The organism is Halorussus litoreus, assembly GCF_003382685.1.
GTDB lineage: Archaea > Halobacteriota > Halobacteria > Halobacteriales > Haladaptataceae > Halorussus > Halorussus litoreus.
Window position 1 is genome coordinate 8,623 of the sequence record NZ_KZ859515.1, and the last position, 50,564, is coordinate 59,186.

The window sequence follows — 50,564 nt, forward strand, 5'->3', positions numbered from 1 at the left end:
CCCCCACCCCCTCCCCCCCCCCCGCCCCGCCCCTCGCGCCCGCGGGGCGCCGCGGCGCAGTATCAGCGTCGATAATCACAGATACTTACAAATTCGATGCGTCCGAACTATCGGCTCGGCAGCCATGGCACCGCCCGACGACGCGGCGCGGCAACTGGCGTCGATGCTGGCCTCGCGGGCCGACCACCACTCGGTGACAGCCGACCGGCTGGCGGGGACCGCCGACGGGGTGGCCGACCTCGAATCGCCACCCGTGTCCTACCTCGCTGAGGGCGAGCGCCCGCAGTTTTGCTTCGAGAGCCACGCCGACGGCCTCGCGGTCGGCGACTCCGACGCGACCATCGACGCCCTGTCGACGGTCGCCCCCGAGCGTGGGGGCGTCTTCCTGTTCACCGACCGGCGGGTGTTCGTCCTGCTGGGCGTCGCCGAGGACGACGAGAGCGTCTCGCTCGCCTACGACCGGATCGAGTCGGCGGAGGCCCACGACGGGATGGGTCGCCACCGGGTCGAACTCCGACTGCCCGAGACGACCTACTATCTGTTGATATCCTCGTCGTTCGACCGCGAGACCGTCTCGAAGGCCGTCGAGTACGCCACCTACCGCCGCAAGCAGGCGACGCCCGATCTGAGCGATAGGGAGGAAGATGCCGACGCGGGCGGCCCGCAGACCGTCCGCGAGCGCCTCGAACGCCTCGGCGACGCCAAGTCTCGCGGACTCATCGACGAGGAGGAGTTCCAGCGCCGCAAGGAGGAGCTACTCGACGAGTAATGACCCGAAAACCGCCCTCGACGGCTGAGCGCGCCGGAACCGCGTTCCGGCGCGCTCAGCCGTCGAGTCGGTACTCGTCGCTGTCGGCGTCGCCGCCCACGTAGCCCAGCAGCCAGTTCCACTTCTCATGGATGGTGCGCTCACCGGGCGCGTCGGCCAGCTTCTCGACGACGAACACCGGGCTCCAGTCGGGCAGGTCGCCGGCCGCCCGGGCGCGCGCGACCGTCGCGGCCACGCGCTCGGCGTCCGGCTCCGCGCACGCGAAGTCGGCCTGCAGTCTGGCCTCGACCGCCGACTCGAACTCCCGGTTCCGCTCGCCCACCTCGCCCTCGTCGGTCGCCTCGCTCATACCGTCCGGGTCGAACGTCCGGCCCAAATAGCTACCGCCCGGGAGAATCGGATCCCTGCCACCGAACCCCTGTCACCGAACCGAACCCCTTACGGCCGAACCACCACAACTGCCGGGCATGACCGACGTGCTCGTCGCCGAGGACCTCCGGCGGACCTACGGCGACACCGCGGCGCTGTCCGGCGTCTCGCTATCGGTGGGCGACGGCGAGGTGTTCGCGCTCGTGGGACCGAACGGCGCGGGCAAGACCACGCTGATCCGGGCGCTGACGGGGACGACCGAGCCGGACTCGGGGTCGGTGAGAGTGTTCGACAGCCGTCCGACCGCGGTCGACCGCCAACGCATCGGCCTGCTGCCCCAGTCGTTCGACCCGCCCGAGCGGCTGACCGCCCGCGAACTCGTCACCTACTACGCGGGGCTGTACGACGAGGCTCGCGACCCCGAGGCCATCCTCGCGGAGGTCGGTATCGCCGAGTCGGCCGCCACGCGGTACGAGAACCTCTCTGGCGGCCAGCAGCGCCGGACCTGCGTCGGGACCGCGCTCGTCAACGACCCCGACCTGCTGTTCCTCGACGAACCGACCACCGGCGTCGACCCGGCTGGCCGGCGCGCGCTCTGGCGGCTGATCGAACGGCTCGCCGACGAGGGGACGACCGTCGTGCTGACGACCCACTACATGGCCGAGGCCGAGCGACTCGCCGACCGGGTGGGCCTGCTCGCGGACGGGAAACTCGCCGCGGTCGGGTCGCCGACCGCTCTCGTGGCCGAACACGGCGGCCGGACGCGGCTGGTGGTCGAGACGAGCGACGGGAGCGCCGAAGCGGACGACGAACGTGCCGAGGCGAGCGATGAGGCCGAGATGAACGACGATGCTGAGACGACCGACGCCCCCGACTCGGTCGCGAGCGCGTCCGCGGCCGCAGACGCGGCCGCGGACGCGCTCACGACCACCGACTTCGAGGTCGAGACGACCGAGCGCGGGCTGGTCGTCCACGGCGTCGCCCCCGAAGATATCGGCCGAGTCGTCGGGACGCTCGACGACCGGGGAGTCGAGTACGGCGCGCTGACGTGGACCGAGCCCGATCTGGAGGACGTGTTCCTCCAGTTGACCGGGCGGTCGGCCGACGGTAGCGGAGAGGCGGCGACAATCGGATCGGGAGCCGATGCAGAACCCAGCAACGCTGTCGCGGAGGGAGAACTGTGACGGCGACGAGTCGAGTCCGCGCGGAGGCGACCGCGGCGTGGCACGCGTTCGTCCGGCGGCGGACCGCGGTCTTCTTCACGTTCTTCTTCCCGGTCATCCTCATCCTCATCTTCGCGGTGCTGGTCCGCACGGACCCCGCGGGTGGCGGCCTGTTCGCCGAGCCGGCGGGCTACTACCTGCCGGGCTACCTCGCGGTCGTGGTGCTGTTCACGCCCCTCTCGCGGGTCGGCTCGACCGTGGCGCGCCACCGCGAGGGCAACCGCTTCGAGAAGCTGGCGACCACGCCGCTGACGCGCGCCGAGTGGCTGTTGGCCCACACGCTCGTCAACGTCGTCATCATCGGCATCGCCGGGCTGCTCATCCTCGGGCTGATGGTCGCCGTGACTGACACGGCAACGCTCGCGCTCGGCCCGGCGAACCTCCTGCTCGTCGCGGTGTTCGTCGCGGTCGCGGTCGCGCTGTTCTGCGGGTTCGGCGCGATACTGGGGAGCCTCGCGGACTCCCAGGACGGCGTCATCGCCGCGAGCAACACCATCGCGCTCCCGCTCTTGTTCCTCTCGGAGACGTTCGTGACGCCCGACCTGCTCCCGGCGTGGTTCCGGCCCGCGATGGACCTCTCGCCGCTGACCTACTTCGCGCGGGGCGTCCGGGACCTGACCTACTCCGGCGCACCGTTCGGCGACGACCTGCTCGTGCTCGCCGCGCTCGCGGTCGGCTTCTTCGCCGTGGGGGCCGCGCTGATTCCGCGGACAGATTGAGTCGCGGATTGACCGGTCCGGTCGGCGGACCGGATGCGGTCGGCGTCCCGGTTCGGAACCGTCTTCCCTGGTCGCCTTCCGGTTTCGTTCCGTTTCGACGCGAACACCTCCGTATCGGAGCAGTTCGACGGCTCCCGGTCCGGATCAGTGTCCGAGGGTCCGGAGCCTGCGAGCGAGCAACTCGTCGTAGCGGTCGTCCCCGAAGTATCGCAGGTGTTCGAGCAAGGGGTACAGCTGGTAGACGTCGCGTCTTCCCTGGTCGTAGCCGGCGTCGACGCCTCGCTCTGCTTCGTAGGTCTCGAAGAAGGCGTCGCCGAACCCGACGAAATCAGCGTACGCCAGTTCGACCTCGGCGTGGCCGAAGTAGCACGCCGGATCGAGAAACGCCCGCACTTCGTCCCCGCGGACGACGAGGTTGTTCGCCCACGCGTCGCCATGGACCAGCGACGAGGGCGGCGAGTCGGGGAGCCACGCGTCGAGGTCGGCCGCGAGCGATTCGAGGCGGTCGAACAGTTCCTCGGACAGCGATCCCTCCTCGCGGGCGCGTTCGGCGACGAACAGCAGTCGATGGTCCCGGTAGAACGCAATCCACGAGTCCGTCCACGGGTTCGGCTGGCGGTACGCTCCCGAGAGGGTGTCCTTGGGGAAGCCGTACGAGGCGGACGTTCCCGCTGGCGACTCCTCGTGGAGCGCGGCGAGGTGGCGGGCGGCGTCGCGCTCGGCGGCTGGAGTGAGGTCCCCGTCGCCCTCGACGTACTCCATCACGAGCAGGTCGTCGTCGTGGTGGAGCACCTCGGGCACGGGTAACCCTCGGTCGCCCAGAAACTCCAGCATGAACGCCTCGACGCTCAGCGGTGTGTCGCCGGTCTTGGCGACGACCGACCGGCCGTCGGCGAGAGCGACCTTCCGGACTTGCCCGACCTCGCCGCCGTCGAGTTCGACACTTTCGGCAGGGGCGGCTTCGAGTGCCTCGGCCACCGCGTGCCGGAGTGTCGGGCCGACGTCGCTCATCGCCGGTCGGCCGCGAGCGGTCCGACCAGCGGTAGCAAGGCCGCCATGTACTCCTCGACGCCGTAGACGTGGTTCAGCAGCAGATACGTCACGATGCCGAGCGCGAGGCTGAGTCCCCACGCTCCGGCGGCCCAGCGGCCGACTCTCGCGTGGGCCGTGGACCGGAGTTCGGCCGGGGAGTGGGTCAGCCCAAGCACCACGGCGTGGATGACCACCGGCACCGCCACGACCGACAGCACGATGTGGATCGCCAGCATCGCGAGGTAGGCGTAGTACACCGGGCCGGTCGCGGCGATGGCCTTCTCGCCGCCCCCGCCGACTTTCACGAGGTAGAGCGCGAGGAAGGCGAGGATGCAGGCGAACGCGGTCAGCATCGCCGCGCGGTGCTTGCGGACTTCGCCGCGGCGGATCCACAGGACGCCGAGGACGATTGCGGCCAGCGCGACCGTGTTGACGCCCGCGATGGCGTGGCTCAGCAGGTCCACGGTCGCGCGTTCGAGCTCGGGATACGGGAACAGCCCCGCGAACGTCCCGAGTACGAGCACGTAGCCGAGCACCGAGAGCACCGCAGTCGCGGCGCGGGGACTGTCCTTGACCCGGCGCTTCGCAGACGTGGTAGCCATGTCCGGGCGTTGGAACTACCGGCCCAAGTGTGTTCCTGTCCAGTGTTCCCGTACAGTGTTCTTCCCCCCTGTCCTGCCGATGCTCGCCGAGGGCTCGAAGGAATTTCGACGAGAACACCCGCAGGAGCCGTATCGGTACTGCTTAGTGCCCGCACCGAATCTCGCCACCGTGTCGATGGTCGACTTCGAGAATCCGTGGCTGTTCGGCGCCGTCGTGGTCGGAATCTGGGCAGTTATCTGGACCGCTCTCAGCGTGGTCTTCTTCGACGGGAACGCACTCGGTGCGGCGGTGCAGGGCGGCGCTGGCGGGGTTGCGTTCACGGCGACGTATCTGTACGTTACCCGGAACGACTGAACTGTCCGTCCAGCGGAACGACTTAGCGCCGATGCGAATGCAAACGCTACGTGGGGCTCACGTCGGTCCAGTTCGTCGAATTGCGGAAAAACGAGGGTCGTTCGGTCGCCTCACAGAAACGCGAACTGCGTGTCCTTGCGCTCGACGCGACCGTTCTCTACGTCCGTTGCGGTGCGACCCGTTCGAATCTGGGATGCTACGTACATCGGGAGTACACTCTATGAAGTCGATTGATATGAAGATTCTCCGAGGATACTACGCACACCCACGGGTGACAGTCACACGATAATTCGGCGGTTTGTCGGATGCTCTTCCGGAGTTTGTCGAGCGCTCATCCGACTCTTGGTTCTGGCGTGCCCGCGCCGGGTCGTCAGTTCCACCTGCGCAACCGAGTCGGCTGCTTTTCTTCGTGCCTAGGGCCGACCGTCGCACATCACACCGAGAGTCCGGATCGATCCTCGCGAAACGCCACTGTCACACCATCTAACCAACCCTGCTTGCACGAAACCAAATGAACTTTAAGCAGGATTTCCGTAAACGTGAAACCCGAATGGACGGAAGACGTACGTATGAGTGCAGAACAGGAGTCACAGTCAATTCGCTGTCTGGTCGCCAAGGTCGGTCTCGACGGTCACGACCGCGGTGCCCACGTCATCGCCCGCGCGTTCCGCGACGCCGGGTTCGAAGTCATCTACTCGGGGCTGCACAACGCACCCGACGAGATCGTGCAGGCTGCGGTCCAAGAGGACGTGAACGTCCTCGGCATCTCCATCCTCTCGGGCGCGCACAACACGCTCGTCCCGAAGATCATCGACGGGCTGAAGGAGTACGACGCGTTCGAGGACACGCTCATCCTCGTGGGCGGGGTCGTGCCGGACGAGGACAAGGCCGAACTCAAGGAGATGGGGGTCGCTGAGGTGTTCGGTCCCGGCACGCCGCTGGAGGAGACCATCGAGTTCGTCCAGGAGAACGCGCCCCAGCGATGAACGCCGACACGGACCAGCGCCAACTCCTCGAGGACCTCCTCGCGGGCAAGCACCGCGCGCTGGCGCGGGTCATCACCAAGATCGAGAACCGTGCGCCGGGGTATCGCAGCCTCGTCTCGGAGCTCCACCGCCACACCGGCGACGCCGAGGTCGTCGGCATCACGGGCAGCCCCGGCGCTGGCAAGTCCACGCTCGTGGACAAGCTGGCGAACTACTACCGCGAGCAGGGCGAGACGGTCGGCGTCATCGCGGTCGACCCCTCCTCGCCGTTCACCGGCGGCGCGGTGCTGGGCGACCGCATCCGGATGGCGAGCAACGTCGGCGACATGGACGTGTTCTTCCGGTCGATGAGCGCGCGGGGCACCCTCGGCGGGCTCTCGACCGCGACCACGGACGCGGTGAAGGCCCTCGACGCCTTCGGCAAGGACAAGATCCTCATCGAGACCGTGGGCGCGGGCCAAAACGAGATCGACGTGGTCAAGTCCGCCGACACGGTCGCAGTGCTGGTCCCGCCGGGCAGCGGCGACGACGTCCAGATGCTCAAGGCGGGCATCCTCGAGATCGGCGACGTGTTCGTGGTCAACAAAGCAGACCTCGACGGCGCGGACCGCACGGTTCAGGAACTCCGCGAGATGGTCCACATGCAGGAGGACAACACCGCGAACCTCGCCACCGGCCACCACGGCGCTGATTCGGTCGGGGAGCGGTCCGGCGGCGACGAAGCCGACGGCGAGGGCGACAGCGAGAACGAAGACGGCGCAGATGAAGACGGCGAGGACGACTGGCACCCCGAGATCGTCGAGACGGTCGCGAAGGACGCCACCGGCGTCGAGGACCTCGTGGAGACGCTGGCCGACCACCGCGCCTATCTCGAATCGTCGGGCCAACTTGAGGAGAAGGCCCGGATGCGCTACGCCGAGGAGATTCGCAACCTGCTCCGCGACGACGTGGGCAGCCTACTGGAGGTCGAGATCGAGCGCCGCGGCGGCATGGAGCAACTGGTCGAGGGCGTGGTCGCGCGCGAGACCGACCCCTACACGGTCGCCGACGAGATCGTCGAACCGCTGGAAGACTGTCTGGACGAATGAGTTGGCGAACTTCGGCTTGATTCTGACGGACGCCTATCTCAGCGACCGTCTTCGTCTCGAATTTCTAAAGTCCCATTAGCGGTCGGCGCGCGCGAGGGACGAGTAGCGCAGGCCGCAGGCCGAGCAACGCAGGAGGCTGGGGAGGTTCGAGGCTGCGGTGCGGTTGCGGTTCTCATGTGTCGAGGCAGTAGCTAGCTTCGTAGGCTCATCCACGGATATTGAAGCCGAGTCAAAGCTAGCTACTGCTTGCGCCTCGGCGTGACCGCAACCGCACAGCACCGCTACCGCACCGCGACCGCGGGCCTCAGGCCTCCCCAGCCTCCTGCGCGTCTCGCCCACCGTCGGAGCAAGCTCCGACGAGCCCTCGGTCGCTACGCTTCCGAGGACTCCGCTTCGCTCCGGGCTCCGATGCTCGTCCCTCGCGCGATTTGGCGCGACACGAGGTCGCGCCAGCACGCGCCGGTGTGGAAGGAAAAGAGAGCGCGCCGGGGAGAATAGTCAGTCGCCCCAGTGCCAGTCGACCGTCGGGGCGTCCGAAGAGGACCGGAAGTGAGTGTACGTCAGCCGCAGTAGTTCGGCCGCGAGCGCGACCAGTATCCCGGCGACAGCCCGGGACGTCGTCTGCGCTGGAGCGTCTACCGACCGGTATCGTGTTCGAATACTTGTAGGCCGAGACGGTACAGACGCTATGGCCGACCACGTACTCGTCCCGCTTGACGGCTCGCCGCTCGCCAGCGAGGCGCTGGCACACGCTCTCCGAACCTTCGACTGCCGAGTGACCGTGTTGAACGTCGTGACGCCGCTCGACGGGTCGATGATCGAGGGTGGCGTTCTCGACACCGGCGAGGAGCGACGCGACGAGGCCCGAGCGCGGGCCGACGAACTCGTCGAGCGGGCGAGAGCCCAGGCTACGGACGCCGGACGGTCCATCGACACCGTCGTCGAGACGGGCGATCCCGCAGAGACGATCCTCTCGTACGTCGATTCGCACGCGGTCGACCACGTCGTCATGGGCGGTCACGGGGGCGAGCGCAACGGCCTCGCGAGCCGTCTGCTCGGCACGGTCGCGACGGCGGTCGTCGCCGAAGCGCCCGTGACGGTGACGGTAGTGCGATAGTCCGCGAGTCGCTGGCGACGCCCTACTGGATGCCGAGAACCGACGATAACGACCGATAGAGCCCGTACCCGAGCGCGACCGACGTGACGAGCGTGACGACCCAGAACCCGAGGGTCACCCCGATCTTCCGGCGCGAGACGCCGGCCGACCCGGCGGCGAGCCCACCGCCGATGACGCCGGAGATGATGATGTTGTTGAACGAGATGGGGATGCCGAAGGCGATTGCGAGCTGTGCGATGACGAAGCCCGGAACGAGAGCAGCGATGGATCGGCGCGCGCCGAGCTGGGCGTACTCGCGGGAGGTCGCCTGCAGGAGTCGCGGCGAACCCATCCACGCGCCGGCGAGGATGCCGGTCGCGCCGAGCGCGAGGAGGATACCCCCGGACAGCCCGAGTTCGACCCGGTAGAGGTTCTCGAGGGGCCCCGTCGCCAGCCCCACCTGACTGCCGCCGCTGGAGAAGGCCACGACGCTTCCGAGTCCGACAAGGAACGTCCGCGTGCCGCGTTCGACCGACTCCTGGGTTCGGCTGCGGATGAACTGGAACCCGGCGGCTGCGAAGGCGAGCGTCGCGACGACCGCAGCGGCCTCGACGCCGGCGACCGCCGGTCCCCCGACGGCTCGCGCGGCGAACTCCGCGACCGAGGACTGGCTCACGCCCGGCGGCGACGGGACGATGCCCAGTTGGACGTTCGCCAGGATGGCCGAGACGAGCGCCGCCAACAGCGGGACGCCGACCGTGTCGGGAACGTCGTCGCGCCGGAGTATCGTGGCGGTGAGATACGCCAGCCCGCCGGACATCGGTGGCACGAGGACCCAGAACGTCCCGATTCTCCGGTAGGTCTCGAACGCCGGGTCACCACCGAGCGACAGTCCGACGCCGACCATCGCGCCCGTCGTGGCGAACGCGGCCGGAACCGGATAGCCGGTGTAGACGCCGAACGCCATGAATCCCGTCGCGGTCAACAGCCCGGCCGTCGCCGCTAACGGCGTGATGGCGACCCCGTTGATCAGCCCCGCGCCAACCGTCTCGGAGATGCTGCCGCCCTGCAAGAACGCGCCCAGCGCTGCGAGGATGCCGATGAGGAACGCGGCCCGCATCGTCGAGATGGCGTTCGCACCGATGGCGGGCGCGAACGGGGGCGAGTTGCTGTTGGCTCCGAGTGCCCACGCCGTGAACAGGCCGGTGATCGTCGCGAGTGCGACCAGACTCCAGAACGCGGCGCTCATCTGGGTCCTCGGGACCGTTCGCCCCGACGGATTCGGCCGTCGGACGCGGGACCAGTCTCGCACGATGGCCCGGCGCAACTCGGAGCCGGTCCCGCCACGTTGACGGAGGCGTCGGCGCTTCCGGACGTATCGCCGCCCGCGGACGTATCGCCGCTGAAACTGAACACAGCGGAGTGAGTAGTCGAAGTACCAAAAGCGTTCGCGCGCTCGCCCGTGAGAGATCGGCGAAAATCCAGCCAGCTCAGATGTCGCTCTCGAAGTCGTCGAGACCGTACGTCGGCTCGGCACCGCGGCGGTCGAGCGTCTCGTTAGCGAGCAGCCAGTAGACGACCGACAGCGCCTTGCGCCCCTTGTTGTTCGTCGGGACGACCAGATCGACGTTGCTGGTGTTGTTGTTGGAGTCACACATCGCGATGACCGGGATGCCGACCGTGATGGCCTCCTTGACGGCCTGGGCGTCGCCGATGGGGTCGGTGACGACCAGCACGTCCGGCTCGATGTAGCCGTCGTACTTGGGGTTGGTCAGCGTGCCGGGGATGAACCGACCGGTGCGGGCGCGCGCGCCCACGGCCTCCGCGAACTTCTCGGCCGGGAAGCGGCCGTACTGGCGCGAGGAGGTCACGAGGATCTGCTCGGGCGCGTAGTTCGCGAGGAAGTCCGCCGCGGTCCGGATGCGGCTGTCGGTCTTCGACACGTCGAGGACGTACAGCCCGTCGGTCCGGACGCGGTGGATGAACCGGTCCATGTCCTGGGTCTTCTGCTGGGTCCCGATGTGGACCCCCGCGCCGAGGTAGTCCTCGACGGGGATGAGGAGGTCGGCCTCCTCCTGGTTGTCCATCACGTTCTCGTCGAGGCTCGGCCCCGCGTCGGCCGCCTCCTCGTCGGTCGCTTCTTCGTCGTCGGCCTGCGCCGCCACGTCCTCGTCGGGCTGTTCGGACGGCTCGGCGCCGCCGGCGCCCTCGGGCTCGGTGTCCACGTCGGACTCCGCGGCGTCGAGGCCTTCCGCATCGTCTGCCTGTTCTGGGTCGTTCTCGCTCATGATCTGGAAACGTTCTGCTCGATTCGTACGAGTTCGTTCAGCTTGGCGGTTCGCTCGCCGCCGACCGCGCCCGTCTTGATGAACGGCGCGGCGGTCGCCACGGCGAGGTGTGCGATGGTGGTGTCCTCGGTCTCTCCGCTCCGGTGGGAGATGACCGGGGCGTACCCGTTCTCGACGGCGAGTTCCACGGCGTCGAACGCGTCCGACAGCGTGCCGATCTGGTTGGGCTTCACGAGGATGCTGTTGGCTGCACCCTGCTCGATGCCAGCCTCCAGTCGCTCCACGTTAGTGACGAACAGGTCGTCGCCGCAGATCAGCGTGCGGTCACCGACCCTATCAGTCAGTTTGGCGAAGCCCTCGTAGTCGTCCTCGTCGAGCGGGTCCTCGACGTACGCGAGGTCGTACTCGTCGGCCAGTTCGGCGATGTACTCGATCTGCTCGTCGGGGTCGCGGGTGGTGTTCCGATAGACGTACGCCTCGTCGTCGGCATCGTACAGCTCGGCACCGGCCACGTCGAGGCCGACTCGGATGTCGAAGCCGAACTCGTCGGCCACGGTGTCGGTCGCCTCCGAGACGATCTCGAACGCCGCCTCGTCGTCTATCGACGGTGCCCACGCGCCCTCGTCGCCCTTGCCGGCGGCGACGTCGCGCTCGTCGAGCAAGTCACCGACTTCGGCGTGGACCGCCGCGTTGGCGAACACCGCGTCCTGGACGCTGGGTGCGCCCACGGGCGCGGCGAGGAACTCCTGGATCGCGGTCGCGTCCGCGGCGTGTTCGCCGCCGCCGATCACGTTGCCCAGCGGCGTGGGGAACTCCTCGCCCCGGAACGCGCCGCCGAGGTGCTGGTACAGCGGCGCGCCGACCACGTCGGCCGCGGCCTTCGCGGCGGCCATGCTGATGGCGACCGCGCTGTTCGCGCCGATCTCCGAGAAGTCCTCGGTCCCGTCGGCCGCTCGCAAGGTGTGGTCGACGTCGCGCTGGTCGCCCACGAACACCTTCCCTTCGAGTCGGGGCACCGCGTGCTCGCGGGCCGCGGCGATGGCCTCGCTCGGGTCGCGTTCGACCGCTTCGTACTCGCCAGTCGAGGCACCGCTGGGCGCGGCCGCCCGGCCGAAACCGCCGCTCTCGGTGAGCACGTCGGCCTCCACGGTGCGATTACCGCGGGAGTCGAGCACCTGCCGCAGCCGAACCTCGCTGGCGAGCGTCATGCCTACTGCTCACCCCGTCGCACGGTGAACGGGAGCACGCCGGCGTCGTACTCGTCGGCGGCGATGAGGATGGGATCGGTCTGGTCGGTGTCGGTCAGCACTGGCGCGCCGTACGACACCTGCAGCGCTCGCGCGCCGATGATCCGAGCCTTCTCGTACCGTGAGTAGCGTTGTTGCTGGGACATTACTGGTAGGGTGCGACGATGTCCACGAGGTCCTTGTGCGAGACGAGCATTCGGCGACAGCACTGTCGTTCGACGCCGAGTTCGTCGAGGACCTTCGCGGGGTCCTCGTCGCCCTCCTTGGTCGACGACCGCGCCTTGAACTCTTCCCAGTACTCCCCGACGACCTTTCCGCAGGTGAAACAGCGGACCGGTACCATCATGGGTTATCGCGTCTCCGTTCTGAACCGCGGGTTTCCTGTCATTTGTATCACCGGTAGGACTTCTGATAACGGGCCCGAGCGCCGGGACCGCCCCACTTCTTGGGCTCGGAGCGACGCGAGTCGTTGACCAGCAGCGACCGGTCGAACTCGATGAACGCATCGCGCAACTCGGCGTCGTTGGTGTACTGGACCAGCCCGCGGGCGATGGCCGTGCGGACCGCGTCGGCCTGCCCGCTGACGCCGCCGCCCTCGACGTCGACGTTGACGTCCACGTCGCCGCGGTACTCGTCGCCCGCGATGCGGAACGGCTCCAGCATCTTCAGCTGCGCCGTCTCCGGTTCGACCAGCTCGACCGGCTGGGAGTTGATACGGACGCGGCCCTCGCCGTCGGTGACGGTCGCTCGGGCGATGGCCGTCTTCTTCTTGCCACTCGTGTTGGTTACCATGTGACGTTAGCACCAAGGTTCGCGCTGACCTCGCCCAGCTGGACGAAGCGGATGTTCGAGAGTCGGTCCAGCGACGTGCCGTCGAGGACTTGCGCGTCCTCGTCGTACGGATTCCCGACGTACACGCGGACGTTCTCGAACGCCTCGCGGCCGCGGTCTTCCTTGTACGGCAGCATGCCGCGGATGGACCGCTTGAAGATCATGTCCGGCCGCTTGGGGTAGTACGGACCGCGGTCCGAGCCGAGCTCGGCGCGGGTCTCGTAGGTCTCCATCACGTCGTCCTCGCTGCCGGTGATGACCGCGCTCTCGGCGTTGACCACCGCGACGCGCTCGCCGTCGAGCGCGCGCTCGGCGACCTGGCTCGCCACGCGACCGAGGATGCAGTCCCGGGCGTCCACGACGACGTCGGCGTCGAATTCCGCGAGACTCATCGGATCACCCGCACGTTCGAGCCGCTGGGGTTCTGTTCTACTGCCTGTTCGAGTTCAAGCGTCTCACCGTCGGCCTGCTGGATCTTGGTCTCCGCGGTGGACGAGAAGTCCACGGCGGCGACGGTAACCGTCTTCTGGAGGCGGCCGCTCCCGAGAACCTTGCCGGGCACGATGACGGTCTCGTCCTCCTCGGCGTACCGCTCGATGCGGCCGAGGTTGACTTCCGCGTGCGTGCTGCGGGGTTTCTCGAGGCGGTCCGCGACGGTGCTCCACACGTCGGTGCCCGAGTCTCGGGCCTCCGACTTGAGGTCGGCGATGAGACTAGTAAGCCTCGGATTCGTCTTGCTCATACTACTTCCTCCTGATTGAAACGAGAATTGCAGTGCAGGGAGCAGGATTTGAACCTGCGGACTCCTACGAGACAGCGCCCTGAACGCTGCGCCGTTGGCCTGACTTGGCTATCCCTGCACGTAGAACACACGTGCAGCCCGTCGCGGGCAACAGTGTGTAGCGGATGGCCCTTCAAACCACTTTCGGTATGACTGGCGGTCGCCCGCTTCCCCGTGCGGTGATTGCACCGCTCTCGGGACGGGACGAACGCCGCGACCGACCTGTGGTTCGAAGTGCCCTGCATGGTTCTACAACTGTACTGCCTGTTCGAGTTCGTCCGCGCGGTCGCTGATCGTCGCGGCCGCGCCGGTCACGAGTTCGTCGATGGTCAGCGACCCGTCGGTCTCGACGTGGAACACGAAGGCGTTCGGCACGTCGTGGACCTCGACCTCCTTGCCGGGGTAGCGGTTCGTGAGGTCGTGGTCGAACTCGTCGGTGGGAATCAACTCACCGTCTTCCTCGATGACTCCGCGGAGGATGTTCGCCTCCTCGGCGTCACCGTACTCGTCGCGGTCGCCGACGACCTCCACGCGCTGGAGGTGTCGGTAGCCGACCGCCACGCCACCCTGATGCTTGGCGTGGTCCTTCCCCGTCGACAGGACGGCGTCGGCGTCGAGTTCGAGCCGCTGGTCGTCCTTGAGGTCGATGATGGGGATGTTGTCGTCGGCCGGCTGGACCATCCCGTCGGAACTCACGAGGTCGCCGGAGTACGCCGTCCCCGGCCCCGACACGTCGAGGCTCAGGGTGACGGTGTCGCCCTCCTCGAACTCGCCGAGCGGCGTCGACAGCGGGACCAGTCCGAGCCGCAGCGCGAGCTGCTCGTCGAACATCACCGACGAGTTCTCCACGAACCGAACGGTGTCGATGGAGAGGGTCGGGACGTCAGCGACGATGGCTCGTCGGATCCCGTTGGCGAACGCCGGGGTCACACCGCGGACGAGGAACCGGGCTTCCCGGTCGCCGCGGTCGACGAACTCGACCTCGTACTGTTCTGTCATGGGTTAGAATCCACTCTTGCCCTTGGGTGCGCGGGTGCCGTCGTGCGGAATCGGGGTCACGTCCTCGATGCGACCGATCTCGAGTCCGGCGCGAGCGAGCGCGCGGATGGTCGCCTGCGCGCCCGGACCGGGGTTCTGCTGGAGGTTCCCGCCGGGGCCGCGCACGTTGACGTGGACACCGTCGATTCCGGCCGCCTTGACCTCCTCGGCGACCGTCTCGGCCATCTGCATCGCGGCGTACGGCGAGGACTCGTCGCGGTTCTGCTTGACGACCGTCCCACCGCTGCTCTTCGCGATGGTCTCCGCGCCGGTCAGGTCGGTGACCGTGATGATGGTGTTGTTGAACGATGCGTGAACGTGGGCGACGCCCCACTTGTCGTCGTCGTTTGCGCTCATTCGTTAGCCTCCGCTCGTTCCGGGTGTAGTTCGTCCGCGAGGGGACTGTTCTCGTCGAACTGGACGGTGTCCTGTTCGGCCACCTCGACCTTGTACGAGGGTGCCTGCACGCGGCGCCCCTCGACGGTGACGTGGCCGTGGTTGACGAACTGCCGGGCCTGGTTCGGCGTGTTGCCGAGCCCTTTCCGGTAGGCGACCGTCTGGAGACGACGCTCCAGCACGTCGGTCACGTCGAGCAACAGCACGTCGCCGAGTTCGTCACCGTCGTCCAGCACGCCGATGCGCTGGAGGTGGGTGACGAACTCGCGTGCCTCGACGGACTGGGTCGCGTCGTCGGCGGTGCCCTGTGCCTGCTCGGCGAGCAGGTTCCGGGCCTCGCGGCGGTAGCCGCGCAGTTCGCTCTGTGCCCGCCACAGCTCCTGCTTGTTCTGGAGGCCGTAGCGGTCGACCAGGCTGGACTCCTCGGAGATGCGCTCGCCCTGGAAGGGGTGGTTCGGCGTCTCGTAACCCTTGGTGTTGTCTCCGAGCGCCATTACTCCTCACCACCCTCTTCGTCGGCGGCCTCCTCGGCTGCCTGCTCTTCTTTGATCTCCTCGACGTTGACGCCGATGGTGCCCTCGGTGCGGCCCGTCGACCGGGTCCGCTGACCGCGCACCTTCTGGCCGCGCTTGTGGCGCACGCCCCTGTAGGAGTTTATCATCTTCATCCGGTTGATGTCCTGTCGACGGGTCATGTTGAGATCGTTGCCCGTCTCGTGGGTCGTCTCACCGGAGAAGTAGTCGTTGCGATGGTTAGCGAGCCATTCCGGGACCGAGTCGGCGAAGTTCTGGACCGCGTCGACGACGGTGTCGATCTCGTCGTCGTCGAGGCGGCCGAACGTCGCGGTTCGGTCCACGCCGGTCTCGTCGGCGATGATGCGCGCCGCTCGATGACCGATCCCGTTCAGTTCGGTCAAGGACCGTTCGACCGACTTCGTCCCATCGAGGTCCGTCTGCCCGATGCGGACGAAGTATCGAAGGTCCTCGTCTTCCTCCTGTTGTTCTTCCGTACTCATGGTTGGTATGGAGCGTCGAGGGAGGGATTCGAACCCTCGAGGCTTGACGCCACAGAGTTAGCAACCCTGCGCCGTGGGCCAGACTAGGCTACCTCGACACGCTTGCACTCATTCTCGCCCTCTCGGACTCGGGACCCGGCGCCCCTACAGGCTTCTATGCAAACGTACGTATTCGGCCACTCCATATAAACGCAACGAATCGGACACGTGCCCTCGACCGCCGTCGCCCCGTCTTGGTGCGGTTGTGCTACTCGGGGGAGGTCACGGTTTTTGTGGTCGCGGGTCGACTCGGAGTTCGTCTTGCAATCACGAGACGCCCCACTCCCAACTGTTTTCGCCACTGCTCTCCGTACCCTCACTGTTCTCGCTCCCCTCGTTCTCACCTTCGCCGCCCTTGCTCTCGCCGCTTTCGCTCTCGGCTTCCACGCGCTCGACCGTCCCGAGGTCCTGCCACGCCGTGTCCTCGCCGTCCATGTCGGCCAGTCGAACCGCCACGTCGCTCCACCCGTCCTCGTACTCAGCGCGCAGTTCGTATCGTTCGTCGCTGTTCTCCGGTCGGACCTCGACTCGGAGGGACTCTTCGGGCACGTAGTCGATTGGACTTGCAGGCCCCTCGAACTCGGTGCCGTCGGTCGTCACCCGAACTCGGTCGTTCACGTCGAGGTCGCCGAATCGCTCGGCGAGGTCGCGGTCGCTCATACGTCGTGGTTCGCAAGATTCCCGGTTAAGCCTGCGGGCCGGAACTGTGAGTTTGTGGTTCTCGATTCGGAGCGGGCGTTATGCTGACTCTCGTCTCTTGATCTTCGTCTGCTTGCGCGTTTTCGACCTTCCACCCCGGCGCGCGCCGAATAGAAGGGTAAACCAGTGCGTGCTTGGAGGGACAATCAGGCAGTTCCAGTCAAACACCGAACGCAGAACAACGAACAATCGAGTCTATCTCTCAGGCTTCGACGTTCCCGACGTACTTGTCGTTGATCTCCCACCCGCCGTCCTCGCTCCGGACCATGTACTCACCGTAGTACGGCACCCGGTTCGCCACGGTTTCGCGGAACGTCTCCCGAATCTCGTCTTTCGTCATCTCGCCCATCGGCCGCAAGTCGTCGTTGCGGTTCAGACACCCCTTTAGATACCCTTCGTGCGTGACGCGCACGCGGTGGCAGTTCGCGCAGAACTGCGGGTTCTCGACCGGGTCGACGATCTCGACCATGCCGCCCGACGCCGGCGAGACACCGCCCGACTTCGGCAAGTCGGTGCCAGCATCTCCGTCCGGCGCGGAGCCGACGCCATCGTCGTCTTCCGGCGCGGGGCCGCCGACCCAGTAGCGCTTGCGGTCGTGCATGTCGCGGGTCTCGACCTCGTCCGCGATGTCGGCCAGCCAGTCGTGGACGCGCTGGATATCGATGTTCCACTCGGGCTTGCCCGTGAGTTCGGGCATGTACTCGATGAGTTGGAGCTGGAGCCCGTCGTTGTTCGCGACGTGGTCGACCATCTCCTCGACGTAGCCCGCCGTGTGCTCGAACACGACCATGTTGAGCTTGACCGGATCGAGCCCCGCGTCCAGCGCTGCCTCGACTCCCTCCATCACCTTGTCGTACGCACCGGACTTCGTCACCTCCGCGAACGCCTCGGGGTCGAGGGCGTCCTGCGAGACGTTCACCCGCTCCAGTCCGGCGTCGACGAGGTCTTCGGCGCGCCCGGGCAAGAAGGTCCCGTTGGTCGTGAGCGACACCTCCATCCCGTCGGGCGTCCGCCGGACGATCTCCTCGAGGTCCTGTCGAAGCATCGGCTCGCCCCCAGTGAACTTCACCTTCCCCACGTCGAACTCTCGCGCCACTTCGAGAAACCGGACGACTTCGTCGGCGGTCATCTCGTCGTCCTGCGCGTCCATCGGGCCCCGGGTGTCACCCAGCCCCTCGTTGTGACAGTAGACGCAGTCGAAGTTACACCGGTCGGTGAGCGAGACCCGCACGCCCGAGACCGCCCGACCGAACTCGTCCTCCAGCATTAGGTCACCATTTCACGCGCGCGTCCTTAAATTCGCCGTCGAAACCAGGGTGTTCGTAACGTGATTCGGTTACGCCACCGAGAACGACCGCCTCGTTCGACGGTCGCCTCGCCCGCGTCGACAAAGCCGCGAGGCTCGTCGCGGCCCTCCGAAGTTGACAAGCCTTATCGACGCACCGGTACCAAGGCTCTCCTATGGACGAAGCAGCGGTACGCGACTTGCTCCGGCAGGTCGAGGACCCAGACCTCGGCGACGACATCGTCTCGCTGAACCTCGTCAACAGCGTGTCGGTCGAGGGTGATACCGCCGAGATATCGCTCGCGCTCGGCGCGCCGTACTCGCCCCACGAGACGGAGATCGCCAACCGCGTCCGCGAAGTGCTGGGCGACCACGGCATCGAGGCCGAACTCTCCGCGCACGTCGACGACGACGTCTCGGCCGACGAGCAGGTGCTCCCGAACGTCGAGAACATCATCGCGGTCGCCTCGGGCAAGGGTGGCGTCGGCAAGTCGACCGTCGCGGTCAACGTCGCGGCCGGACTCTCGCAGCTCGGCGCGCGCGTCGGGCTGTTCGACGCCGACGTGTACGGCCCGAACGTCCCCCGGATGGTCGACGCCGACGAGGTTCCCAGGGCCACGGAAGACGAGATCATGATCCCGCCCGAGCAGTTCGGCGTGAAGCTGATGAGCATGGCCTTTCTCGTCGGCGAGGACGACCCGGTCATCTGGCGCGGTCCGATGGTCCACAAGGTGCTCACCCAGCTCTGGGAGGACGTCGAGTGGGGCCATCTCGACTACATGGTCGTCGACCTCCCGCCGGGGACCGGCGACGCCCAGCTCACGCTCCTCCAGAGCGTGCCGGTCACGGGCGCGGTCATCGTCACGACGCCACAGGAGGTCGCCATCGACGACGCCCGGAAGGGGCTGCGGATGTTCGGCAAGCACGATACCAACGTCCTCGGCATCGCCGAGAACATGGCGACGTTCGTCTGTCCGGACTGCGGGAGCGAACACGACATCTTCGGCCGTGACGGCGGCGCGGCGTTCGCCGCGGACAACGACATGCCGTTCCTCGGCTCCATCCCCCTCGACCCGTCGGTCCGGACCGGCGGCGACGAGGGCCGACCGATCGTGCTCGACGACGACAACGAGACGGGTGACGCGTTCCGCGTCCTGACCGAGAGCGTGGCCAACAACGTCGGCGTGATCAGACGCCGGTCCCAACAGTGAACCATGTCCGATAATAGAGAGGGGTCCAACCAGTCGGAGACTGCCTCTGTGGAAACCGACTCCGCGGACACCGACCGCGTACAGACGCTCCGTGACATCGCCGACGACGTTCGTGGCGAGAGTTCCGAGAGCAAGCAGGTCGCGGCGCTGTTGTACCGCGTGAGCGACCTATACGACCCAGACGAGGACACTTCGCCGAAGGATATCTACGTCAACATGCGAGAGATATTGCGCACGAAGGAGTCCTGAATCGGGCCCCGTAACTACCGAATCTTGCGGACGGCTATCCAACCAACGATCAGCACCGCGACGAAGTACACTGCCGGAATACCCTCGATCTTCTGGCCTCCGCTCAGCTTCTCGTCCAACCCCGGACTGTAGCTGGCGTTGTGATACTGGTAGTTGTCGCCCATCCACGTCGGCTTCACGGGGTCGTAGGAGGTGTTCCACACGTCGGTTTCGCTGTCGACTTCCCCAGCGAACTCGACCTGGTCCATCGCACCCTCTTCGGTGGTCAGGTTGCCGGAGTACAGTCGTGCCTCGCCCGCAATCTCGTCGTCGCGGTCGTCGAGTAACTCGACTGTGATAGTGCGGGAACTCTCCGCCCGAACTGAGGCGGGATACAGGCTTCCGTCGGTTCCGACCGTGTGGACCATGAGCTTCGTGCTGTAGAGTTGCTTCGAGGGATTGACGAGGGTGACGTTCGCGACGGTGGATTCTTTGCCCTTGACGGTTCCGGTCGTGAGTTCGACGTCCGCGATGTACAACGTCGGAACGTCGCCGGAGTCGGTCGAGTCGATCTCCCGAGTGAAGTTGAACTGGGTCGAGTTTCCGTACGTGTAGAAGGTGACGGTGTGGTTGTCCTCGTTGACGTTTATACCCGGGGTGATGTTGACGGTATCCGTCCGTTGCTCACCTTGGTCGAGTCGAATGTCCTGGTTTTGGACACGTTGTCCATCGACCCGTATTATGTACCCGGTCAATTCATCATCCCACTTTGTCGGATTCTTAGCTTCAATTTGGACTCTCGAATCAGGCCCCGAGAATGTAACGTTGAAGACAACTCCATCGCTATCCACGATAGTTCTCTTTTCGGTGGGCCCTTCGCTAACCCCCGCAGTGGCCGGTAGCGAGGTCGTTATCACTATCCCAACTGCCAAGATTGTCATACTGGAGATGAGTCCCCGTTTCATTTATATCGGCTATCTTTGGAGCTCATTTATTGATTTCGGTCCTTAACAGAGTCCCTTTAGCTCGCACTCATCGTCCGTTTCTCGGTTGTCTGTGACCGAGCGTCGAATCTCTGACGGCGCTCTCACTCCGTCGAATGTCTTCTCCTCAGTCGTTCTTTCGACGGAGCGGACGACTTTCTTTCCAGTTTCGACGTTGTAGTACTGTTGCACCCGATTACCGACAACTGTGGCCGACGTCTCGACGACGCGACTCTCGTTCTCGAACTGCGAAGTGACCTGTCGGGTCGTGCCCGTTTGCTTGCGCAGCGCCCACTCAGTGTTCCTGATCGACTCGCCAATCTGCCAATCATCTCTCGACGATAGTTGGCGAGCTAGTATCGAGTCAGTTGTCGATTGCCGCTGCTGCCATTCGTACTGCGCGGGTCGAACTAACTTATCTCGTGCCGCGACGTATCGGTTGACCGTCTTCGTGTATTCTTCCTTCTCTGCGATCTCGTACTGGGTCTCGTACTCGGCATCTTCGATTTTCACCCGTCTCGTTTCACCCGTCGGACTGTGATGACTGGCGTAGCGCGACGGCGCCCAGTACGTCTCCGTTCGAGTAACAGTGTAGGTGTACGTGTACGTCGTGGTGTAGGTCCGCGTCTCCGTCGCGTAGTACGTGTACGTCGTGGTAGTGGTGTAACAGCCGTGGCCGGGGATGCAGTGGGTAACCGTTCGCGTCCCAGTGTGGGGAACTTGCACGGTTCTCGTGCGAGTGGCCGTCCGGGTCCCCGTTCTCTGTACCTCGTCCTCGTACTGATACTGCCGTTGGGTCTGGTACTCTGCTGAATCGACGACAACTTCTCGCGATTGACCCGTGTACTCACCGTTCCAGAGATCCCCGTCGTACCAGTCTGTCCTCCATTTTGCAGTACTGGCACTGTACCAGCTAGTACTCGTCCTCGTTCGGGCTACTTCCTCTTGAGTCGTTCCGCCCGGGTACCAGCCCTGTCGGCTCTCAAGGAACATTCCTCTGTGGATGGTGGAATCGAACTCACGCTCTACTTGCTCATACTCCGCGTCCTGCACTTTGACGCGTTCTTCGAGGACGTGTTTAGTCTCCTGTCGCTTCGTCTCGACAGAATATCCGTCTTCGAGGAACGCGTCGCGCTCTTCTTTCGACTCGACCGTTTTCTCACTTATCTGTGGTTTTTCCACCGTGTAGTTAAGGCTCTGGACGGTCGTGTTCGCCCAGTACGTCTTATCCGGGAGGAGGACGTTCGTTTCGCGGAACTCGATCTGGTCTGTTTTCTTTTCGTTGTCCCTGTTGTACACCGTTATCGTCGGCGTCTCCGAGCCGGGAATGAGTTCGGAAGCCGGTATCTCCACGATGCCAACGTACTGATACGCGTCCTCGGTCGCGTTTGAATGTCCGCTATCATACGTCTCGACCAGTTGCCATTTTTTCAGTTTTGCCTTCGAGTTCGAAACGTCGACACCGAGCTCAAATTCGTCGTAGTACGACACCTTCGAGAAGTGGAACGCTTTCGTCTCGACTCGGACTCGAACGGTCTCGTTGGGGAAGTATGGCCCTTCCGTGATTTCTGCTGTACCTCTCAAGTTCGGGACGAAGTGCGACAGGAAATCCATAGTCCGCTTGGTACGGAGTCGGTGTTCGTCTTCGACGATACTCGCTGCGTCCTCGTATGCACCGAATTTGGCGGTGGTATTGTCCGGTTTCGTCGGTTCTGCTCCGTACTTCCAGATGTACTTTAGCTCTGTTCCATCAGGGTCGAAAGATTTGCTGGCGTCGACGAGGATTCCGTGTTCCCTGGTGATGTAGTCCTCCGTTCCGTCGTTGAGAACGTCAAGACGGAGCTCGGGTTTGCTCGGAACAACGTCGAACGTATCTTTCTCATTGTTTTTTGACTCAATAGAGTCGACTTTGAATTTAGAGTCTACTTTGTACTGGCCGGGAATGGAACCTGCCCAGTACGTTTCTACCGTGATGACATCCTTATCTGCATCGTACTCCTGATTCGGTCGATAGCCGTCCGTTTCTACCGGTATCGTTTCACCAATTTCTCCTGTCTCTACAGTAACGTTCTCCGGATCGACCCCGTTCAGATCGACCTTCAGCACGTGGTGGGCCGCGTAGCGACTCGGATCTATACGTTCGTGATAGGAGTCTACCGGTCCGTTGACGAACTCCGAGCGAACGATCTCGGGGTCCTCCACTGGGACGATGTAACGACTCACCTCGGTCGTCTGTCCCCTCACGTCGGTCGCGACGACAGTCACCGAGTAGCGTTCGCCCGGTTCGAAATCGCCGTGCGAAAACGGAAGCGTTCGCTGACGGTCCATGTGCAACTGCTCGCGTTCGCGGACAGTCGGGTCCGAAACCGCGACGGTCTCCCCGTCGACTTCGACGCGAAGCGAGTCGAGATTCTCGTACTCGTCGGTCGCGGACGCCATGCCCGAAATCGCCTCCCAGCGGTCGAGCGACCCGAGGGAGACGCTCGGCTTCGGGTCCGCGGTGACGGTCGTCGTGCCGTCGGCGAACGTCGCCACGCTCTCGGAGCCGTCGGTGTAGCTCACGACCGCGTACAGGGTGTGGTCACCCGGTTCCCACGCTCGAACGAGCGTCAGACCCGTTCCCACGCGCTCGGCGACGTTTCGCCACTCGACCGACTCGATCAGGTCGTCCGACGCGTTCGTTCGAACGTGATACCCGCCGCGAAGCGGCTCCGTGCCGGTGACGACCGCGTCGCCGACAACAGTGGGGTCGTGGCCGTCCGCGATGGGCGAATCGGAGTCCGACGATTCGGGATCGGTCGTTCCGGAGTCGGGCGTGCCCGAGCCGGACGTGCCACCGCCTGACGGTCCGTCCTCCGGCCCGTCACCGGAGCCGCCGGTCTCGCTCTCGGGCTGGACCGACACGGATAGCGAACTCGACGCCGACTGGCCGTCGGCGTCGTGGACGGTCGCGGTGACCGTTCGCTGGTCGGCGGTCGGGAAGCGCTTCGTGACTTCGGCGGTCCCTTGGTCCGCCGAGAGCGAGTGGTTCGCGAACTCGGTGCCGTCGACCATCCAGACGACGTAGTCGAGGGCCGCGGTGCCGGCGTCGAGGTCCGCGGTGTATGTCCCGGTTGTTCCTTCGGTCGGTTGTTCGGGGCCGGAGAGCGCGATGTTGGGCTCCGTACCGGGCGATACCTCCACGTAGAGCGTGTCGGACTGGGTCGCGCCGTCGTCGTCGGTGACCGTGAGCGTGACGCGATACTCACCGACCTGCGAGGGCTCGAAGGAGGTCCGGGCGCAGTCGGCGCAGTCGGGCGAGACGGTCGCGTCGTCCGGGGTTCGGACGGACCAGTCGTAGCGTTCGATCTCTCCGTCGGGGTCGCGCGACCCCGTTCCGTCGAGCAGTACCGTCGCGCCGCGAGTCACCGCTTGGTCGAGCCCCGCGTCCGCCAGTGGGGCGTCGTTATCTGTCGGGATTCCATTCTGAATCGCGTTGGCATTCTGTATCGCTGCGACGTTCTGCGTCGCAGTGGCGTTCGCGGAGAACGCCCCGTCACCCGCGACTGGGCCGACGGCGACTGAACTGGCAACCAGTAGGACGACGACGGCGAGTGAAGCCTTCCTCCACATGCGAGGTGTTTCCCGCGCTTTCTCTTATATAATTTCGTATCTAAAGAAACAAAATTTATATGGTGGTGAATTTGACAGCCGGAAAATGGTAAGTGGGTTCAGCTCCACGTTCGGCTCGTGCGAACGATTCTCTCGATCCGCCAAACCCTCACGAAAGATGCTTGCTAATCTATAGCAAAGGCTTTACTGTATCCACCCCGAAACTACGAATACTGGGCCTAACGGCCGTGAGATTACAATATGACCGACGACGAACTTATCTGGCGAATCGCTGGTGGTTCCGGCGACGGAATCGACTCGACGAGCCAGAACTTCGCCAAAGCGATGATGCGCTCGGGCCTGAACGTCTTCACGCACCGCCACTATCCGTCGCGCATCCGCGGCGGCCACACGTACGTGGAAATCCGCGCGAAGGACGACCCCGTCAAGTCGCGCGGTGACGGCTACAACTTCCTGCTGGCGCTGGGCGACAGCTTCGCCCGGAACCCACAGGAGGAGGCCTACTACGGCAACGAGGAGATCAAGCCGCTGTCGGAGAACCTCGACGAACTCCGGGAGGGCGGCGTCATCGTCTACGACGCGGGGCTGCTTGACACCGACGAGATCGAGAACTTCGACGAGCGCGTCGAGGAGAACGACTGGCACGTGTACGACCTGGACCTCCGCGGCCTCGCCAAGGAGCACGGCCGCGAGGTCATGCGCAACACCGCCGGTGTAGGCGCGACGGCCGCGCTGCTCGACATCGACCTCGCCCCTATCGAGAGTCTGATGGAGGACGCGATGAGTGGCGACGTGCTGGAGGCCAACCTCCAGATCCTCCACGAGGCGTACGAGTCGGTCCGGGACGACTACGAGCACACCCACGACCTCCGCGCGCCGAAAGCCGAGGAGGGCACCGACGGCGAGCAGGTGCTCGTCTCGGGCTCGCACGGCATCGCGTACGGCGCGCTCGACGAGGGCTGTCGGTTCATCTCGGGCTACCCGATGACACCGTGGACCGACGTGTTCACCATCATGACCCAGCACCTGCCGGAGTTCGGCGGTATCTCCGAGCAGGTCGAAGACGAGATCGCCGCGGCGTCGCTGGCCATCGGTGCGAGCCACGCGGGCGCGAAGGCGATGTCCGGCTCGTCGGGCGGCGGCTTCGCGCTGATGTCCGAACCGCTCGGGCTCGCGGAGATGACCGAGACGCCGATCGTGCTCGTGGAGGCGATGCGGGCGGGTCCCTCGACCGGGATGCCGACCAAGCCCGAGCAGGGCGACCTCGAACACGTCCTGTACACCTCGCAGGGCGACTCGAACCGCGTCGTGTTCGCGCCGGGCGACCCCGCGGAGGCGTACGAGCAGACCCGGAAGGCGTTCGAACTCGCCTACGACTACCAGATTCCGGCCATCGTGCTGTACGATCAGAAGCTCTCTGGCGGCCACCAGACTGTCTCCGAGGCGGTCTTCGACGAGGAGCCCAACCCCGACCTCGGCAGCGTCGTGAGCGAACAGGACCTCGAAGAGGCCGCACAGGAGGCCGGCCGGTTCAAGCGCTTCATGTACGACGACGAGGAGGGCAGCGGCTTCGGCGGCGTCAGTCGCCGCTCGCTCCCCGGCCAGAAGGGCGGCAACTACCTCGCGTCGGGTAACGAGCACAACGAGGTCGGCCACATCAGCGAGGACCCCGACAACCGCGTCATCCAGATGAATCGCCGGATGGCCAAGCTCGACGCCATCCACGAGGAACTCTCGGAGAACGCCGACCACCAGCCGGTGTACGGCCCCGAAGACGCCGAGTACGGCGTCCTGAGCTTCGGCTCGACCAAGGGTGTCGTCGAGGAAGCGGTCGACATCCTCAACGAGGACGGCCACTCCGTCAAGGCGATGAACGTCAGCGACATCATGCCGTTCGCCAACGACGAGGTGACCGCGTTCTTAGAGAGCGTCGACGAGGCGCTGGTCGTCGAGATGAACGCGACCGCGCAGTTCCGCCGACACATCCAGGGCCAGCTCGGCCGGTTCGGCGACAAGCTGTACAGCCTGCTCAAGTACGACGGCAACCCGTTCGAGCCCAGCGAGGTCGCGGCCGGGTTCCGCGCGCGGATCGGCGACGAGGCCGATCTGAGCCAGTACAACGTTCGCATCGAGTCCGCAACGGGTGACTGATCATGAGTGCATTCAATGCCATCGGCGAGGACCGAGAGATAGACCGCGACGAGTTCACGCCCGAGATCGAACCGCAGGCCACGTGGTGTCCGGGCTGCGGGGACTTCGGCGTGCTGAAGTCGCTGAAACAGGCCATGCCAGAGGTCGGGCGCAACCCCGAGGAGGCGCTGCTCGTCACGGGCATCGGCTGTTCGGGGAAGCTGTCGAGCTACTTCCGTAGCTACGGCTTCCACTCCATCCACGGCCGTTCGCTGCCGGTCGCACGTGCCGCCAAGATGGCCAACCCGGACCTCGAAGTCATCGCGGCGGGCGGCGACGGCGACGGCTACGGCATCGGCGGGAACCACTTCATGCACACCGCCCGGGAGAACCACGACATGACCTACATCGTCTTCGACAACGAGATCTTCGGGCTCACGAAGGGCCAGACCTCCCCGACGAGCCCGAAGGGCCACAAGTCGAAGACCCAGCCCCACGGGAGCGCCAAGCAGCCCATCCGGCCGCTCTCGCTGGCGCTGACCTCGGGCGCGTCGTTCGTCGCCCGGACCGCGGCGGTCAACCCGAACCAGGCCAAGGAGATTCTCGTGGAGGCGATGGAGCACGACGGCTTCGCCCACGTAGACTTCCTCACGCAGTGCCCGACGTGGAACAAGGACGCCAAGCAGTACGTCCCGTACATCGACGTGCAGGACAGCGACGACTACGACTTCGACATCACGAACCGCGGCGAGGCCGCGGAGATGATGCAGGAGGCCGAGGACGCCCTCTACGAGGGCGAGGTTCTGACCGGCCGGTTCTACAAGGACAGCGACCGGCCGTCCTATCAGGCGGAGAAGCAGGCCACGGGCGACATGCCCGAGGAACCGCTGGCCGAGCGCTACTTCGACGACGACTACGAGTGGGAGCGCAGCTACGACCTGCTCGACCGCCACAAGTAGCGCCGGCTCCTCCTTCGGAGTCGCGGCCGTCGAATTCCGGTTTGCGTTCGTCGATTCTCCGTTTTCGCGTTCGAGTGTCGCGCGACTGCTGCTCTCCGTCGGCAGTCGCAGGCTATCGGTGCCGTCAGCCGGACGGTCACTCGTCGGGTGCGAACGCGGCCGCCGACCGCGCGTCGCTCTCCTGGCCGTCTTCTCCCTCGGTCCCTCCGTTCTCGCCGCTCTCCTCGTCGGTTTCTCCCTCCTCGTCCTCGCCACCCTCTCCGTCTTCACTGTCTCCTTCCCCGCCGGGCAGTCCGCAGCCGGCGAGACCGAGGGTCGACATCGCGACTGTCGTCTGCACCACCCGTCGACGCGACCAGTTGGTCATGGCAGGGGATACGCTCGGGCGTTGGAAAAGCGCGACGACCGACCGACCATTGTCGGATTTCACGGCGTCGAGCGAGCGCGCGAGTCCGGTTTCGGTCACTTACTCAACTGTTTTCCGTCACGTCCGCGACCGTTTTCCGGTTCGCAAGGTATTTTTTCCCGTATCCGAAATACACTCCCAATGAGCACGCAGGCCACGGAAGACAGAATTCTCTCCGTCCTCGAGGACGACGCCCAGGCCTCGTACGCCGAGATCGCCGAACGGGCGAACGTCTCGAAGCCCACGGTCCGGAAGTACATCGAGAAGCTCGAAGACGAGGGGGTCATCGTGGGGTACTCCGCGGAGATCGATCCGAAGAAACTCTCCAGCAAGTCCATCGCACTGGTGGGGATGGACGTCGCCAGTGGGAAGTACGTCGAGGCGACCCGCGAACTGAAGGAACTCGACGAGATCGAGACGCTGTACTCGTCGTCGGGCGACCACATGCTGATGGCGGAGGTCCGCGCGGAGGACGGCGACGCGGTCGGCGACGTCATCAGCGAGAAGATCCACGCCATCGACGGCTTGACTGCGGCCCACCCGTCGTTCCTTCAGGAGCGACTGAAGTAGGTCGTTGCAACTCGTCGGTGTTGCGGGGTCGGGGAGACAGCTCTGTTCCGGTCGAAGGCGGGCGATTCGTGATTTCACTTCTACTCGCTTGAGGATGCTTTATCGGTAGGTTCCGAGATATTTCTGTTTGAACCCCGGCGCGCGCGAGCAACGCGCGCGAGGGACGAGTGAGCGACCAGCGGGAGCGAACGAGGAGGCTGGGGAGGTGTGAGGTTGCGGCTTCTCATGTGCCTCGGCAGTAGCTAGCTTCGAGGTTCTTGGATTTCCGAGTCAATCTGAGCTAGTTTCTGCTTGCGCCTCGGCGTGACCGCAACAGCACCGCACCGCGACCGCGGGCCTCACGCCTCCCCAGCCTCCTGCGTTACTCACTCCGCTTCGCTCCGTTGCGTTACTCGTCCCTCGCGCGTTTTGGCGCGGCATGAAGCCGCGCCAGCACGCGCCGGGCTGGAGAAGTCCCTATCTCGAAACGGTCGCTGGTCCCTGTCTCGAAACAGTCGGTGGTCTCCTAGTCCGCCGCCTGTAGTTCCACGCCGGCCAGCGCGTCCTGAATCCGCTCGCTGGCCTCGGCCAGCTTCTCGGCGCTGTTGGCGTACGAGATGCGCAGACAGTCCTCGGCGTTCGTCCCGAAGTCCGGCCCCGGCGTGGTCGCCACACCGGCCTCTTCGAGGAAGAAGTCCGCGGCGTCGAACGCGTCCCCCGGCAGATCGCTCACGTCGACCAGCAGGTAGTACGCTCCGCCGGGCGTGTAGTCGAGGCTCAGGCCCCACTTCTCGACTTCGCTCACGAGGAAGTCCCGGCGCTCGCGGTACGTCTCGCGCACGTCGTCGAGGAAGTCGTCGCCGGATTCGAGCGCGGCGATGCCCCCCGACTGGACGAAGTTCGGCGCGCAGATGAGCGTGTTCTGGGCGATGCGGTTGACGTGGTCGACGTACTCCGGCGGCGCGACCAGCCAGCCGAGTCGCCAGCCCGTCATGGCGAACCGCTTGGAGAAGCCGTCGACCACGAACGCGTCGTCGGTGTACTCCAGCACGGAGTGGGCCGGCTCGCCGTAGCTCAGCCCGTGGTACACCTCGTCGGAGATCACCGTGGCGTCGGCGGCCTCGGCCAGCGTGACGAGTTCCGCGAGCGTGTCGCCGTCGAACACCGCGCCGGTCGGGTTGGCCGGAGAGTTGAGCAGGAGCGCGTCCGTCTCCGAGTCGACCGTACGCGCGAACGCGGCCGCGTCCGGGCGGAAGCCGTCGGCGGCCGACAGGTCGACCGTCGAGAGCCGGCCGTCGCATTGCCGGACGAAGTTGGGGTAGCAGGCGTAGTACGGGTCGGTGAGCACCACCTCGTCGCCGGGGTCGATCAGCGTCGAGAACGCCAGCAGAAGCGCGGGCGACGACCCGGAGGTGACCACGATGCGGTCGGGCGACACGTCCACGCCGTACCGCCGGTCGTAGTAGTCGGCGATGGCCCGCCGGAGTTCCGGCTTGCCCATCGAGGAGGTGTAGCCCGTCTCGCCCGCTCGGAGCGCTGCGACCGCCGCTTCGGTGACTGCTGGGGGCGTGTCGAAGTCCGGCTCGCCCACTTCGAGGTGTACGACGTCGTCCATGCGGTTAGCCCGTTCGAGCACGTCCATGGCGGCGAACGGTGTCGTCCGGGTCGCGCGCTCCGAAACCATGTGCAGTGGAAAAAGGGGATTCGGCGCATAAAGCGTCGGCGTGAGGGTCAGTATTTGCCGAGGGAGTTTTCCCGCCGCCGCCCCTACGCTCGGTCGTGCCCACCTACCAGCGCGAGGTCCGAGTCGGCGCACCGCTCGAGGAGGTGTGGGCGTTCCACTCGCAGGTCGACGGGCTGGAAGCGCTCACGCCCGACTGGATGCATCTCCGCGTGGACGGACTCGCCGGCCCGAACGGCACCGAACTGCCGGAGGGCGAGCCCCTCGACGCCGGAACCCAGATCCGGCTCTCGGCCCGGCCGTTTGGAGTCGGTCCCCGACAGCGGTGGATCTCCCGGATCACTCGACGGGAGGAAGGCGACGGAACCGCCGTCTTCGAAGACGAGATGGTCGACGGGCCGTTCCCGGCGTGGCACCACTCCCACCAGTTCTACGCCGCCTCGACCGATGAGACGCTCGTCCGGGACCGCCTGACGTACGAACTCCCCGTCGTCGGCGGACTGCTCGGCCCGCTCGGCTGGTTCGGATTCGAGCCGATGTTCCGCGAGCGCCACCGCCGGACGAAGCGGATTCTGGAGGGGTAGTTTCGCTGACGCGGCGACTCCTCAGCCGCCGAGCATCAGCGGTCCGAGTAACACCCCCATCAGGTGGACCCTGCGCGCGCCGTATTTGGCGGGGACGAGCCCCACCAGCGTCGCAACCGCGAACACCGCGACGCCGACCCAGCCCGCGAACAGCCAGCTCACCAGCGTCAGGAGTGCGAGCACGCCGACCGAGAGCCGGACGTTGTCGACCGCGCCGACCAGCCGGAGGTAGCGGTCGCCGACCCCGAGCACGAGGACGAAGCCCGCGATGCCGGCGAGCGCGGTGCTCGCGAGCAACAGCGGGGGGTTCACCGGTGCGTCGGCCTCCTGGAGGGCGACCATCACGCCGGTCCGGGGTGTGCCGAGCGCGGCCAGCGCGAACAGCGCGAAGACGGTATTGGCGGTGTTGACCCCGCTGGTCGTGACCACGAACCCGCGAGCGTCGGTCGAGCCCGGTACGAGGCCGAGCGCCAGCACGGCCGCGACCGCCGCAGAGACGCCCGGCAGGTAGCCCACGATAGCGCCCGCGACGCTCCCGGCGAACGCCGTGAGCGCGACCATCTTCCGGGAAATCGCGATCTCGGCGTCGTCCTGCTCGGGCACGCCAGCCCCCGAAAGAGCCTCCAGCAGCACCGGCGCGCCGAACAGTCCCGCGAACAGCGGTGTGAGCATCCCACCGGCCGCCAGCGGGGCGGCCGGTTCGAGGTCGAGCGTCGCGTGACCGAGCGCGGCGCTTCCGAGGAACCCCGCGAGCGCGCCGACCATCGCGGACTTCGAGCCTTCGGTGAGTACGAGTAACGCGACCACGCCGCCGAGGACGAGTGGGAGGTGGGCTCGAACCGTCGGGTACGCCGCGGTCATCGCACGGGTGACCGGCACCGCGAGCGGGACCGCGAACGCGACCGCGAGGCCGCTCCCCAGCGCGGAGAGCCGAACCGCCTCGCGGCCCCGACCGGCGATGACGAGCCGGTGGCCAGGGAGCGCGGTCGCGGCCATCGCGGCGTCGGGCACGCCGAGCGCGAGCGCTGGGACGGCGTCGAGGAACGAGTGAACGACGCCCGCGGCCAGCATCGCCGCGCCGACGAGACGCGGGGGTCCGGGCACCGCGGGCGCGACCGAGGCCAGCAGGAGTGCGAGGTTGTTGACGTGCAGGCCGGGCGTGAGCCCGCTACACGTCCCGAGCGCGATTCCGCCGAGGACGAACGCGAGCGCGACGGCTGTGCCGGCCGGGTCGACCGCGAGTCGGACGCCGAGCGCCTCCATCGGGGCACTTTCGTCCCGCCCTCCGATTTAAACGTTCGTGCGAGAATTGATGTCGGGGAGTGCTACCCCGCCGAAGCGGTCCCCGACGCGCGCCGCCAGTAGTACGCGACCAGTCCGCCGAACACCAGTACTGCGGCACCGAGCGCCCCGACGAGCACCGCGAGCCACTCCGGGAATGCGGCACTCGTGCGCAGCCAGTCGACGAACACCGCCGTGACCAAGAGAAATCCGACGAGGGTCAGGAGTCCGCGCCCCGCGTAGAAGTAGCTCCCCTCACCGAACGACGGCGTCTGGCCGCGGACCAGCGCGGGGACGGCGTCGAGCGCCAGCACCGCGACGAGCGTCACGAGCAACGCGACGACGCCACCGAGATACAGCGAGTCGATTATCGCTTGTGACGCCTGCACCGCGACGCTGTAGACGACGAAGACCGCGGCGACTCGGAGTAACGCGCCGACGGAGTCGAATCGTGCCATACTCCCGACCAGTTACCCGAGCGGGTTAAATCGTCCGGGAAGCGAGAGTGACGTTCGGAGGCGTGGTGGCGGTCGCTTGCAGCAGCAGTCCCGGCGCTCGAAGCAGTGTCGAGTGAGTCCGAACCACCACGGTGACAGCTACCCAGCGACGGCTATCCGATAGCGCGCGAAAGAAAAAACTGATCTCGTCGCGTCGGACCGATTCAGCCGAAGAGTTCGCCGAGGCCCTCGCCGCTGGCCTCGTCGTCCTCGTCGTCGCCCTCGTCCTCGGCGGCTTCCTCTTCCTCGCCGCCCTCGTCGGCTTCCTCTTCCTCGGCCTCGTCGGCTCCGCCCTCGTCAGCAGCGCCGCCTGCGGCGGCTCCGCCTGCGGGCACGGCCGCGGCCTGCTCGACGGCCTCGTCGATGTCGACGTCCTCCAGCGCGGCGACGAGCGCCTTGACGCGGGATTCCTCGACGTCGACGCCGGCGGCGTCGAGCACGTTGGTGAGGTTGTCCTCGTTGATCTCTTCGCCCGATTCGTTCAGGATGAGTGCAGCGTAAACGTATTCCATTGGTAGTAGTTTGGGTGGTGTTGGTCGCTATCCGAACATCGCGCCGAGAGCGTCGCCGCCCTCCTCGTCGTCGTCATCGTCCTCGTCTTCGCTCTCGTCGGCGTCGGATTCGGTCGCTTCGTCGCTCGATTCGTCTTCGTCTTCGGCGTCGGCAGTCTCCGTCTGGGCGGGAGCCTCGACGTCACTGAGCTCGTCGGGCAGCGCCTCCTCGTCGTCGACCTGCGCGGCGAGCGCGCGAACCTGCGCGTCCGCCTTGCTCACGAGGTCGTCGGCGAGGTCCGGGCTCGCGATGGACGCTTCCAGCCCGAGGCTCTTGGCCTCGCCCTCGGCCTTCCGGACGAGGGTCGGGACGGTCGTCTCGGTCGGATAGCCCGCGTTGACCGAGAGGTTGCGTGCGCGCGCCGCCGCGGCCTCGACGTCCGCGAGGTACTCGTCGACGTCGATGTCGAGTTCCTCGGGCTCGAACAGGACGCCGTCGGAGTAGACGCCCCGCAGGTCGAGTCCAACCTCCTTGGGCTCGATGCCCATCTCCGCGAGGACGTTCGCGAGGTCCTCGGAGACCTCGTCGCCGGCTTCGGCGACGACGCTGTCCTCGGTCACCTGGATGGAGCCCTCCATGATGCGCGCGGAGGCGCCGATGCTCTGGAGTTCGCCCACGAACGGACCGGGGTCGACGCCCGTGTCGCCCTCGGGGATGAGGATCTGGTCGGGCGAGACCTCACCCGCGCTGATGGGTGCCGGGCTCTTGGACTCCTCGAGCTGCTTGTACAGCCCGAAGGGGTTGTCGTTCGTGCCGATGAGTCCGACCTCGCCGGAGACGTACTGGGCTAGCTCTTCGACGCCCTCGTCGACCTCCGCGAGCGCGCGCTCGAGGAGGGTGTTCCGGCTGATGCGGAGCTGTGCGCTCCCGTGCAGGTTCGACCGCATCGTCTGGAGCTGCCGCGACGGGATGCCCGCCACGTTGACGATGCCGACGCTGCTGTACCCCTCGATGAGGTCAACCAGTTCGTCGACCTCCTCCTGTTTCCACTGGGGGATGGTCTCGGTCTTGCGCTCGGCTTCGGCGGACATGTTAGGCTACCTCCACGGACGGCCCCATCGTCGTCTTCACGTAGATGGAGTCGATGTTGAGCGGGCCCTTCTCGAGGTTCGCTTCGAGTCGCCGGAGGATGACGTCGATGTTGTCGCTGATTTCCTCGGCGTTCATGTCCTCCGCGCCGACGCGCGTGTGGAAGGTTCGCCGGTCGCCGCTCCGGAGCTGGACGACGTTCTTCATGCGGTCGACGGTCTCGACCACGTCGTCGTCGGGCTGGAGCGGTTCGGGCATCTTCCCGCGCGGGCCGAGGATGGTACCGAGGTAGCGACCGATGTCTTGCATCATCGACGCTTCGGCGATGAAGAAGTCGGTCTCGTCGGCCAGGTCCTTGGCTCGGTCGTCGTCGTCGCCGAGGTCTTCGAGTTCGTCGCCGTCGAACACCTCGTCGGCGGCGTCTTCGGCGCGCAGGGCGGTCTCGCCCTCCGCGAACACGACAATCTTGGTCTCCTGTCCGGTACCTTCCGGCAACACCACGCTCTCGTCGACGCGGTTAGACGGTTCGTTCAAATCGAGGTCGCGCAGATTGATCGCGAGATCCACCGTTTCGCGGAAGTTCCGCTGGGGTGAATCGTCGAGTGCGCGAGAGACTGCTTGCTCTATCTCCTGATCTGCCATTGTTCACCTCCGTAGTACGCAGGACGCTCCTACGGATTTTCAGTGACACAGGCTACGCCTGTCTCGGTCGAAACGAAGGTCATCTGGAACTTAAACCCGTCGAAGCAGTGGCGAGTCGGGCGGCATCGACGGCGAGCGGGGCTGTAACTCGTTCGCACGGGCACTCGGTTTCGCGCCGGTGGCGGTGCGGTCGCTGGTCACGAGCGACGGCTGCGAGAAACGAGTGGCGACTTCGAACAACGAGTGACGACAGCGAGAAACGGGAGAACTCCGAGTTACGCCGCGGCTTCCTCGACGCCGAGCACGTCGTCGTACTCGCCGGCGTCGACCTTCTCCTTGAACTCGCGGGCGTCCTCGCCCTCGATGGTGACGCCGAGCGAGGCGCAGGTGCCGACGATCTCCTTGGCGGCGTTCCGCGTGTCGTACGCGAGCAGGTCGGGATGCTTCTGCTCGGCGATGGTCTTGACCTGTTCGATGGAGAGGTCGGCGACGAAGTCCTTCTGGGGTTCGCCGCTGCCCGTCTCGAACCCGGCCTCGTCCTTGATGAGCGCCGCGGTCGGCGGGACGCCGATCTCGATCCCGTAGCTGCCGTCGTCCTCGATGGTAATCGTCACCGGGACCTCCGTGCCGTCGAAGGCCTCGGTCTGCTCGTTGATGTCGCTGACGACGTCCTGTACGTTCACTGCGGTCGGTCCCAGTTCGGGTCCGAGCGGCGGACCGGGGTCCGCCTGCCCGCCGGGGACGAGTACTTCTATCGTCTCAGCCATACGTGTACGAACCCCCGCGGCAGTTTTAAGACTTGCTAAGTGTGACTCCTCGCAGTCGTCCCGCAGGAGAAACGTTCCCGCGGAAAGAAAGGGTTTTTCGGCTCGCGCGGCCGACCAACACACGATGGGTCTGGAGGACGAGATCGAGGACCTCCGCGAGGAGATCTCCGAGACGCCGTACAACAAGTCCACCGAGGAGCACGTCGGACGGCTGAAGGCCAAGCTCGCGGAGAAGAAGGAGAAACTCGAGAACCAGTCCTCCGCCGGCGGCGGGGAAGGCTACCACGTCGAGAAGCACGGCGACGCCACAGTCGCGTTTGTCGGCTTCCCGAGCGTCGGGAAGTCCACGCTGCTGAACGCGCTGACCGCGGCCGAGAGCGAGGTCGGCGACTACGAGTTCACGACGCTCAACGTCAACCCCGGCATGCTGCAGTACAACGGCGCGAACATCCAGCTACTCGACGTACCGGGGCTCATCGAGGGCGCGGCGCAGGGCCGGGGCGGCGGCCAGGAGGTGCTTTCGGTCGTGCGCGCTGCGGACCTCGTCGTGTTCGTGCTCTCGGTGTTCGAGATCGACCAGTACGAGCGGCTCAAGACCGAACTGTACGAGAACAAGATCCGTCTCGACCAACAGTCCCCAAGCGTCAAGATTGCGAAGAAGGGCAAGGGTGGCATCCGGGTCACGTCGAGCGTGGACCTGGACCTCTCGGAGCGCGTGGTCTCGGAGGTGCTCCGCGAGCACGGCTACGTCAACGCCGACGTGACCATTCGCGAGCAGGTCGACATCGACCGGCTGGTCGACGGCGTGATGGACAACCGCGAGTACATCCCCTCCATCGTGTCGGTCAACAAGGTCGATCTCATCGAGCCCGACTACGTCGAGACGGTCGAGGCGGAACTGCGCGACCACGATATCGACCCCGAGGAGGCCGTGTTCATCTCCGCCGAGAAGGAGAAGGGGCTGGACTCGCTCAAGGAGACCATCTGGGAGGAGCTCGGGCTGATGCGGATCTACATGGACAAGCCCGGCCGGGGCGTCGACTGGGAGGAACCGCTGGTGTTAGAGCGGGGGTCGACTATCGCGGACGCCTGTGACAAGCTCGGCGGGGAGTTCGAGGACCGGTTCCGCTTCGCCCGCGTGTCGGGTCCGAGCGCGAAACACGACGAACAGCAGGTCGGGACGGACCACGAACTCGCCGACGAGGACGTGCTCCGCATCATCACCCGGAAGTAAATGCGACGACTGCTCGCACTGGCTGCTCTCGCTATCGCTCCGTGGACCGTACTCGGCGCTGGCGATTTCGTGTTCGCGTGGGGACTGGCGACCGTCGACCCGCTTCACGTGACGACGCTTCCCGACTACCTGTTCGTCTACACCGCGGGCCTTCCTGCGCGACTGCTCGCGTGGCCGATTGCGGTTCTGTTGTACCTCCTCGCGGTGGTGAGTGCGGCTCTCGGCACGGCTGGCTGGGAAGATCGTCGGGTGACCGGTGGTCTGCTCGTGCTCGCGGGTGCGAGTCATCTCCGGTTCTCGTTGGGCCTGTCGCGACTGGGCCTGCTCGCGGTGCCGACCGGGTCGCTCCTGCTCTGGACCGCGGCGTGGTGGTTCCACTGGCCGGACCTTCGGGATTCGCTTTCTCGGGGATAGGACGCGAGTCTCGATAATCCACTCTGGCGTGCGCTGCCTTCGATTTTCTTTTCGGCGCGTGCGGGCGCGACCCCGTGTCGTGCCAAACTGCGCGAGGGTCGAGTAGCGTGGTTCGAAAATCGGAGATTTTCGTCATCCCAGAAATCTCCGATTTCTGGAGACCGTGGAGCGAAGCGACCGAGGCTTGCGAGACGCCGCAGGCGTCTCGCTGCTCTGCGAACGCAGTTCGCAGACAACGCAGGCGGTTGAGGAGGACGAGGTGGGGTCGCGGTGCTGTGCTGTGCTGTGCAGTTACTCCGAGGCTCAAGCAGTAACTAGCTCAGGCAGTTTTCAGATAGAAGCGGACGACAGCGTGAAGCTAGCTACTCCCGAGGCATATGAGAAACCGCAACCGCACCGCACAGCACCGCAGCCTCACACCTCCCCAGCCTCCTGCGCTTCTCGGCCTTCGGCCTGCGATAGCTCGTCCCTCGCGCGCGTTGCTCGCGCGCGCCGGTGTTCAAAAATACCGTAGTCGAAATACGGTAGTCCAGAAAATTACGACCGTCGAGAGAAAGAGCCAGTTGAAATCGTCGAGAAAGCGACCCCTATCCGCTGAACCACCTTCCGCGAGCGGTAGCCTTTTCGCTCAGGAAACACCAGTACGAACCGTTATGAACGCGACGCTCGACCACGTGATGATGCGCGTCGAGGACCTCGACGCGACGCTCGACTGGTACGGGACCCACCTCGATTACGAGGAGAAGGGCCGGTGGGAGGCCGACACCTTCACGAACGTCTACCTCGGTCCCGAGGGCGTCCACGAGGAGGGCGCGCTGCTGGAGATCACCTACAACCACGACGGGCGGTCGTACGAGTTGGGCGACGCGTGGGGCCACATCGCCGTACGGGTCGACGACGTGTACGACGCCTACGAGCAGTTGATGGACGAAGGCGTCGAAGACTACCGCGATCCCGACTCCTGCGGTGGCTCCTACGCCTTCGTCAAAGACCCGGACGGTCACGAGGTCGAGATCGTCGAGCGCGACTACGGCGCGCCGTGGAGCCTCGACCACACGATGATCCGGGTCGAGGACGCCGACGAGTCGCTCGGGTGGTACACCCGCAAGCTGGAGTACGAGCACACCGGCCGCTGGGAGTCCGACACCTTTGCGAACTACTTCCTGAAGCCCGAGGGCGCGGCCGACGAAGCGATGGCCGTGGAACTCACGTACAACTACGACGGGCGCACGTACGACCTGGGCGACGCGTGGGGCCACCTGGCGGTCCGAGCCGACGACCTGCGCGACGACTGGGCGACGCTGATGGAGCGCGAGGCCGAGGACTACCGCGACCCCGAGTCCTGTGACGACCGCTACGCGTTCACCACGGACGCCGACGGCCACGAGATCGAAGTGGTCGAGCGCGACGAATAAACGAGAGTATTAATTCCTGTCCGAGTAAAATCCCGGATACGAACGTCCCTCGGGCGGGTTTCGCGCGGGAAACGCCGTATTTCTTTAAATTGGTAACGAGAGCGAGAGGAGCAACACCGGATTACGCAACGGCCGATTACGGCCGCTGAGGGCCGTGAGAAGCGTTGACGACCCTCTTGCGAGACCACAAAGCATTTATAACCGCGGCTTAACCCTTTGAGTGTACCCCTACCCATGGTGGCAGTAGTAAGTACAGACGGCCCACGCCCGGTGCGGTGCCGGGTTGCCGCGAGGGCCAGCGGAAAGATGCTGTCGCCGACCGAACAAACAACCAAACCATGACAAGCAAAACAGACAAGGTTCGTGGCATATTCCTTGCTGCACTGTTGGTCGTCTCTGTGTTCGCCGCGTCCGCACCGGTGAGCGCATACAACCAAGAGAACGCAGTCGGGAACGCAAGTGTCACGTTCAGCGATCAGATGTCCGACGGGACAGTGACAGTCGAAGTTGGTAGCATAGATGGAAGTGTCTCCGGTGCCCAAGTTGCAGTCTTCACCGAGGGCGGGTTTGACAGCGCTAGTCAAGCCTCTGACGCACTGGCCACCACTGGCACAAGTGCTGACTCAGTCGAAACCCTAGACATTGGCAGTGCCAATGTTAATGACGGAGATACGTACGTTGCTGCTATCATCGACGACAGCGACACCCTGCTGGACTCCGACACTGCAACCCTAACGGCTGCTTCGGTAACGCAGGATAGCGTCGTCTTCCAGGGTGAAACCTACTCCTGGAACGCAAAAGCTGACGCTGGGACGGGAGACGGCAATTCGGCTTACGACAATACTGCCGATACTCACTCGTACGTCCTGCGCTCGGGTAGCACCGCAGATGGTGCGGACAATAGCTACGAGCGGGACCTGAACGTGGGCCCGAACGGCTGGGTCACGATTGACACGTCTGACCTCGACGGTCAGTACTACGTCACCAACAACGGTGCGGGTACGGCTGACGTGTCGTTCGAGGTTGCGTCCCAGAAGATGGACGCGGAGTTCGCCTCGGACAGTGTGACGACCGAGGGTTCGGTCGACCTCGACCTGACCTCGTCGAGTAACAACTACGTGGCCAACATCTCGGCCGACGGCCTCGACGAAAGCGAACTCGACACGCTCTTCGATGGTGACGCCGAGGAAGCCGGCGGTGACAGTGACGGCGCCATCCAGAAGAAGATCACCAACACCGACACGACGCTGAGCGCCGACTTCGGCGCCTCGGAAGTCGACACGGGTAACTACACGTTCACCGTGGGCACGACGACCACGGCCGCCGAAGACACCGCGAACATCACGGTCAAGGAGCCGGGCGACATCGAAGCCCAGCTCTCGGGCGACACCGTCTACCAAGAGCGCGGTGACGTTGCCGAATTCAACGTCTCGCTCGCCAACACCAAAAGCGCGAACGTCACCATCGGTGGGACGGACGTCAACTGGAAGGTCAACTTCACCGCCATCGACAACGACGAGGATGGCTACGTGGTTGTCCAGCTCAACACCTACAACACTGACGAAGGCATCGACAGTGACGGTGGGACCGCGAACGTGAACCAGAACATGGTGACGGCCGAATCCGGCAGCATTAGCTTCACCGAGTACCCCAACACGGACGACGTCGACATGGGGACCCACACGTACGACGGTGACACGTGGACCCAGGGCGGTCTCGACAACCCGATCGCGACGGGTTCGTACACGGTGACGGCCGCAACCAGCGCTGACTCGACCGACTCGAAGACCCAGCTCGTCGTGAACGAGCCATCGCTCGAGAGCGTCGACATCTGGACGAAGCCCAGCGCCGACAGCACGCCTGACGAATTCGACGAACTCAACGAGCACTTGACCGAAAGCAGCACGGTCGCGTACGACGACTACGCGATCGTCGAAGCCCAGGCGTCCGGTATCTACGGCTTCCTCGACAGCGACGCCACGGTGGCCGACCTGAACGCGGACCCGAACGCCAACATCGATGGCGTTGATGACACCACCCGGCAAGGTCTAAACGTCACGCTGACGCAGACGAACGCCGGCGCGAACGTGAACGGCGACGTCGTCTACGGCCAAGATGCTGAGTCGGTCCTGGTCGACAGTGAGAACAACACGTTCTACGTGGTGTACAACACTGGCGACGGTGACTTCAGCGCAGGCGACGAGTTTGCGGCGAACGTCAGCCTCACCGGCGGCACGGACGGCTACAAGCTGCTGAGTGCTGACAGCGACGAAGAGGTCAGCGGTGACCTCTCGGTTGATGCACGGGAAGTCAGCTTCTCGAACATCAACGACTCGGACGTCATCGAGATCCCCGCGAGCGAGAACGCGACTGTCAGTGGCGAGACCAACCTCGCGCCTGGCACCGAGTTCAGCGTTGACGTCGAGACCAGCAACGTCCTCGAGAGCACGTCGGTCGAAGTCACCGACGACGGCATGTTCGAGACTAGCTTCGACTTCAGCGAGATGAGCGTCGGCACCGAAGCGACGGTGAGCGCATCGAACGCGGGTCTCACTGACGCTAACTCGGACGTCATCGACGCGATGTTCGTCGAGCAGACCGACGAGCCCGCGACGACGACCGAGACGACGGAAACGACCGAGACGACGGAAACGACCGAGACGACGGAAACGACCGAGACGACGGAAACGACCGAGACGACGGAAACGACCGAGACGACGGAAGAGACTGAGCAGACGACCGAAGAAACGGAGGAGACCACCACCACGGAAGAGCCTGACGACAACGGTGGCGGCATCCCCGGCTTCGGCATGATGGTTTCGCTTGTCGCACTCGTCGCGGCAGCGCTGCTGGCTCTCCGCCGCAGCAACTGAATAGCTGACTAACCACCGAACCCTTCCGGGTTCGATTCGTTTCGCGGTTCCATTCTTTCGGACGCTACGTCGGATAGCGACGGCTCCGCGCGACTATCTGTGGGAAGCTACCGATGCGGAACAACCGGCACGGAAACACCAGCGTGGAAACGCCGCGTTTCCTCGCCGGTAAGCCGCGGGTAACGCTCTCAGCTCCGAGCCGTCAACTCTTTATCGCGGGCGCGCTTTCGTCCGTACAACCGTGACTACGCCGCTGCCGGACGAACTCGCGTGGCTCACCGGGTCGACCGACGCGCTCGCGTGGCTCGTCGTGGGACTGTTCGTCGCCGCCGTCGCGCTCGACTGGTACGACGGCGACCGGGGCGTGGGCCGGGCACGCTACCTCGCGGCCGCTGCGTGGGTCGTCTTCGGCGTGTTCTGGCTCGTGCTGTTCCCACACTTCGCGTTCGTGCAGCGCAGCTTCATCGAGGGCGCGCTCAGCCTCGCGGCGCTGCCGGCGTGCCTGTACGCCGCCTACCTGCTCGTGGACGGCCGCGAGACGCTGTTCTTGCTGTCGCGAGCGGTCGCGTTCATGGGCCTGATCTACCTGCCGTTCTCGTTGCTCTTCCCCGCGAAGTCGGCGCTCATCGAACTCGTGACGTGGCAGGGCGAGATCGTGATGGACGCGCTGGGCTACGGCGCGGACTTGCACGTCGTCGAGCGCCAGGAGGTGACCGGCGGCGACGGGATCATCCGCGGGCAGTACCTCTTCCCGAACGACCAGTTGGGTGACTTCAGAGTCGACGTCCTGCTGGCCTGCACCGGCCTCGGGAGCATGGCCATCTTCGGCGGGCTCATCGCCGCGGTGCGGGCACCCATCCGGCGCAAACTCCGAGCGCTCGCCATCGCGGTGTCGGTCATCTGGGTGCTGAACCTCGCTCGCGTGGTGTTCATCACGCTCGCCTTCAGCCAGCAGTGGCTCCAGATCTTCGTCGACCCGACGATGGCGCTGGTGGGCTACGACAATCCCAACATGGTGTCGTACTTCATCTCCGACCGCATCATCGCTCAGAGCCTCTCGGTGGTCGCGCTGGTGGGCATCGCGTGGGCGGTCGCCCGCGAACTCCCCGAGTTGCTCACCGTCGGCGAGGACGTGCTGTACATCGCCACCGGTGACGAGTACGACCTCCACGAGGCGGTGAACGCGAAGGCCTCGGAGACGGCTGTTCGGGCCGACGGTGAAGGCGACTAATTCGAGGATCGAAGCGTCTTCTCTGCGATTCCCATTTCTACTCGTCTGGCGTTGCGTTCGGCGACTTTTCGTGTCTCCTTGGATTACTTTCGACTCCGGCGCGCGCGAGCAACGCGCGCGAGGTCTTCGGGAGCGTAGCGACCGAAGGCTCGTCGGAGCTTGTCTCCGACGGTGGACGAGTGGGCGAAGCGAACGATGAGGCTGGGGAGGTGTGAGGTTGCGGCGACTCATGTGTATCAGCAATAGCTAGCTTCACTGTAACTTCTCTGGGAGTGGACGAAATCATAGCTAGCTACTGCTTTCGCCTCGGCGTGACCGCAACAGCACCGCAGCCTCAGACCTCCCCAGCCTCCCGCGTTGCTCACTTCGTTGTCTCCGAAAATCACAGATTTTCGGGATGACGAGAGAGCTTCGCTCTCTCGAATCACGCTACTCGTCCCTCGCACGCTTTGGCGCGAGATGAACTCGCGCCGTGGGAGCAGAGCTCCCACGAGCCTGCGCTCGGTTCTCTCGCGCAGACGCCAGCGCGCGCCGGGGTGGAGTGACGAGAGTAGCGCACGCCCGTCGAAAAGAGCAGCTATCGAAGCGAGGGAGAAAATCGCCTGTACTACTCTCCCTCGACCAATTCCTCGGGCGCATCGCCCAGGGTTTCCAACGCGTCCGCCTCGACGTGGTGGAGGTCGCCCGGAACCACGAGCAGGTGGAGCGGGTCGCCGAAGTCCTGGTCGGCCAGCGCCGACAGCCGGTCGGCGACGACCAGTGGTTCGGGACTCCCGGCGCGGGCCACCACGACCGCCAGCACGTCCTCGTAGTCGTCGGCCAGCACTCGGGCAGCGTGGTCGGCGGTCATGTACTCCTCGCGCTCGTCGTCGTGGCTCGACGAGCCCTGACGACTGCTCGGTTTGTCGACCTTGATGTCCAGATAGACGAGCGTGTGGAGCCCGCGCTCGCGGTTCTCGTCGAGCGCGTCGGTGACGCTCGCTGGCACACCGTCCGCGCCGTGGGCGTAGTCGAACGGCAGCGTGGTCGCCTTGCCGAACCGGTAGTTCTGGAGGCCGGTCAGCCCGCTGGCGGCCGACTCGGCGGTCGGCGCGTGGACGACCCTGGTGTCGATGCCCCGCTCCTCGGCACGGAGCCGCAGGTCGACGTGCGTGGTCGAGATCATCGTGTCGCCCGCGGTGAGGAAGGCGGCCTCGCCCTCGGACGCGGCCCGGAGGATGGCCTCGGGGTCCTGCTCGACGCCCGCGCGGTCCCGGACCTCGATCTCGGCGTCGTGGTAGGCTTCGAGGTCCGCGACGCTCGCGCCGAGGAGCCGGCTGGTGTAGAACTCCGCGAAGACTTGGTCGGCGTCCCGCAAGGCCTCCCGCCCCTCGACCGTGATGGAGCGCTCGTCGTAGAGCCCGAGCCCGATGAACGTGAGCATGCCGACGACTACGGGTCGGATGCGGCTATAGCCTTTCGAGTCGCGCCTCGCGTTCGCGGTTGCCGTAGCGTTTGCTGGTGTGGTGGCGGTTACGAGTGCGGATGCGGGTGCGGTCGCGGTTGCAGTCGCTGAAGCAGTTGCGGGTCCGGTCACCGTCGCGGTCGCGGTTGCGGTTCTCACGGGTTCAACGGTTGCTCCGTCCGATGATTCTGTGCGAATCGTCTTCGAATGCGCAACGGCAACCGCGACTGCCTCCGCAACGGCGACCGCCGGTATTCTTGAGCCTGTGAGGACCGCAGCCGCAGTCGCAACCGCGATTGCCACCCACGCCACAGCAATCGCAACCGCCACCGCAACCGCGACAGCAACAGGATACGTTCCGAATACGTCTTTCAACGCCCAACGGAATTTTACGTCGAAGTAGCGTAGCCCGTGGTCGAATGGCTGCCTACGAAGCCGCACTCCTACTCGTCGGTATCGCAATCTTGGGAGCCGTGGTGCTACCGCGGGTGCTCTCGGACAAGCCCATGTCGTTTCCGCTGATCTACGTCGTCGCCGGAATCGCGCTGTTCTCGCTGCCGCTCGGGGTCGAGATTCCCGATCCGGTCGAGCACGGCGACCTCGCCGAACGCCTCACCGAGTTCGTCGTCATCATCGCGCTGATGGGTGCCGGGCTGAAGCTCGACCGACCGTTCGACTTCCGAGCGTGGTCGAACACGTGGCGACTGCTCGCCATCACGATGCCGCTGACCATCCTCGCGACCGCGGTGCTCGGCTGGGGCGTGCTCGGGACGCTGTTGCCCACCGCCGCGCTGCTCGGCGCGGTCGTCGCGCCGACCGACCCGGTGCTGGCCTCCGACGTGCAGGCCACGCCGCCGACCGAGGAGGTCGACGAGGAGGCAGACCCCGACGAGCAGGAGGGCGAGGTCCGATTCACGCTCACCTCCGAAGCGGGGCTCAACGACGGGCTGGCGTTCCCGTTCACCCACTTCGCCATCGCGATGGCCGCGGCCACGGGAGCCTCGACGCTGGACTGGGTCGGCGAGTGGTTCCTCGTCCACTTCCTCTACGAGATCGTTGCGGGAGTCGTGATGGGGTATCTCGCCGGACAGGTGCTCGCGCGCCTCGTCTTCAGCGAGGCGGTCACGACCCAGCTCGGCAAGGTCATGGAGGGCGCGGAGGCGCTGGCGGTCACGCTCATCGCGTACGGCGCGACCGAGGTCGTCCACGGCTACGGCTTCATCGCGGTGTTCGTCGCGGCGCTCGAACTCCGCCACTACGAGTGGGAACACGAGTACTACGTCGCGCTCCACGACTACGCGGTGATGATCGAACGCATCGTGATGGCGACCGTGCTGGTGCTGTTCGGCGGGGCCATCGCCGGCGGCCTGCTCGCGCCGCTGACGCCCCTCGACGTTGCGGTTGCGCTCGTGATCATCTTCCTCGTCCGACCGGTGGCGGGCATGATCGGGCTCTTCGGCACCGCGATGTCGTGGAGCGAGCGCCTCGTCGTCTCGTCGTTCGGCATTCGGGGTATCGGCTCCTTTTACTATCTGGCGTTCGCGCTCAACGAGGCGTCGTTCGGCGAGATCGAACTGCTCGTCGCCGCGGAGAAGCTCTGGGCGCTGGTCGGGTTCATCGCGCTCACCTCCATCGTGGTCCACGGCATCTCTGCCAACGCCGTGATGAACTGGATGGAGCAACAACGCGAAGTCACGTCGACGACGGAGTCGCCGGCCGACGCGCCGTAGTTTCGTCACGGGTGGGTACGGTTCGACCCGTGACGCGGGACCGAAGCGTCACGCTTACCGCGCCGCTCCGGCAAGTGGCCGTATGGAAACGCCGTGCGTGCGCGTCGAGCGCGAGCGCGGCGAGGAGACCCGTCGGCGACTCGCCGACGCCGACCTCCTCGCCGAGGAGTTCGAGATCGAGGTCGCGGAGGGGTACCTCTACCTCCCCGTCGCGGACCCCGACGCCGTGCCCGAGGACCTGCCGGTCGTCGCCCGCGAGGTCGGCGCGCGCGACACGCAGGACACGCCGGATGAACTGCTCGGTTTCGAGCCCTCCTACGAGCGCCTCGGCGACGCGGTCATCCTCGACGAGGACGACCCCGAGCGCGCCCGCGAGATCGCCGACGCGGTGATGGCCTCGGACCTGCCGGTGAGGACGGTGCTGAACCGCGACTCGAAGGTCAAAGGTGAACTCCGCGTCCGCGACTGGGAGGTGCTGGTCGACGAGGGAACCGAGGCGAGCGAAGCGAGCCGAGGGCCGGAAGACGCGTCTTCCGGGACCGAGACGGTTCACCGCGAGTACGGCAACGAGTTCCTGGTCGACGTGGCGGAGGTGTACTTCTCGCCCCGGCTCGCCACCGAACGCCACCGGGTCGCAAAGCAAGTGAGCGAGGGCGAGCGCGTCTTCGACATGTTCGCGGGCGTCGGCCCCTTCGTCGTGCCCATGGCCGAGCGCGTCGGCCCCGAGGGCCGGGTCGTCGGCGTGGACCTCAACGAGCGCGCGGTCGAGTACCTCCGAGAGAACGCCCGCCTGAACGGCGTCGACAAGCGCGTGACCGCGATTCAGGGGGATGTCCGAGACGTTGCGCCCGACTACGCCGACTGGGCCGACCGCGTGGTGATGAACCTGCCCCACAGCGCCGACGAGTTCCTCGACGCGGCGGTGACGCTGGCGGGCGACGACTGCGTGCTCCACTACTACGACATCCAGCACGAAGACGACCCGTTCGGCCCGGGCGAGGCCGCCATCCGGGCCGCCGCGGAGCCGGAGTACGAGGTGACGGTCGAGAATCGCCACGTCGTCCGGTCGTACGCGCCCCACGAGGTGAACGTCTGTCTCGACGTGCGACTGACTCGCTGACGGCACGGCGTTTCGCAACTCTTATCTTGTCCGTAGGAGGTAGTAAGAAGTACACCGTAGTGCCGGTGTAGCTCAGACTGGCTAGAGCGATTCCTTCGTAAGGAATAGGCCGAGGGTTCAAATCCCTCCACCGGCTTCGACCGATTTCTCGGCCCGGCGTTTCGACTTCTGTCTCCTGAGTACTGATACCGACATCGGCAGTCGAATCTGCCAGCCCGAAACTGCTTTACGCTACTTGCGGATTGGTTCCAGATACCATGCCAGCCACGTCAGACCGACAGGCGGTCAGCGAGCAGGTAGCGGACGACTTCGAGGACCACGTCGAGCGGCTCCAACGCGTCATCAGACAGCCGACGCTCAGCGTCGACCGCGTGGGGCTCGAAGAGACCGCGGAACTCGCGGTCGAACTCCTCGAGGAGACGGGTTTCGACGAGGCGGAACTCGTCGAGACCGCGGGCGTGCCCGGCGTCTGGGGCTACTCCGACGAGGGAGCCGAGAAGACCGTGGTCACTTACGGGATGCTCGACACCCGGCTCGTGACCGACGAGGACGACTGGGACTACCCGCCGTTCGGCGCAGAACGGACCGAGATCGAGCCGTACGGCGAGGTGGTCGTCGGGCGGGCCACCGCGAAGGCGGCGTTCGTCTCGTATCTCGACGCGCTCGCGTCGGCCCGCGAGGCGCTCGGGAGCCTCCCGGTGAACGTGATGGTGCTCGCCGAGGTCGAGGAGCTGGTCGGGAGTCCGCACTACTACGAGATGCTCGACCAGTACGACGACCGCGTGGCCGAAGCCGACGCCTGCTTCGATCCCGCACTCGCGCAGACCGAGCGGGGCGACGTGACCGCCGCGCTCGGGTACAAGAGCGGCGTCTACTTCGACCTCGAGGTCTCGGGCGAGGCGTGGGGCCGCGGGCCCGCGAACGGTGACCTCCACGCGATGAGCAACGCCGCAGTGGACGCGCCTGCATGGCGACTCGTCGACGCGCTCGCGTCGCTCACCGAGGAGAACGGCACCGAGATCTCGGTCCCCGGGTTCTACGACCAGCACGAACCGGCGACCGACGAGGAGCGCCGGGAGCTCCGCGACCTGATCGACGAACTGGGCATCGACGACCCCATCGAGGCGGTCCCGGGCGTCGCTGCGGGGCCGGGCGAAGTGGCCCGACTCAAAGACGACCTTCAGGAGGACCCGGAGGAAGCACTGGTTCAGGCGCTTTACGGCGTCGAATCGTTCAACCTCCAGGGGCTGCGCTCGGGCTTCCTCGGCCCCGAGACGAACACCGAGCGGTTCCGGCTTCCGGACCGCGCCACCGCGTCCTTCGACGTGCGCCTGCCGCGGGGCTACGACCCCGAGGTGGCGCTCGGCCAGATTCGGGACCACCTCGACGCGGAGGGGTTCGAGGACGTGGACCTCGACGTGCTGGGAATCCACCGCTGGTCGAAGACCGACAGGGACGCCGACCTCGTGACCGCGGTCGAGGGCGTCCTGACCGACCGCGGCGCGGACCTGACCCTCTGGCCGTACACCGCCAGCGGCGTCCCGTGGGCCGCGTTCGCCAGTCGATACGACGTGCCCGTGCTCCACGGCGTCGGCCTCGGCCATCAGGGCACCGACGGGCCTCACGAGTTCGTCGCCCTCGACGGCACCGACCAGACGGCGAGCCTCGCCGAGGCGGAAGTCGGCGTCTACGAGATGCTGGCCGCGTACGCGGAAATCTGACGCGCCGTCGCGCGGGACTCCGTTTCCCGCTCGACCGTCCCGAGTTACCGATTGGCGAAGGATTTTCACCCGCTGGGAGCGACGGAGGCGTATGGACGGCATCCACGACGTTGGCGGGATGGACGGGTTCGACGACCTCCCGCCGGACGAGCCCGACGACGCGTCGCCGTTTCACGAGGAGTGGGAGGGCCGGGTGTACGCGCTCTGGGTCGCCGCCATCGCGAGCGGCGCGTTCGACCTCGACGAGTTCCGGTACGCGCTGGAGCGACACGACCCCGCGTTCTACCTCGAAACGCCGTACTACGAACGCTGGCTGGCCGGGGTCGAGTCGCTGCTCCTCGACGCCGATGTCGTCGACCGCGAGGAACTGGCGGACCGTGCGGCGGCATTCGAGCGCGGGGAGGCCGAGGTCACCGACACGCCCGGCCCGTCACTGGACGAACTCAGTGAGGGCGTCGCCGAGGTGTACCAGACGGCGCGCGAGCCGGTCGACCCCGCCTTCGCGCCCGGCGATGAGATTCGGGTTCGGAAGTGCCATCCCGACGGCCACACCCGGTGTCCGCAGTACGTCCGGGGCGTCCGCGGAACGGTCGAGGCCCACCGGGGAACGCACGTCCTGCCGGACGCGAACGTTCGGGGCGACGAGCGCGCGGAGCCGCTGTACAACGTCCGGTTCGACGCCGCCGACCTCTGGGGCGACGAGCACACCGACGCCGACGGCGTCCACCTCGAACTCTGGGAGAGCTATCTGACGGAGCCGTGACGGCTTCGGTCCGAATACAAGAAAATTCACGCAACCATGACCGACACATCTGATTCCGCATCCGAGACGACCGACCTTCGAGACCGCGACCCGGAGGCCCGCGCGAGGGCGCTCCAGTCGCTGCTGACCGAGAAGGGACTGTTGAGCGCCGACGCGGTCGACGACGTCATCGGGACCTACGAGGAGGAGATCGGCCCCCAGATCGGCGCGAAAGTCGTCGCGCGCGCCTGGACCGACCCCGAGTTCGAGGAGCGCTTGCTCGACGACGGCATCGCGGCGGTGGCCGAACTCGACGTACAGGTCGACGACGAGGTGATGGAACTCCGCGTCGTCGAGAACTCGCCCGACACGCACAATCTGATCGTGTGTACGCTCTGCTCGTGCTATCCGTGGGCGGTGCTCGGCCTCCCGCCGACGTGGTACAAGACGCCGGCGTACCGCTCGCGGGCCGTCGACGAACCCCGCGCGCTGCTCCGCGAGGAGTTCGACACCGAGATTCCCGACGACGTTTCTCTCGAAGTCTGGGACAGCAACTCGGAGATCCGCTACATGGTGTTGCCCCAGCGCCCGCCCGGAACCGAGGGCGCGAGCGAAGACGAACTGCGGGAGCTGGTCACCCGGAACGCCATGATCGGCGTGGAGCGGCTCGCATGACCGATTCGACTTCCGAGCGCGACTCGACCCCCGAGCCCGGCGACGACGCCCCGACGTTCGACGCGCCGTGGCAGGCCCGCGCGTTCGCCCTCGCGGTCACGTTGACCGACGAGCGCGACGACGAGGCGGTCTCGTGGGACGAGTTCCAGCGCCGCCTCGTCGCGGAAGTGGACGCGGACACGGCGGGTACTGGCGCAGAGAGTAACGACAGGGGGAGCGACGACCCCGAGGCGGTCTACTACGACCAGTGGCTGGGCGCGCTCGAAGGATTGCTGGTCGACCGGGGACTGCTCGACCCGGGCGACCTCGCGGCGCGGGTCGAAGCGTTCGAGGCGGGCGAGCGCGACGGCCACGAGTTCGTGGAGGGCAACCCGCACGCGCACGCCGACCGGTTGCCCGAGGGCCACGCGGACGGCAGTCATCACGATCACGGCCACTGAAGCGCACGTCGTGTAGCGGCCGTAATCGCCGGATCTGCTCAAAAACCACGCCGAAAATCGGCTTATAGCTTCACGCAGACGCCGGTTCCGGGCACGCAGACGGTGCGCGTCCAACCGGCGCGGCGTCGCGTCCGGTAGAAGCGCCGGAACTTCCGGATGGAGAGCCAGAGCGCGCCAGCGAGGGCGACAACCCCAGTCGCCGCGACGGGATAGAGGGCGGCGAGCGTCAGCGCGATTCCTGCGAGCGTGAGCAATGCTGCGGCCACGAGCGTGTAGCCGAGGCTGTGCATCGAAGCCGGGTCCAGGTGGCGGCCTGGATCGTGGGTCTGTGCACGTCTCATTACAGATAGACGTAGGAGCGGCATCGCCATAAGTGTAAGCTGAACTATATTTCTGTAATCGTGGCTACTGAACTCCGTTCCTGTATCACAAACGACGTTTTCGGGCGGGCGGCTCGCGAGTAGATGGCTCCCCGTGGTCGTGGGGGGGGGGGGGGGGGGGGGCGCCCCGGGCCCCCCCCCCCCCCCCCCCCCACCCCAAGAACAGAACCCCCCCC

General features: G+C 65.8%; 54 protein-coding genes, 3 tRNA genes and 1 pseudogene. 26 read left to right on the forward strand and 32 right to left on the reverse strand.

Annotated features, from left to right (window positions below; all coding sequences use genetic code 11):
- The first annotated feature begins 124 nt into the window (after window positions 1-124).
- Complete coding sequence (locus DPQ64_RS07330) at window positions 125-769, forward strand: SHOCT domain-containing protein (RefSeq protein WP_115863705.1); 645 nt, start codon at window positions 125-127, stop codon at window positions 767-769.
- Window positions 770-824: 55 nt separating this feature from the next.
- On the opposite strand, the gene DPQ64_RS07335 is transcribed toward DPQ64_RS07330, so the two are convergent.
- Window positions 825-1,118 (reverse strand): hypothetical protein, encoded by a 294-nt coding sequence (locus DPQ64_RS07335; protein WP_115863706.1) that lies wholly within the window; start codon window positions 1,116-1,118, stop codon window positions 825-827.
- 118 nt (window positions 1,119-1,236) lie between these two features.
- On the opposite strand from DPQ64_RS07335, the gene DPQ64_RS07340 reads away from it, so the two are divergent.
- Together DPQ64_RS07340 and DPQ64_RS07345 are read left to right on the forward strand one after the other, a co-directional pair.
- A complete protein-coding gene (locus DPQ64_RS07340) occupies window positions 1,237-2,322 on the forward strand; it encodes an ABC transporter ATP-binding protein (RefSeq protein ID WP_115863707.1) in 1,086 nt (361 codons plus the stop codon).
- Window positions 2,319-3,080 (forward strand): ABC transporter permease, encoded by a 762-nt coding sequence (locus DPQ64_RS07345; RefSeq protein ID WP_115863708.1) that lies wholly within the window; start codon window positions 2,319-2,321, stop codon window positions 3,078-3,080. Before DPQ64_RS07340 ends, DPQ64_RS07345 begins: the two co-directional genes overlap by 4 nt.
- 144 nt (window positions 3,081-3,224) lie before the next feature.
- Here DPQ64_RS07345 and DPQ64_RS07350 read toward each other — a convergent pair whose 3' ends face one another.
- Window positions 3,225-4,091: a fructosamine kinase family protein gene (locus tag DPQ64_RS07350; protein ID WP_115863709.1), complete on the reverse strand. Its 867-nt coding sequence runs from the start codon at window positions 4,089-4,091 to the stop codon at window positions 3,225-3,227.
- Entirely contained in the window at window positions 4,088-4,714 is a 627-nt protein-coding gene (locus tag DPQ64_RS07355; RefSeq protein WP_115863710.1) for a DUF420 domain-containing protein, read from the reverse strand. The genes DPQ64_RS07350 and DPQ64_RS07355 overlap by 4 nt, the downstream gene beginning before the upstream one ends.
- 175 nt (window positions 4,715-4,889) lie before the next feature.
- Here DPQ64_RS07355 and DPQ64_RS07360 point away from each other — a divergent pair, with 175 nt between their 5' ends.
- The 4 genes from DPQ64_RS07360 to DPQ64_RS07375 all read left to right on the forward strand — a co-directional run bounded on the left by DPQ64_RS07360 (window position 4,890) and on the right by DPQ64_RS07375 (window position 8,260).
- On the forward strand, window positions 4,890-5,069 hold the full coding sequence (locus tag DPQ64_RS07360; protein ID WP_157971632.1) for a hypothetical protein: 180 nt from the start codon (window positions 4,890-4,892) through the stop codon (window positions 5,067-5,069).
- A 569-nt stretch (window positions 5,070-5,638) separates the two neighbouring features.
- Window positions 5,639-6,055, forward strand: coding sequence for a cobalamin B12-binding domain-containing protein (locus DPQ64_RS07365; protein ID WP_115863712.1), 417 nt, complete (start codon window positions 5,639-5,641; stop codon window positions 6,053-6,055).
- On the forward strand, window positions 6,052-7,143 hold the full coding sequence (gene meaB, locus DPQ64_RS07370) for a methylmalonyl Co-A mutase-associated GTPase MeaB (protein ID WP_115863713.1): 1,092 nt from the start codon (window positions 6,052-6,054) through the stop codon (window positions 7,141-7,143). Before DPQ64_RS07365 ends, meaB begins: the two co-directional genes overlap by 4 nt.
- A 688-nt stretch (window positions 7,144-7,831) precedes the next feature.
- The gene (locus DPQ64_RS07375) at window positions 7,832-8,260 is read left to right on the forward strand and encodes a universal stress protein (RefSeq protein ID WP_115863714.1); all 429 of its coding nucleotides are present in this window, start codon (window positions 7,832-7,834) and stop codon (window positions 8,258-8,260) included.
- 22 nt (window positions 8,261-8,282) lie between these two features.
- On the opposite strand, the gene DPQ64_RS07380 is transcribed toward DPQ64_RS07375, so the two are convergent.
- The 16 genes from DPQ64_RS07380 to moaA form a co-directional block, all read right to left on the reverse strand.
- Window positions 8,283-9,488 carry an inorganic phosphate transporter gene (locus DPQ64_RS07380; protein WP_115863715.1) on the reverse strand — a complete coding sequence of 402 codons (1,206 nt, stop codon included), beginning with the start codon at window positions 9,486-9,488 and terminating at the stop codon, window positions 8,283-8,285.
- A 241-nt stretch (window positions 9,489-9,729) separates the two neighbouring features.
- Window positions 9,730-10,527 carry a 30S ribosomal protein S2 gene (rpsB, locus tag DPQ64_RS07385; protein WP_115863716.1) on the reverse strand — a complete coding sequence of 266 codons (798 nt, stop codon included), beginning with the start codon at window positions 10,525-10,527 and terminating at the stop codon, window positions 9,730-9,732.
- Window positions 10,524-11,735, reverse strand: a complete 1,212-nt coding sequence (gene eno / locus DPQ64_RS07390; RefSeq protein ID WP_115863717.1) for a phosphopyruvate hydratase — start codon at window positions 11,733-11,735, stop codon at window positions 10,524-10,526. Before eno ends, rpsB begins: the two co-directional genes overlap by 4 nt.
- A 2-nt stretch (window positions 11,736-11,737) precedes the next feature.
- Window positions 11,738-11,920 carry a DNA-directed RNA polymerase subunit K gene (locus DPQ64_RS07395; RefSeq protein WP_115863718.1) on the reverse strand — a complete coding sequence of 61 codons (183 nt, stop codon included), beginning with the start codon at window positions 11,918-11,920 and terminating at the stop codon, window positions 11,738-11,740.
- Entirely contained in the window at window positions 11,920-12,120 is a 201-nt protein-coding gene (locus DPQ64_RS07400) for a DNA-directed RNA polymerase subunit N (protein ID WP_115863719.1), read from the reverse strand. The genes DPQ64_RS07395 and DPQ64_RS07400 overlap by 1 nt, the downstream gene beginning before the upstream one ends.
- 47 nt (window positions 12,121-12,167) lie before the next feature.
- Window positions 12,168-12,566 carry a 30S ribosomal protein S9 gene (locus DPQ64_RS07405; protein WP_115863720.1) on the reverse strand — a complete coding sequence of 133 codons (399 nt, stop codon included), beginning with the start codon at window positions 12,564-12,566 and terminating at the stop codon, window positions 12,168-12,170.
- On the reverse strand, window positions 12,560-12,997 hold the full coding sequence (locus tag DPQ64_RS07410) for a 50S ribosomal protein L13 (RefSeq protein WP_115863721.1): 438 nt from the start codon (window positions 12,995-12,997) through the stop codon (window positions 12,560-12,562). Before DPQ64_RS07410 ends, DPQ64_RS07405 begins: the two co-directional genes overlap by 7 nt.
- Window positions 12,994-13,347 (reverse strand): 50S ribosomal protein L18e, encoded by a 354-nt coding sequence (locus DPQ64_RS07415; RefSeq protein ID WP_115863722.1) that lies wholly within the window; start codon window positions 13,345-13,347, stop codon window positions 12,994-12,996. The genes DPQ64_RS07410 and DPQ64_RS07415 overlap by 4 nt, the downstream gene beginning before the upstream one ends.
- A 33-nt stretch (window positions 13,348-13,380) precedes the next feature.
- Window positions 13,381-13,465, reverse strand: a tRNA-Leu gene (locus DPQ64_RS07420).
- 170 nt (window positions 13,466-13,635) lie between these two features.
- Window positions 13,636-14,385, reverse strand: coding sequence for a DNA-directed RNA polymerase subunit D (locus DPQ64_RS07425; protein ID WP_115863723.1), 750 nt, complete (start codon window positions 14,383-14,385; stop codon window positions 13,636-13,638).
- Window positions 14,386-14,388: 3 nt separating this feature from the next.
- Entirely contained in the window at window positions 14,389-14,781 is a 393-nt protein-coding gene (locus tag DPQ64_RS07430; RefSeq protein WP_115863724.1) for a 30S ribosomal protein S11, read from the reverse strand.
- Window positions 14,778-15,314, reverse strand: coding sequence for a 30S ribosomal protein S4 (locus DPQ64_RS07435; RefSeq protein ID WP_115863725.1), 537 nt, complete (start codon window positions 15,312-15,314; stop codon window positions 14,778-14,780). Before DPQ64_RS07435 ends, DPQ64_RS07430 begins: the two co-directional genes overlap by 4 nt.
- Window positions 15,314-15,835, reverse strand: a complete 522-nt coding sequence (locus DPQ64_RS07440; protein ID WP_115863726.1) for a 30S ribosomal protein S13 — start codon at window positions 15,833-15,835, stop codon at window positions 15,314-15,316. Before DPQ64_RS07440 ends, DPQ64_RS07435 begins: the two co-directional genes overlap by 1 nt.
- 13 nt (window positions 15,836-15,848) lie before the next feature.
- Window positions 15,849-15,933 (reverse strand) — tRNA-Ser (locus DPQ64_RS07445).
- 208 nt (window positions 15,934-16,141) lie between these two features.
- Entirely contained in the window at window positions 16,142-16,534 is a 393-nt protein-coding gene (locus DPQ64_RS18700) for a hypothetical protein (protein ID WP_157971633.1), read from the reverse strand.
- A 241-nt stretch (window positions 16,535-16,775) separates the two neighbouring features.
- The gene (gene moaA, locus DPQ64_RS07460) at window positions 16,776-17,840 is read right to left on the reverse strand and encodes a GTP 3',8-cyclase MoaA (RefSeq protein WP_115863729.1); all 1,065 of its coding nucleotides are present in this window, start codon (window positions 17,838-17,840) and stop codon (window positions 16,776-16,778) included.
- 194 nt (window positions 17,841-18,034) lie between these two features.
- On the opposite strand from moaA, the gene DPQ64_RS07465 reads away from it, so the two are divergent.
- A complete protein-coding gene (locus DPQ64_RS07465; protein WP_115863730.1) occupies window positions 18,035-19,069 on the forward strand; it encodes an Mrp/NBP35 family ATP-binding protein in 1,035 nt (344 codons plus the stop codon).
- A gap of 3 nt (window positions 19,070-19,072) precedes the next feature.
- Complete coding sequence (locus DPQ64_RS07470) at window positions 19,073-19,318, forward strand: hypothetical protein (protein ID WP_115863731.1); 246 nt, start codon at window positions 19,073-19,075, stop codon at window positions 19,316-19,318.
- A gap of 14 nt (window positions 19,319-19,332) precedes the next feature.
- On the opposite strand, the gene DPQ64_RS19510 is transcribed toward DPQ64_RS07470, so the two are convergent.
- Both DPQ64_RS19510 and DPQ64_RS07480 read right to left on the reverse strand, forming a co-directional pair.
- A complete protein-coding gene (locus DPQ64_RS19510) occupies window positions 19,333-20,238 on the reverse strand; it encodes a hypothetical protein (protein ID WP_232820506.1) in 906 nt (301 codons plus the stop codon).
- A 66-nt stretch (window positions 20,239-20,304) separates the two neighbouring features.
- Entirely contained in the window at window positions 20,305-22,842 is a 2,538-nt protein-coding gene (locus DPQ64_RS07480; protein WP_157971634.1) for a hypothetical protein, read from the reverse strand.
- A gap of 157 nt (window positions 22,843-22,999) precedes the next feature.
- Here DPQ64_RS07480 and DPQ64_RS18705 point away from each other — a divergent pair, with 157 nt between their 5' ends.
- Window positions 23,000-23,347 (forward strand): hypothetical protein, encoded by a 348-nt coding sequence (locus DPQ64_RS18705; protein ID WP_157971635.1) that lies wholly within the window; start codon window positions 23,000-23,002, stop codon window positions 23,345-23,347.
- Window positions 23,348-23,514: 167 nt separating this feature from the next.
- Here DPQ64_RS18705 and DPQ64_RS19515 read toward each other — a convergent pair.
- Window positions 23,515-23,892, reverse strand: a pseudogene (locus tag DPQ64_RS19515) (PKD domain-containing protein); the annotation flags it as partial.
- A 240-nt stretch (window positions 23,893-24,132) separates the two neighbouring features.
- On the opposite strand from DPQ64_RS19515, the gene DPQ64_RS07485 reads away from it, so the two are divergent.
- Entirely contained in the window at window positions 24,133-26,043 is a 1,911-nt protein-coding gene (locus DPQ64_RS07485; RefSeq protein WP_115863733.1) for a 2-oxoacid:acceptor oxidoreductase subunit alpha, read from the forward strand.
- A 2-nt stretch (window positions 26,044-26,045) separates the two neighbouring features.
- The gene (locus DPQ64_RS07490) at window positions 26,046-26,981 is read left to right on the forward strand and encodes a thiamine pyrophosphate-dependent enzyme (RefSeq protein ID WP_115863734.1); all 936 of its coding nucleotides are present in this window, start codon (window positions 26,046-26,048) and stop codon (window positions 26,979-26,981) included.
- Window positions 26,982-27,117: 136 nt separating this feature from the next.
- Here the strand turns inward: DPQ64_RS07490 and DPQ64_RS07495 are convergent, their stop codons facing one another.
- Window positions 27,118-27,348, reverse strand: coding sequence for a hypothetical protein (locus DPQ64_RS07495; protein WP_115863735.1), 231 nt, complete (start codon window positions 27,346-27,348; stop codon window positions 27,118-27,120).
- A 180-nt stretch (window positions 27,349-27,528) separates the two neighbouring features.
- Between DPQ64_RS07495 and lrpA1 the strand changes: the two genes are divergently transcribed.
- Complete coding sequence (lrpA1, locus tag DPQ64_RS07500) at window positions 27,529-27,957, forward strand: HTH-type transcriptional regulator LrpA1 (RefSeq protein ID WP_115863736.1); 429 nt, start codon at window positions 27,529-27,531, stop codon at window positions 27,955-27,957.
- A 505-nt stretch (window positions 27,958-28,462) separates the two neighbouring features.
- Here the strand turns inward: lrpA1 and DPQ64_RS07505 are convergent.
- On the reverse strand, window positions 28,463-29,620 hold the full coding sequence (locus DPQ64_RS07505; RefSeq protein ID WP_115863737.1) for a pyridoxal phosphate-dependent aminotransferase: 1,158 nt from the start codon (window positions 29,618-29,620) through the stop codon (window positions 28,463-28,465).
- Window positions 29,621-29,715: 95 nt separating this feature from the next.
- Here DPQ64_RS07505 and DPQ64_RS07510 point away from each other — a divergent pair, with 95 nt between their 5' ends.
- On the forward strand, window positions 29,716-30,201 hold the full coding sequence (locus DPQ64_RS07510; protein ID WP_115863738.1) for an SRPBCC family protein: 486 nt from the start codon (window positions 29,716-29,718) through the stop codon (window positions 30,199-30,201).
- A gap of 21 nt (window positions 30,202-30,222) precedes the next feature.
- On the opposite strand, the gene DPQ64_RS07515 is transcribed toward DPQ64_RS07510, so the two are convergent.
- From DPQ64_RS07515 to DPQ64_RS07540, 6 genes are all read right to left on the reverse strand, one after another.
- Window positions 30,223-31,464 (reverse strand): tripartite tricarboxylate transporter permease, encoded by a 1,242-nt coding sequence (locus DPQ64_RS07515; RefSeq protein ID WP_115863739.1) that lies wholly within the window; start codon window positions 31,462-31,464, stop codon window positions 30,223-30,225.
- A gap of 62 nt (window positions 31,465-31,526) precedes the next feature.
- Entirely contained in the window at window positions 31,527-31,940 is a 414-nt protein-coding gene (locus tag DPQ64_RS07520) for a hypothetical protein (protein ID WP_115863740.1), read from the reverse strand.
- Window positions 31,941-32,143: 203 nt separating this feature from the next.
- Window positions 32,144-32,491 (reverse strand): 50S ribosomal protein P1, encoded by a 348-nt coding sequence (gene rpl12p, locus DPQ64_RS07525; RefSeq protein WP_115863741.1) that lies wholly within the window; start codon window positions 32,489-32,491, stop codon window positions 32,144-32,146.
- Window positions 32,492-32,518: 27 nt separating this feature from the next.
- Window positions 32,519-33,562: a 50S ribosomal protein L10 gene (locus DPQ64_RS07530; protein ID WP_115863742.1), complete on the reverse strand. Its 1,044-nt coding sequence runs from the start codon at window positions 33,560-33,562 to the stop codon at window positions 32,519-32,521.
- Between the two features lies 1 nt (window position 33,563).
- Window positions 33,564-34,202 (reverse strand): 50S ribosomal protein L1, encoded by a 639-nt coding sequence (locus DPQ64_RS07535; protein WP_115863743.1) that lies wholly within the window; start codon window positions 34,200-34,202, stop codon window positions 33,564-33,566.
- Window positions 34,203-34,477: 275 nt separating this feature from the next.
- Window positions 34,478-34,969, reverse strand: coding sequence for a 50S ribosomal protein L11 (locus DPQ64_RS07540; RefSeq protein ID WP_115863744.1), 492 nt, complete (start codon window positions 34,967-34,969; stop codon window positions 34,478-34,480).
- 124 nt (window positions 34,970-35,093) lie between these two features.
- Between DPQ64_RS07540 and DPQ64_RS07545 the strand changes: the two genes are divergently transcribed.
- The 5 genes from DPQ64_RS07545 to artA all read left to right on the forward strand — a co-directional run bounded on the left by DPQ64_RS07545 (window position 35,094) and on the right by artA (window position 42,136).
- Entirely contained in the window at window positions 35,094-36,203 is a 1,110-nt protein-coding gene (locus DPQ64_RS07545) for an OBG GTPase family GTP-binding protein (RefSeq protein WP_115863745.1), read from the forward strand.
- A complete protein-coding gene (locus DPQ64_RS07550) occupies window positions 36,204-36,617 on the forward strand; it encodes a TIGR04206 family protein (protein ID WP_115863746.1) in 414 nt (137 codons plus the stop codon). It begins immediately after the preceding gene.
- Window positions 36,618-37,270: 653 nt separating this feature from the next.
- Entirely contained in the window at window positions 37,271-38,032 is a 762-nt protein-coding gene (locus tag DPQ64_RS07555) for a VOC family protein (RefSeq protein WP_115863747.1), read from the forward strand.
- A 923-nt stretch (window positions 38,033-38,955) separates the two neighbouring features.
- Window positions 38,956-40,905 (forward strand): BGTF surface domain-containing protein, encoded by a 1,950-nt coding sequence (locus tag DPQ64_RS18710; RefSeq protein ID WP_157971636.1) that lies wholly within the window; start codon window positions 38,956-38,958, stop codon window positions 40,903-40,905.
- Between the two features lie 241 nt (window positions 40,906-41,146).
- Window positions 41,147-42,136 carry an archaeosortase A gene (artA, locus tag DPQ64_RS07565; RefSeq protein WP_198662045.1) on the forward strand — a complete coding sequence of 330 codons (990 nt, stop codon included), beginning with the start codon at window positions 41,147-41,149 and terminating at the stop codon, window positions 42,134-42,136.
- 607 nt (window positions 42,137-42,743) lie between these two features.
- Here artA and dph5 read toward each other — a convergent pair.
- Window positions 42,744-43,559, reverse strand: a complete 816-nt coding sequence (dph5, locus tag DPQ64_RS07570) for a diphthine synthase (RefSeq protein ID WP_115863748.1) — start codon at window positions 43,557-43,559, stop codon at window positions 42,744-42,746.
- Window positions 43,560-43,999: 440 nt separating this feature from the next.
- On the opposite strand from dph5, the gene DPQ64_RS07575 reads away from it, so the two are divergent.
- The 7 genes from DPQ64_RS07575 (at window position 44,000) to DPQ64_RS07605 (ending at window position 50,008) form a co-directional block, all read left to right on the forward strand.
- Complete coding sequence (locus DPQ64_RS07575) at window positions 44,000-45,310, forward strand: cation:proton antiporter (RefSeq protein WP_115863749.1); 1,311 nt, start codon at window positions 44,000-44,002, stop codon at window positions 45,308-45,310.
- A gap of 82 nt (window positions 45,311-45,392) precedes the next feature.
- Window positions 45,393-46,430: a class I SAM-dependent methyltransferase gene (locus DPQ64_RS07580; protein ID WP_115863750.1), complete on the forward strand. Its 1,038-nt coding sequence runs from the start codon at window positions 45,393-45,395 to the stop codon at window positions 46,428-46,430.
- 61 nt (window positions 46,431-46,491) lie between these two features.
- Window positions 46,492-46,566: transfer RNA gene (locus DPQ64_RS07585), tRNA-Thr, on the forward strand.
- 121 nt (window positions 46,567-46,687) lie between these two features.
- The gene (locus DPQ64_RS07590; RefSeq protein WP_115863751.1) at window positions 46,688-48,151 is read left to right on the forward strand and encodes a M20/M25/M40 family metallo-hydrolase; all 1,464 of its coding nucleotides are present in this window, start codon (window positions 46,688-46,690) and stop codon (window positions 48,149-48,151) included.
- Window positions 48,152-48,242: 91 nt separating this feature from the next.
- Window positions 48,243-48,914, forward strand: coding sequence for a nitrile hydratase subunit beta (nthB, locus tag DPQ64_RS07595; RefSeq protein WP_115863752.1), 672 nt, complete (start codon window positions 48,243-48,245; stop codon window positions 48,912-48,914).
- Between the two features lie 36 nt (window positions 48,915-48,950).
- Window positions 48,951-49,568, forward strand: coding sequence for a nitrile hydratase subunit alpha (gene nthA / locus DPQ64_RS07600; RefSeq protein WP_115863753.1), 618 nt, complete (start codon window positions 48,951-48,953; stop codon window positions 49,566-49,568).
- Window positions 49,565-50,008: a nitrile hydratase accessory protein gene (locus tag DPQ64_RS07605; RefSeq protein ID WP_115863754.1), complete on the forward strand. Its 444-nt coding sequence runs from the start codon at window positions 49,565-49,567 to the stop codon at window positions 50,006-50,008. The genes nthA and DPQ64_RS07605 overlap by 4 nt, the downstream gene beginning before the upstream one ends.
- Window positions 50,009-50,070: 62 nt before the next feature.
- Here DPQ64_RS07605 and DPQ64_RS07610 read toward each other — a convergent pair whose 3' ends face one another.
- A complete protein-coding gene (locus DPQ64_RS07610) occupies window positions 50,071-50,349 on the reverse strand; it encodes a hypothetical protein (RefSeq protein ID WP_157971637.1) in 279 nt (92 codons plus the stop codon).
- Window positions 50,350-50,564 lie beyond the last annotated feature (215 nt).

What these genes read in the sequence shown, in the direction of transcription:
- DPQ64_RS07330 (WP_115863705.1), top strand. Translation starts at nt 125, where the DNA reads ATGGCACCGCCCGACGACGCGGCGCGGCAACTGGCGTCGATGCTGGCC.
- DPQ64_RS07335 (WP_115863706.1), bottom strand. Translation starts at nt 1,118, where the DNA reads ATGAGCGAGGCGACCGACGAGGGCGAGGTGGGCGAGCGGAACCGGGAG.
- DPQ64_RS07340 (WP_115863707.1), top strand. Translation starts at nt 1,237, where the DNA reads ATGACCGACGTGCTCGTCGCCGAGGACCTCCGGCGGACCTACGGCGAC.
- DPQ64_RS07350 (WP_115863709.1), bottom strand. Translation starts at nt 4,091, where the DNA reads ATGAGCGACGTCGGCCCGACACTCCGGCACGCGGTGGCCGAGGCACTC.
- DPQ64_RS07355 (WP_115863710.1), bottom strand. Translation starts at nt 4,714, where the DNA reads ATGGCTACCACGTCTGCGAAGCGCCGGGTCAAGGACAGTCCCCGCGCC.
- DPQ64_RS07360 (WP_157971632.1), top strand. Translation starts at nt 4,890, where the DNA reads ATGGTCGACTTCGAGAATCCGTGGCTGTTCGGCGCCGTCGTGGTCGGA.
- DPQ64_RS07365 (WP_115863712.1), top strand. Translation starts at nt 5,639, where the DNA reads ATGAGTGCAGAACAGGAGTCACAGTCAATTCGCTGTCTGGTCGCCAAG.
- meaB (WP_115863713.1), top strand. Translation starts at nt 6,052, where the DNA reads ATGAACGCCGACACGGACCAGCGCCAACTCCTCGAGGACCTCCTCGCG.
- DPQ64_RS07375 (WP_115863714.1), top strand. Translation starts at nt 7,832, where the DNA reads ATGGCCGACCACGTACTCGTCCCGCTTGACGGCTCGCCGCTCGCCAGC.
- DPQ64_RS07380 (WP_115863715.1), bottom strand. Translation starts at nt 9,488, where the DNA reads ATGAGCGCCGCGTTCTGGAGTCTGGTCGCACTCGCGACGATCACCGGC.
- rpsB (WP_115863716.1), bottom strand. Translation starts at nt 10,527, where the DNA reads ATGAGCGAGAACGACCCAGAACAGGCAGACGATGCGGAAGGCCTCGAC.
- eno (WP_115863717.1), bottom strand. Translation starts at nt 11,735, where the DNA reads ATGACGCTCGCCAGCGAGGTTCGGCTGCGGCAGGTGCTCGACTCCCGC.
- DPQ64_RS07395 (WP_115863718.1), bottom strand. Translation starts at nt 11,920, where the DNA reads ATGTCCCAGCAACAACGCTACTCACGGTACGAGAAGGCTCGGATCATC.
- DPQ64_RS07400 (WP_115863719.1), bottom strand. Translation starts at nt 12,120, where the DNA reads ATGATGGTACCGGTCCGCTGTTTCACCTGCGGAAAGGTCGTCGGGGAG.
- DPQ64_RS07405 (WP_115863720.1), bottom strand. Translation starts at nt 12,566, where the DNA reads ATGGTAACCAACACGAGTGGCAAGAAGAAGACGGCCATCGCCCGAGCG.
- DPQ64_RS07410 (WP_115863721.1), bottom strand. Translation starts at nt 12,997, where the DNA reads ATGAGTCTCGCGGAATTCGACGCCGACGTCGTCGTGGACGCCCGGGAC.
- DPQ64_RS07415 (WP_115863722.1), bottom strand. Translation starts at nt 13,347, where the DNA reads ATGAGCAAGACGAATCCGAGGCTTACTAGTCTCATCGCCGACCTCAAG.
- DPQ64_RS07425 (WP_115863723.1), bottom strand. Translation starts at nt 14,385, where the DNA reads ATGACAGAACAGTACGAGGTCGAGTTCGTCGACCGCGGCGACCGGGAA.
- DPQ64_RS07430 (WP_115863724.1), bottom strand. Translation starts at nt 14,781, where the DNA reads ATGAGCGCAAACGACGACGACAAGTGGGGCGTCGCCCACGTTCACGCA.
- DPQ64_RS07435 (WP_115863725.1), bottom strand. Translation starts at nt 15,314, where the DNA reads ATGGCGCTCGGAGACAACACCAAGGGTTACGAGACGCCGAACCACCCC.
- DPQ64_RS07440 (WP_115863726.1), bottom strand. Translation starts at nt 15,835, where the DNA reads ATGAGTACGGAAGAACAACAGGAGGAAGACGAGGACCTTCGATACTTC.
- DPQ64_RS18700 (WP_157971633.1), bottom strand. Translation starts at nt 16,534, where the DNA reads ATGAGCGACCGCGACCTCGCCGAGCGATTCGGCGACCTCGACGTGAAC.
- moaA (WP_115863729.1), bottom strand. Translation starts at nt 17,840, where the DNA reads ATGCTGGAGGACGAGTTCGGTCGGGCGGTCTCGGGCGTGCGGGTCTCG.
- DPQ64_RS07465 (WP_115863730.1), top strand. Translation starts at nt 18,035, where the DNA reads ATGGACGAAGCAGCGGTACGCGACTTGCTCCGGCAGGTCGAGGACCCA.
- DPQ64_RS07470 (WP_115863731.1), top strand. Translation starts at nt 19,073, where the DNA reads ATGTCCGATAATAGAGAGGGGTCCAACCAGTCGGAGACTGCCTCTGTG.
- DPQ64_RS19510 (WP_232820506.1), bottom strand. Translation starts at nt 20,238, where the DNA reads ATGACAATCTTGGCAGTTGGGATAGTGATAACGACCTCGCTACCGGCC.
- DPQ64_RS07485 (WP_115863733.1), top strand. Translation starts at nt 24,133, where the DNA reads ATGACCGACGACGAACTTATCTGGCGAATCGCTGGTGGTTCCGGCGAC.
- DPQ64_RS07490 (WP_115863734.1), top strand. Translation starts at nt 26,046, where the DNA reads ATGAGTGCATTCAATGCCATCGGCGAGGACCGAGAGATAGACCGCGAC.
- DPQ64_RS07495 (WP_115863735.1), bottom strand. Translation starts at nt 27,348, where the DNA reads ATGACCAACTGGTCGCGTCGACGGGTGGTGCAGACGACAGTCGCGATG.
- lrpA1 (WP_115863736.1), top strand. Translation starts at nt 27,529, where the DNA reads ATGAGCACGCAGGCCACGGAAGACAGAATTCTCTCCGTCCTCGAGGAC.
- DPQ64_RS07505 (WP_115863737.1), bottom strand. Translation starts at nt 29,620, where the DNA reads ATGGTTTCGGAGCGCGCGACCCGGACGACACCGTTCGCCGCCATGGAC.
- DPQ64_RS07515 (WP_115863739.1), bottom strand. Translation starts at nt 31,464, where the DNA reads ATGGAGGCGCTCGGCGTCCGACTCGCGGTCGACCCGGCCGGCACAGCC.
- DPQ64_RS07520 (WP_115863740.1), bottom strand. Translation starts at nt 31,940, where the DNA reads ATGGCACGATTCGACTCCGTCGGCGCGTTACTCCGAGTCGCCGCGGTC.
- rpl12p (WP_115863741.1), bottom strand. Translation starts at nt 32,491, where the DNA reads ATGGAATACGTTTACGCTGCACTCATCCTGAACGAATCGGGCGAAGAG.
- DPQ64_RS07530 (WP_115863742.1), bottom strand. Translation starts at nt 33,562, where the DNA reads ATGTCCGCCGAAGCCGAGCGCAAGACCGAGACCATCCCCCAGTGGAAA.
- DPQ64_RS07535 (WP_115863743.1), bottom strand. Translation starts at nt 34,202, where the DNA reads ATGGCAGATCAGGAGATAGAGCAAGCAGTCTCTCGCGCACTCGACGAT.
- DPQ64_RS07540 (WP_115863744.1), bottom strand. Translation starts at nt 34,969, where the DNA reads ATGGCTGAGACGATAGAAGTACTCGTCCCCGGCGGGCAGGCGGACCCC.
- DPQ64_RS07545 (WP_115863745.1), top strand. Translation starts at nt 35,094, where the DNA reads ATGGGTCTGGAGGACGAGATCGAGGACCTCCGCGAGGAGATCTCCGAG.
- DPQ64_RS07550 (WP_115863746.1), top strand. Translation starts at nt 36,204, where the DNA reads ATGCGACGACTGCTCGCACTGGCTGCTCTCGCTATCGCTCCGTGGACC.
- DPQ64_RS07555 (WP_115863747.1), top strand. Translation starts at nt 37,271, where the DNA reads ATGAACGCGACGCTCGACCACGTGATGATGCGCGTCGAGGACCTCGAC.
- dph5 (WP_115863748.1), bottom strand. Translation starts at nt 43,559, where the DNA reads ATGCTCACGTTCATCGGGCTCGGGCTCTACGACGAGCGCTCCATCACG.
- DPQ64_RS07575 (WP_115863749.1), top strand. Translation starts at nt 44,000, where the DNA reads ATGGCTGCCTACGAAGCCGCACTCCTACTCGTCGGTATCGCAATCTTG.
- DPQ64_RS07580 (WP_115863750.1), top strand. Translation starts at nt 45,393, where the DNA reads ATGGAAACGCCGTGCGTGCGCGTCGAGCGCGAGCGCGGCGAGGAGACC.
- DPQ64_RS07590 (WP_115863751.1), top strand. Translation starts at nt 46,688, where the DNA reads ATGCCAGCCACGTCAGACCGACAGGCGGTCAGCGAGCAGGTAGCGGAC.
- nthB (WP_115863752.1), top strand. Translation starts at nt 48,243, where the DNA reads ATGGACGGCATCCACGACGTTGGCGGGATGGACGGGTTCGACGACCTC.
- nthA (WP_115863753.1), top strand. Translation starts at nt 48,951, where the DNA reads ATGACCGACACATCTGATTCCGCATCCGAGACGACCGACCTTCGAGAC.
- DPQ64_RS07605 (WP_115863754.1), top strand. Translation starts at nt 49,565, where the DNA reads ATGACCGATTCGACTTCCGAGCGCGACTCGACCCCCGAGCCCGGCGAC.
- DPQ64_RS07610 (WP_157971637.1), bottom strand. Translation starts at nt 50,349, where the DNA reads ATGAGACGTGCACAGACCCACGATCCAGGCCGCCACCTGGACCCGGCT.